This window comes from Streptomyces sp. 135 (assembly GCF_020026305.1).
Lineage (GTDB): Bacteria > Actinomycetota > Actinomycetes > Streptomycetales > Streptomycetaceae > Streptomyces.
In genome coordinates this window covers 2394205-2450455 of the sequence record NZ_CP075691.1, presented here as the reverse complement: position 1 = coordinate 2450455, position 56251 = coordinate 2394205, and the positions used below count along the sequence as shown (strand labels likewise).

The 56251-nt window shown below is 72.4% G+C and carries 49 protein-coding genes (2 of these 49 running past the window's edge); 25 read left to right on the top strand and 24 right to left on the bottom strand.

All coding sequences use genetic code 11. The features are described from left to right. Window positions 1-97 carry the beginning of an iron ABC transporter permease gene (locus tag KKZ08_RS11065; protein ID WP_223774298.1) on the bottom strand. 983 nt of this gene lie to the left of the window's left edge, so the window shows 97 of its 1080 coding nt (coding positions 1-97); it begins with the start codon at window positions 95-97; its stop codon lies off the left edge, out of view. Window positions 98-99: 2 nt separating this feature from the next. After that, window positions 100-1113: an ABC transporter substrate-binding protein gene (locus KKZ08_RS11060; protein WP_223774297.1), complete on the bottom strand. Its 1014-nt coding sequence runs from the start codon at window positions 1111-1113 to the stop codon at window positions 100-102. A gap of 140 nt (window positions 1114-1253) precedes the next feature. On the opposite strand from KKZ08_RS11060, the gene KKZ08_RS11055 reads away from it, so the two are divergent. The 3 genes from KKZ08_RS11055 (at window position 1254) to KKZ08_RS11045 (ending at window position 5044) form a co-directional block, all read left to right on the top strand. After that, a complete protein-coding gene (locus KKZ08_RS11055; RefSeq protein WP_223774296.1) occupies window positions 1254-2726 on the top strand; it encodes an HtaA domain-containing protein in 1473 nt (490 codons plus the stop codon). A gap of 70 nt (window positions 2727-2796) precedes the next feature. After that, window positions 2797-4326: an HtaA domain-containing protein gene (locus tag KKZ08_RS11050; protein ID WP_223774295.1), complete on the top strand. Its 1530-nt coding sequence runs from the start codon at window positions 2797-2799 to the stop codon at window positions 4324-4326. Window positions 4327-4354: 28 nt separating this feature from the next. Further along, entirely contained in the window at window positions 4355-5044 is a 690-nt protein-coding gene (locus KKZ08_RS11045; RefSeq protein ID WP_223774294.1) for a PhzF family phenazine biosynthesis protein, read from the top strand. 6 nt (window positions 5045-5050) lie between these two features. Here the strand turns inward: KKZ08_RS11045 and KKZ08_RS11040 are convergent, their stop codons facing one another. After that, window positions 5051-5728, bottom strand: a complete 678-nt coding sequence (locus KKZ08_RS11040; protein WP_223774293.1) for a biliverdin-producing heme oxygenase — start codon at window positions 5726-5728, stop codon at window positions 5051-5053. A gap of 176 nt (window positions 5729-5904) precedes the next feature. Then, the gene (map, locus tag KKZ08_RS11035) at window positions 5905-6762 is read right to left on the bottom strand and encodes a type I methionyl aminopeptidase (RefSeq protein WP_223774292.1); all 858 of its coding nucleotides are present in this window, start codon (window positions 6760-6762) and stop codon (window positions 5905-5907) included. An 80-nt stretch (window positions 6763-6842) separates the two neighbouring features. Here map and KKZ08_RS11030 point away from each other — a divergent pair, with 80 nt between their 5' ends. Further along, the gene (locus KKZ08_RS11030; protein ID WP_223774291.1) at window positions 6843-7070 is read left to right on the top strand and encodes a hypothetical protein; all 228 of its coding nucleotides are present in this window, start codon (window positions 6843-6845) and stop codon (window positions 7068-7070) included. A gap of 366 nt (window positions 7071-7436) precedes the next feature. On the opposite strand, the gene KKZ08_RS11025 is transcribed toward KKZ08_RS11030, so the two are convergent. After that, window positions 7437-8717, bottom strand: a complete 1281-nt coding sequence (locus KKZ08_RS11025) for an MFS transporter (protein ID WP_223774290.1) — start codon at window positions 8715-8717, stop codon at window positions 7437-7439. 64 nt (window positions 8718-8781) lie between these two features. Beyond that, window positions 8782-9399: a hypothetical protein gene (locus KKZ08_RS11020; RefSeq protein ID WP_223774289.1), complete on the bottom strand. Its 618-nt coding sequence runs from the start codon at window positions 9397-9399 to the stop codon at window positions 8782-8784. Between the two features lie 79 nt (window positions 9400-9478). On the opposite strand from KKZ08_RS11020, the gene KKZ08_RS11015 reads away from it, so the two are divergent. From KKZ08_RS11015 to KKZ08_RS11005, 3 genes are read left to right on the top strand one after another with little or no spacing between them, the layout of a single operon-like run. Further along, complete coding sequence (locus tag KKZ08_RS11015; protein ID WP_223774288.1) at window positions 9479-10555, top strand: sialidase family protein; 1077 nt, start codon at window positions 9479-9481, stop codon at window positions 10553-10555. 30 nt (window positions 10556-10585) lie between these two features. Beyond that, on the top strand, window positions 10586-11326 hold the full coding sequence (gene npdG / locus KKZ08_RS11010) for an NADPH-dependent F420 reductase (RefSeq protein ID WP_223774287.1): 741 nt from the start codon (window positions 10586-10588) through the stop codon (window positions 11324-11326). A 50-nt stretch (window positions 11327-11376) separates the two neighbouring features. Continuing rightward, window positions 11377-11622 (top strand): hypothetical protein, encoded by a 246-nt coding sequence (locus tag KKZ08_RS11005; RefSeq protein ID WP_223774286.1) that lies wholly within the window; start codon window positions 11377-11379, stop codon window positions 11620-11622. On the opposite strand, the gene KKZ08_RS11000 is transcribed toward KKZ08_RS11005, so the two are convergent. After that, complete coding sequence (locus KKZ08_RS11000) at window positions 11612-12415, bottom strand: site-2 protease family protein (RefSeq protein WP_223774285.1); 804 nt, start codon at window positions 12413-12415, stop codon at window positions 11612-11614. The genes KKZ08_RS11005 and KKZ08_RS11000 overlap by 11 nt on opposite strands. 97 nt (window positions 12416-12512) lie before the next feature. Here KKZ08_RS11000 and KKZ08_RS10995 point away from each other — a divergent pair, with 97 nt between their 5' ends. Together KKZ08_RS10995 and KKZ08_RS10990 are read left to right on the top strand one after the other, a co-directional pair. Then, window positions 12513-13556, top strand: coding sequence for a DUF6578 domain-containing protein (locus KKZ08_RS10995; protein ID WP_223774284.1), 1044 nt, complete (start codon window positions 12513-12515; stop codon window positions 13554-13556). A gap of 91 nt (window positions 13557-13647) precedes the next feature. Continuing rightward, window positions 13648-17052, top strand: a complete 3405-nt coding sequence (locus KKZ08_RS10990) for a BTAD domain-containing putative transcriptional regulator (RefSeq protein WP_223774283.1) — start codon at window positions 13648-13650, stop codon at window positions 17050-17052. Here KKZ08_RS10990 and KKZ08_RS10985 read toward each other — a convergent pair whose 3' ends face one another. The 3 genes from KKZ08_RS10985 to panB form a co-directional block, all read right to left on the bottom strand. Further along, window positions 17053-17886, bottom strand: coding sequence for an ABC transporter permease (locus KKZ08_RS10985; protein WP_223774282.1), 834 nt, complete (start codon window positions 17884-17886; stop codon window positions 17053-17055). Further along, window positions 17883-18902 carry an ATP-binding cassette domain-containing protein gene (locus KKZ08_RS10980; RefSeq protein ID WP_223774281.1) on the bottom strand — a complete coding sequence of 340 codons (1020 nt, stop codon included), beginning with the start codon at window positions 18900-18902 and terminating at the stop codon, window positions 17883-17885. Before KKZ08_RS10980 ends, KKZ08_RS10985 begins: the two co-directional genes overlap by 4 nt. A gap of 645 nt (window positions 18903-19547) precedes the next feature. Further along, window positions 19548-20429, bottom strand: coding sequence for a 3-methyl-2-oxobutanoate hydroxymethyltransferase (gene panB, locus KKZ08_RS10975; protein ID WP_223774280.1), 882 nt, complete (start codon window positions 20427-20429; stop codon window positions 19548-19550). 205 nt (window positions 20430-20634) lie between these two features. Between panB and KKZ08_RS10970 the strand changes: the two genes are divergently transcribed. The 4 genes from KKZ08_RS10970 to KKZ08_RS10955 all read left to right on the top strand — a co-directional run bounded on the left by KKZ08_RS10970 (window position 20635) and on the right by KKZ08_RS10955 (window position 25446). After that, entirely contained in the window at window positions 20635-22188 is a 1554-nt protein-coding gene (locus KKZ08_RS10970; protein ID WP_223774279.1) for an MFS transporter, read from the top strand. A 54-nt stretch (window positions 22189-22242) separates the two neighbouring features. Next, window positions 22243-22851, top strand: coding sequence for a TetR/AcrR family transcriptional regulator (locus KKZ08_RS10965; RefSeq protein ID WP_223778998.1), 609 nt, complete (start codon window positions 22243-22245; stop codon window positions 22849-22851). 199 nt (window positions 22852-23050) lie between these two features. Continuing rightward, window positions 23051-24079: an endonuclease/exonuclease/phosphatase family protein gene (locus KKZ08_RS10960; protein ID WP_223774278.1), complete on the top strand. Its 1029-nt coding sequence runs from the start codon at window positions 23051-23053 to the stop codon at window positions 24077-24079. A 149-nt stretch (window positions 24080-24228) separates the two neighbouring features. Continuing rightward, window positions 24229-25446, top strand: coding sequence for an MFS transporter (locus tag KKZ08_RS10955; protein WP_223774277.1), 1218 nt, complete (start codon window positions 24229-24231; stop codon window positions 25444-25446). Between the two features lie 56 nt (window positions 25447-25502). On the opposite strand, the gene KKZ08_RS10950 is transcribed toward KKZ08_RS10955, so the two are convergent. From KKZ08_RS10950 to KKZ08_RS10940, 3 genes are all read right to left on the bottom strand, one after another. Then, window positions 25503-27263 carry an NAD+ synthase gene (locus KKZ08_RS10950; protein WP_223774276.1) on the bottom strand — a complete coding sequence of 587 codons (1761 nt, stop codon included), beginning with the start codon at window positions 27261-27263 and terminating at the stop codon, window positions 25503-25505. A 135-nt stretch (window positions 27264-27398) separates the two neighbouring features. Then, window positions 27399-29168, bottom strand: a complete 1770-nt coding sequence (locus KKZ08_RS10945) for a multicopper oxidase family protein (RefSeq protein WP_223774275.1) — start codon at window positions 29166-29168, stop codon at window positions 27399-27401. Between the two features lie 135 nt (window positions 29169-29303). Beyond that, on the bottom strand, window positions 29304-29774 hold the full coding sequence (locus KKZ08_RS10940) for a hypothetical protein (protein ID WP_223774274.1): 471 nt from the start codon (window positions 29772-29774) through the stop codon (window positions 29304-29306). A 70-nt stretch (window positions 29775-29844) separates the two neighbouring features. Here KKZ08_RS10940 and KKZ08_RS10935 point away from each other — a divergent pair, with 70 nt between their 5' ends. The 3 genes from KKZ08_RS10935 to KKZ08_RS10925 are packed head-to-tail and all read left to right on the top strand — an operon-like array spanning window position 29845 to window position 32889. Continuing rightward, entirely contained in the window at window positions 29845-31311 is a 1467-nt protein-coding gene (locus KKZ08_RS10935) for an APC family permease (RefSeq protein WP_223774273.1), read from the top strand. Between the two features lie 43 nt (window positions 31312-31354). Continuing rightward, complete coding sequence (locus tag KKZ08_RS10930) at window positions 31355-32095, top strand: DUF998 domain-containing protein (RefSeq protein ID WP_223774272.1); 741 nt, start codon at window positions 31355-31357, stop codon at window positions 32093-32095. After that, on the top strand, window positions 32092-32889 hold the full coding sequence (locus tag KKZ08_RS10925) for an alpha/beta hydrolase (RefSeq protein WP_223774271.1): 798 nt from the start codon (window positions 32092-32094) through the stop codon (window positions 32887-32889). The genes KKZ08_RS10930 and KKZ08_RS10925 overlap by 4 nt, the downstream gene beginning before the upstream one ends. A 56-nt stretch (window positions 32890-32945) precedes the next feature. Here the strand turns inward: KKZ08_RS10925 and KKZ08_RS10920 are convergent, their stop codons facing one another. The 4 genes from KKZ08_RS10920 to KKZ08_RS10905 all read right to left on the bottom strand — a co-directional run bounded on the left by KKZ08_RS10920 (window position 32946) and on the right by KKZ08_RS10905 (window position 37578). Next, on the bottom strand, window positions 32946-34004 hold the full coding sequence (locus tag KKZ08_RS10920; protein WP_223774270.1) for a LacI family DNA-binding transcriptional regulator: 1059 nt from the start codon (window positions 34002-34004) through the stop codon (window positions 32946-32948). Window positions 34005-34120: 116 nt separating this feature from the next. Then, entirely contained in the window at window positions 34121-35773 is a 1653-nt protein-coding gene (locus tag KKZ08_RS10915; RefSeq protein WP_346657869.1) for an extracellular solute-binding protein, read from the bottom strand. Between the two features lie 33 nt (window positions 35774-35806). Then, on the bottom strand, window positions 35807-36670 hold the full coding sequence (locus tag KKZ08_RS10910; protein WP_223778996.1) for a carbohydrate ABC transporter permease: 864 nt from the start codon (window positions 36668-36670) through the stop codon (window positions 35807-35809). A gap of 53 nt (window positions 36671-36723) precedes the next feature. Further along, window positions 36724-37578, bottom strand: coding sequence for an ABC transporter permease subunit (locus tag KKZ08_RS10905; protein WP_223778995.1), 855 nt, complete (start codon window positions 37576-37578; stop codon window positions 36724-36726). A gap of 299 nt (window positions 37579-37877) precedes the next feature. On the opposite strand from KKZ08_RS10905, the gene KKZ08_RS10900 reads away from it, so the two are divergent. The 4 genes from KKZ08_RS10900 (at window position 37878) to KKZ08_RS10885 (ending at window position 42243) form a co-directional block, all read left to right on the top strand. Then, window positions 37878-38909: a hydroxyacid dehydrogenase gene (locus KKZ08_RS10900; protein ID WP_223774269.1), complete on the top strand. Its 1032-nt coding sequence runs from the start codon at window positions 37878-37880 to the stop codon at window positions 38907-38909. A gap of 653 nt (window positions 38910-39562) precedes the next feature. Then, complete coding sequence (locus tag KKZ08_RS10895) at window positions 39563-40924, top strand: glutamine synthetase family protein (RefSeq protein WP_030786766.1); 1362 nt, start codon at window positions 39563-39565, stop codon at window positions 40922-40924. Between the two features lie 344 nt (window positions 40925-41268). Continuing rightward, window positions 41269-41484, top strand: a complete 216-nt coding sequence (locus KKZ08_RS10890; RefSeq protein WP_223774268.1) for a hypothetical protein — start codon at window positions 41269-41271, stop codon at window positions 41482-41484. A 12-nt stretch (window positions 41485-41496) separates the two neighbouring features. Continuing rightward, window positions 41497-42243: a helix-turn-helix transcriptional regulator gene (locus KKZ08_RS10885; RefSeq protein ID WP_223774267.1), complete on the top strand. Its 747-nt coding sequence runs from the start codon at window positions 41497-41499 to the stop codon at window positions 42241-42243. Between the two features lie 27 nt (window positions 42244-42270). Here KKZ08_RS10885 and KKZ08_RS10880 read toward each other — a convergent pair whose 3' ends face one another. Together KKZ08_RS10880 and KKZ08_RS10875 are read right to left on the bottom strand one after the other, a co-directional pair. Next, complete coding sequence (locus KKZ08_RS10880; RefSeq protein WP_223774266.1) at window positions 42271-42702, bottom strand: VOC family protein; 432 nt, start codon at window positions 42700-42702, stop codon at window positions 42271-42273. A 54-nt stretch (window positions 42703-42756) separates the two neighbouring features. After that, a complete protein-coding gene (locus KKZ08_RS10875; RefSeq protein WP_223774265.1) occupies window positions 42757-43269 on the bottom strand; it encodes a pyridoxamine 5'-phosphate oxidase family protein in 513 nt (170 codons plus the stop codon). A gap of 120 nt (window positions 43270-43389) precedes the next feature. On the opposite strand from KKZ08_RS10875, the gene KKZ08_RS10870 reads away from it, so the two are divergent. After that, a complete protein-coding gene (locus KKZ08_RS10870; protein ID WP_223774264.1) occupies window positions 43390-46410 on the top strand; it encodes a bifunctional [glutamine synthetase] adenylyltransferase/[glutamine synthetase]-adenylyl-L-tyrosine phosphorylase in 3021 nt (1006 codons plus the stop codon). A gap of 53 nt (window positions 46411-46463) precedes the next feature. Next, window positions 46464-46982 carry a hypothetical protein gene (locus KKZ08_RS10865; RefSeq protein ID WP_223774263.1) on the top strand — a complete coding sequence of 173 codons (519 nt, stop codon included), beginning with the start codon at window positions 46464-46466 and terminating at the stop codon, window positions 46980-46982. A gap of 94 nt (window positions 46983-47076) precedes the next feature. On the opposite strand, the gene KKZ08_RS10860 is transcribed toward KKZ08_RS10865, so the two are convergent. After that, the gene (locus tag KKZ08_RS10860; RefSeq protein ID WP_223774262.1) at window positions 47077-47709 is read right to left on the bottom strand and encodes a TetR/AcrR family transcriptional regulator C-terminal domain-containing protein; all 633 of its coding nucleotides are present in this window, start codon (window positions 47707-47709) and stop codon (window positions 47077-47079) included. Window positions 47710-47872: 163 nt separating this feature from the next. Between KKZ08_RS10860 and KKZ08_RS10855 the strand changes: the two genes are divergently transcribed. Then, window positions 47873-49366, top strand: coding sequence for an APC family permease (locus tag KKZ08_RS10855; RefSeq protein WP_223774261.1), 1494 nt, complete (start codon window positions 47873-47875; stop codon window positions 49364-49366). A gap of 11 nt (window positions 49367-49377) precedes the next feature. After that, window positions 49378-50961, top strand: coding sequence for an amidohydrolase (locus KKZ08_RS10850; RefSeq protein WP_223774260.1), 1584 nt, complete (start codon window positions 49378-49380; stop codon window positions 50959-50961). Between the two features lie 80 nt (window positions 50962-51041). On the opposite strand, the gene KKZ08_RS10845 is transcribed toward KKZ08_RS10850, so the two are convergent. From KKZ08_RS10845 to KKZ08_RS10830, 4 genes are all read right to left on the bottom strand, one after another. Further along, window positions 51042-51872: a phosphatase PAP2 family protein gene (locus KKZ08_RS10845; protein ID WP_223774259.1), complete on the bottom strand. Its 831-nt coding sequence runs from the start codon at window positions 51870-51872 to the stop codon at window positions 51042-51044. 104 nt (window positions 51873-51976) lie between these two features. Further along, on the bottom strand, window positions 51977-53002 hold the full coding sequence (locus tag KKZ08_RS10840; protein WP_263303337.1) for a LacI family DNA-binding transcriptional regulator: 1026 nt from the start codon (window positions 53000-53002) through the stop codon (window positions 51977-51979). A 25-nt stretch (window positions 53003-53027) separates the two neighbouring features. Continuing rightward, entirely contained in the window at window positions 53028-54680 is a 1653-nt protein-coding gene (locus KKZ08_RS10835; protein WP_223774258.1) for a glycoside hydrolase family 13 protein, read from the bottom strand. Between the two features lie 8 nt (window positions 54681-54688). Next, a complete protein-coding gene (locus KKZ08_RS10830; RefSeq protein ID WP_223774257.1) occupies window positions 54689-54922 on the bottom strand; it encodes a hypothetical protein in 234 nt (77 codons plus the stop codon). A 210-nt stretch (window positions 54923-55132) separates the two neighbouring features. On the opposite strand from KKZ08_RS10830, the gene KKZ08_RS10825 reads away from it, so the two are divergent. Then, on the top strand, window positions 55133-56251 hold the 5' portion of the coding sequence (locus KKZ08_RS10825) for a SpoIIE family protein phosphatase (protein ID WP_223774256.1). 516 nt of this gene lie beyond the right edge of the window; the window shows 1119 of its 1635 coding nt (coding positions 1-1119); the start codon lies at window positions 55133-55135; the stop codon falls past the right edge of the window.

Below are 56251 nucleotides of genomic sequence, written 5' to 3'. Positions count from 1 at the left end.
GGGCGGTGAGCAGCCCCACGGCCAGCGGGAGGGCCGCCCGGCGGCGGCGCGGGGCCCCTGCGGCGGAGGCGGCCGGGGTGGCCGCTTTGGTCAGCACGGTCACTCGGCGTCCCCGTAGAGCTGCTCGACCAGGGACTTCAGCACCTGATCGGTGCGCGGCCCGTAGTTGAGGAGCACGCCGTCGTCGATCGAGACGACGCGGCGGTCCAGGCCGGCCGGGGTCTCGGCGACGCCGGGGACCTTCAGCAGGCCGTCGACGCCGTTCACCGAAGCCAGGCCTTTCGTCATCACGAGGATCGCGTCGGGCGCGGCCTCGGCGAGCGCCTCGCTGGTGATCGCGGTGAAGTCCTTCCTCAGCCCCGACTCCTTGCCCGCGTCGACCGCGCCCGCCGCCTCCAGGAGCGAACTCGCCCCGGAGCCACGGCCGCCGAGCAGGTAGACGGAGGCCGAACCGCGCAGATAGAGGAAGGCGACCCGCGGCTTCTTCGCGCGGTCCCCGGCGGGGATGCCCTCGCGGGCCGCGTCGATCCGCCGCTCCGTACGCCGCGTCAGTTCCGCGCCGGACTTCTCGACGCCCAGCGTCTTGGCCACCGCCTCGATCCGCGGGCCCACGTCGTCGAGGCTCTTCGCCGGGTCGAACACGACGAGGGGGACGCCCGCGTCCCGGATCTGGTCGATGGCCTCGGCGGGTCCTGTGGTGGTGTCGGCGAGGACGACCGTCGGCTTGAGCGAGAGCACGCTCTCCGCCGACACGTCGTGGGCGCGCGTCACCACCGGCAGCTTCCCGGCCTGTTCGAAGGTGGCGGTGATGTCGCGCGCCACGACGTTCTCGCCGAGTCCGAGGGTGAAGACGATCTCGTTGAGGCTGCCGGTGAGCGGCACGATGCGGCCGGTGTCCTTCACCGTCACCCGGCGCCCGTCGGCGGAGGTGACGGTCACGGGCAGCTCGGGCTTCGCACCGCTCTTCAGGGGCTCGACCCGGTCGGGCGCGGTGGCCCGTGACGCCGCCTTGTGTGGCTGCGCGGAGGCGTCGCCGTCCGGCGCGGCGCACGCCGTGAGGCCGAGGGCGAGCGCGGCGGCCCACGCGCCGGCGATACGGAGTGAGCGCGGCATACGCACCGAAGTCCACCGTCCTGTCGTGCGGTTGAGGTTCGAGGGAACCGGGGCGGGGTTCCAGCGGAAGCGATCGTAGTTTAGGTTAGCCTTACCTAATTAACCAGTCCGTCCGTCACCCCGCCGTGGAGGAGCCCCCCATGCTGTCGTCGAGACAGTCGAGACAGGCACGCCCTCGTTCCCGTGTCCGCGCCGCAGCCGTGGCCGTGCTCACCGCACTCGTCGGAGCGCTGCTCCCGGTGGCCGCCGCGCACGCGGAAGCCCGCACGGTGCAAGGCGGACGGCTCGACTGGGGCATCAAGTCCTCCTTCCAGAGCTACGTCACCGGGCCCATCGCCCAGGGCGCCTCGACGCTCCGGGGCGGGGCCGCGACCGTCGGCGGCAGCCAGTTCCGCTTCCACTCGGCGAAGGGCTCGTACGACCCGGGCAGCGGGGCGTTCGGCGCGGGCTTCTCGGGCGGGGTGCGTTTCACCGGCCACAAGAAGGGCGGCTCGTACGAGCTGGACCTGACGATCAGCCGCCCCACGGTGAAGGTCTCCAAAGGCTCCGGGACGCTCTACGCCGACATGGTCAGCAAGGAGAAGGGCACCGGCAAGGTCACCGCGACCGCGCAGGTGCCGCTGGCCGCGCTCGACGTCCGCGGCATCGACATGAAGGGCGGCACCGGCCCCATCGCCCTCAACCACCTCCCCGCCACCCTCACTTCGCAGGGCGCCAAGGCCTTCGCCGGTTACTACACGGCGGGCACGGCGCTCGACCCGGTGAGCCTGTCGACGGACCTCGTCGCGGAGTCCGGGACGGGGAAGGCCCCGAAGGCGAAGTCCGGCAAGGCGAAGGACGGCGAGCGGGCGGCGGGCCGCATCGAGGACGCCGTCGTCGACTGGGGTGTGCGCCGCACGTTCCGGGAGTACGTCACCGGATCCATCGCCCAGGGCGAGTGGAAGCTCTCCGGCGGGGCCGAGGACGGGGGAGCGCTCTTCCGCTTCCCCAAGGGCGAGGGCACGTACGACGCGAAGAAGCGGTACCTCGCCGCGGACTTCGCGGGCGCCGTCCGCTTCACCGGCGAGCACGGCCTGGACCTCACGCTGAGCGAGGTCGCCGTCGAAGTGAAGGACGGCAAGGGGACGTTGTACGCGGATGTCGACGCCGGTGAGGGGGGCGCGGGTGGTGATGAGGGCGTCATGAAGAAGGCCCCGCTCGTCACCTTCGCCGCTTCCGAGAAGGAGCTGAGGCCCGAGGACGGCTTGGTCTCGCTCACCGAGGTGCCCTCGAAGCTCACCGCCGAGGGGGCCAAGGCCTTCGGCGGCATGTACAAGGCGGGCGCCGACATGGACCCGCTCTCCCTCGCCGTCGCCCTCGACGCGGACGCCACGCTGCCCGCGCTCCCGGACCTCGGCTCCTCCGCGAGCCCCGCCCCGGCCCCGCAGCCGAAGAAGGCCGCCGCCCCCGAGGCCGAGAACGCGGCGGACACCTCCGACTCCGCCGGTTCCTCGTCGAACGCCGTACCGATCGGGGTCGGCGTGGGCGTGGCGGTGCTGCTCGCGGCGGCGGTCGCGTTCGGCGTCGTACGCAAGAAGCGCGCGCGGGGCGGCGCGAACACCTCGGACTCCTGACCCCTACGCCTCACTTCCACCTCTCCCTACATCCCCCCGACATCCACCTCTCCCAAGGAGGAGCCTGACCATGTCCATGAACCGTCGCCCCGTCACCCTCGCGGCAGCCGTCGCCACGGCCGTCACGCTCGGCGCGTCCGCCCTCGCGCTCCCGGCGCTCGCCGCCGACGACGGCGGCAAGGCGGGCCCGCCGAAGCTGGAGCTCAAGGACGGCACGCTGGACTGGGGGCTGAAGGAGTCGTTCCGCAAGTACGTCGCGGGCATGGCCCACGGCACGATCGAGGCGACGGACGGCGCCAAGCAGGCGGCGGACAACGGGGTGTTCACCTTCACCGGCGGCACGGGTACGTACGACACCGGGACGCACGCCACCGCCACCGCGTTCAAGGGTGCCGTGCGGTTCGCCTCCACCGCCCACCGCTTCGACATCAAGATCGCCGACGTGAAGGTGCGTACCGAGGGGAAGGCCGGTGCCATCCAGGCCGACGTCACCCTGAACGGCGCCACGCAGAACGACATCGACCTCGCCGCTCTCGATCTGAGTGCGGTCCGGCCCGGTCAGGGCGAGGGCGGCGCGATGACCTTCAAGGACATCCCGACGACGCTCACGGCGGACGGCGCCAAGGCGTTCAACGGCATGTACCAGGCGGGAGACAAGCTCGACCCGGCCACCCTCACGGTGAAGGCGGGCGGCACACCGACGGACAAGCCCACCGATAAGCCGACGGACAAGCCCACGGACAAGCCCACCGATAAGCCGACGGACAAGCCGACCGACAAGCCTGATCCCATCCCCACTCCCACCCCCACCCGCACCACGGCCCCCACCGGCACCCCCACCCCCGAACGTGCCACGGGCCAGGTCGTCGACGGCAGCCTCTCCTGGGGACTGAAGAAGACCTTCCGCACCTACATCTCGTCCGGGGGCAAGGTGACCGTCGCGGGCGGCGCCGAGAAGATCTCCGGCGGCTACAAGTTCCCCCACGCCAAGGCGACCGTGGACGCCGGCGCGAAGAAGGTCGACGCGTCCTTCGGCGGCAGCGTCCGCTTCACGTACAAGGCGCACGGCATCGACATGAAGTTCAGCGACCTCAAGGTGCGGGCGAACGGCTCCAGGGGCACCTTGATCGCCGACGTCACCACGCCCAAGGGCACCAACAACGACGTCAAGTTCGCGACGCTCGACCTCGCCAAGGCCTCGTACCGGGCGAAGAGCGACGTCGTCCGGCTGACCAAGGTGCCGGCGGCGTTCACGGCGGCCGGCGCGGAGCAGTTCGCCAACGGCGCCGTCGGCTCCATGTACAAGGCGGGCCAGCGGATCGACCCGGTGACGGTCGCGCTGTCCCTCTCCGAAGGCGCCGGACTCGCCGCGGACGGCGGCCAGAGCGGCGGCGGGACGACCGACAGTACCGGAACCACCAGCTCCGGATCTGTCGGCGGCGACACGGTCGGCGGTTCGCCCGGCGACGCGGGTTCGCTGGCGTCGACGGGCGCCGACATCCCCTCGGCGGCGCTGCTCGGCACGGCGGGGGCGGCCGTGGTGGCGGGCGCGGGCGCGGTGTACGTCGCCCGGCGCAAGCGGGGCACCGAACTGGCGTGACGTCTCAAGTCCCGGGTTGAATACCCGGGTGACTGAACCACTGGGCGTCTTCGAGGTATCCGGCACGTTCGACGTACTGCGTGTCTTCTGCGGGCCCGACGGTCGGCACGGCAACGAACTCGGTGTCGTGCGCGACGGGGCCCGCGTACCAGCCACGGAGGACCGCCAGGCGTTCGCGGGGAAACTCGGCTTCAGCGAGACGGTGTTCATCGACGACCCCGAGCGCGGCGCCATCGACATCTACACCCCGACGCTGCGCCTGCCCTTCGCCGGCCACCCCTGTGTCGGCACGGCCTGGCTGCTCGACGTGCCCGAACTGGTGACGCGGGCCGGGGTGGTGCCGGCGCGGCAGGACGGGGAGTTCAGCTGGATCGCGGCGCGCGCAGCGTGGGCGCCGCCGAGGAGCCTGAGGCGGTACGGGACGGCAGCGGAGGTCGACGCGTTGGACGTACCGCCGCCGGGGGAGTGGATGTACGCATGGGCTTGGGAGGACGAGGCCGCCGGGCGGGTGCGCGCGAGGGCCTTTCCCGGCCGGGACGACGGTATCGACGAGGACGAGGCGACCGGTGCGGCGGCGCTCCTGCTCACGCACGAGTTGAGCCGCGCCCTCAACATCACGCAGGGGCGCGGCTCACAGATTCTTACGGCACCGGGTCCGGACGGCTGGATCGAGGTGGGCGGCAGGGTCCGCCTCGCACAGGCCGGTGCCTCCGCGTAGTTCAGCTCACGCGCTGAGCGGGAACTCCTCGCCCAGCTCGCGGAAGACGGCGGTGTTCAGGGCGAAGGCGCGCTTGCACTCGTCCACGATGCGCTTCTTCTCCAGCTCGTCCGTGACGACCGCGTCGATCCCGTCGAGCAGTTCGCGGTAGCCCCGCTTGAACGCGGCCGGGTTGGAGATCCCCTCGAACACGTAGAAGCGCACGCCGTCGCCCTTGCGCGCGAAGCCCCAGGTCTGCTCGGCCTTGCCGCGGATGATCTGGCCGCCGGAGAGGTCGCCGAGGTAGCGGGTGTAGTGGTGGGCGACATAGCCGCCGGGCCAGGTGCGCGCGCACTCCTCGACCCGCGCCGCGTACGCAGCCGTGGCGGGCAGGGGAGTGAGGCCACCGCGCCAGTCCGCGCCACGCAGGTGCGCGAGGTCACGCTCCAGCTCGCTCACGCGCAGCAGCTCGGGCCGGATGAACGGCCCCGCGAGGGGGTCCTCGCCCAGCGCCTCCGCGCCGTCCTCCAGAGCGCGGTAGACGAACCACAGCTGTTCCGTGTAGCGGGCGTAGGCGTCGACGCCGAGCCGGCCGCCGAGCAGGTCGCTCATGAAGGTGGAGGTCTCGGCCTCGGTGTGCTGCTCGTGCGACGCGGTGCGGATCACCGTCGAGAAGGGTGCGGACGGCGTGAGCGGCGTATCCATGAGGGCCTCCAGGAGCCGGGTGACGGGTGGCGGGAACCAGCGACCGTGGGGAGATCATGGCAAGTTAGGCTTACCTAAGTCAACTGGTTCCCGACGTCCTGTCGGTAAAAACGCTACCCGTTCCCGAATGGGGCAACCACCGCTGCGCCTCACGAGCCTCGAGCGGCTCACGCGGCTCAGGGAAGCGTGAGGATCTCCGCCCCGGTGTCCGTCACCACCAGCGTGTGCTCGAACTGCGCGGTCCGCTTCCTGTCCTTGGTGACGACGGTCCAGCCGTCGTCCCACATGTCGTACTCGTGCGTGCCGAGGGTCAGCATCGGCTCGATCGTGAACGTCATGCCGGGCTGGATGGTGGTCGTCGCATGCGGGCTGTCGTAGTGGGGGACGATCAGTCCGGAGTGGAAGGACGTGTTGATGCCGTGACCGGTGAAGTCACGCACGACGCCGTAGCCGAACCGCTTGGCGTACGACTCGATGACGCGGCCGATGATGTTGATCTGGCGGCCGGGCCTGACGGCCTTGATGGCGCGGTTGAGGGACTCGCGGGTCCGCTCGACGAGCAGCTTCGACTCCTCGTCGACGTCGCCGACGAGGTAGGTGGCGTTGTTGTCGCCGTGCACGCCGCCGATGTACGCCGTGACGTCGAGGTTGATGATGTCGCCGTCCTTGAGGACGGTGGAGTCCGGGATTCCGTGGCAGATGACTTCGTTGATCGAGCTGCACAGCGACTTCGGGAAGCCGCGGTAGCCGAGCGTGGAGGGGTAGGCGCCGTGGTCGCACATGTACTCGTGCGCGACACGGTCCAGCTCATCGGTGGTCACACCGGGCGCGATGTGCTTCGCGGCCTCTTCCATGGCGCGGGCGGCGATGCGGCCCGCGGTACGCATCAGTTCGATGGTCTCGGGGGTCTGCACCTCGGGCCCCGTGTACGGGGTGGGGGCGGGTTTTCCCACGTACTCCGGGCGCCTGATGTTGCCGGGTACGGAGCGGACGGGGGAGAGCTCCCCTGGGACGAGCAGTGACTGGCCAGACATGCGAGCGAGTCTAGCCAGCCGTCGTGGGGCAGCATGGCGTCAGAGAGCGGGACCGGAACGGATGACGGGAGCGGGCGGTCATGGCGCTGTTCAAGAAGCGGACGGTCGGCAAGCCGGGCGAGTGGTACTACTGCCTGGAGCACAAGAAGGTCGAAGAGGGCCCCGAGTGTCCCGGCAAGGACCGGATGGGCCCCTACGCCTCACGCGCGGACGCCGAACAGGCGATGCGGACGGCCGCGGAGCGGAACCTCGAATGGGAGAACGACCCGCGGTGGCACGACACGGTGGGGCGCGGCGAGGACGACTGACCCTGCCGGGGGCTTCGGCGGGGCGGGGTGGTCCGGTGGGGCCGCCCCGTAGTCCGCTGCGAGGGGCCGGGGTGGGGGCCTGGACGCCCCCGAGGCGCCGGACGCCCCCGAGGCGCCGGACGCCCCCGAGGCGCCGGACGCCCGGGAGGCCCCGGACGCCCGCGGTAGCCCCGGAGCCCCAGTAGCCGCGGTAGCCCCGGACGTCCGCGAAGCCCCGGACGCCCGGGAAGCTCCCGGTAGCCCCGGGGCCCGGATGCCCCCGGTAGCCGGAAGCCCCAGCGGCCCCCGGAAGCTGCTGGTGGCCCGGGGAGTCCTGGACGCCCGCGAGGCCCCGGTAGCTGCCGGAAGCCCCGGAAGCCCCGGAAGCTACGGCGTCGCCGTCGCCCTCGTCGCGTCCCGGTCCCGGCGGAGCCTCGCGTCCGGGTCCGTTGTGGCGTCGTAGGAGATGAGCCGTGGCAGCGCCGCCGCGAGGACGGCGACCGAGGCCACGCAGGCGACGCCGCCGGACCAGATGGCGGACCGGGTGCCGGTCCAGCCCGCCGCCGCGCCCGCGCGGACCTGGCCCAGCTGCGGGCCGACGCTGTAGGACAGCACCTCTATGCCGGCGAGGCGTCCGCGCAGCTCGTCGGGGATCGTCTGGTTCCAGATGGTGGAGCGGCCGAGGCCGCTCAGCATGTCCCCGGCGCCCGCCAGCGCCAGGCACCCAAGCACCACCCACACGTTCGCGAACCAGCCCGCCGCCGTGATCGCGAGCCCCCACCCCGCCGCCCCGAACACCACGAGCAGCCCGTGCCGCCGCACCCGCGACGTCCAGCCGCTGGTGAGGCCGAGCAGCAGTGACCCCACCGCCCCGGCCGCGTACATCAGGCCGAGCGACCACTCGGCGTCCAGCTCGTCCGCGAGGAACGGGAAGACCGTGTTCGGGAAGGCGAAGAACATCGCCGCCATGTCCACCGCGTACGTACCGAGGAGCACCGGCCGCGACCACGCGTACCGCGCGCCCTCCGCGAGGCCCTTCAGGGACGGCTTCTCCGCGTCGTGCGCGGCGGGCGCCGGGGAGAGCCGGGTGCACAGCAGGACCGAGACGGTGAAGCAGACGACCGTCACGGCGTACGCGGACGCGTGCCCGGCAAACGCGACGACGAGGCCCGCGAGCGACGGGCCGGCGATCGCGCCCACGTTCCAGCGGAACGAGTTCAGTGCCGCGGCCGCCGTCAGCTGGTCGTGCGGCACGATCCGCGCCATCAGGGAGTCGAGTGCCGGGCGTTGCAGCCCGGCGAGCGCCGAGACGCCGGCCGCGACGACGTACAGGGGCCACAGCAGCGGGGACGGCAGCAGCGCGTTCACCAGCAGGACCACGGCCAGCAGGCCCAGCGCGGCCTCGCTCAGGAGGATCACCTTGCGCCGGTCCACGGCGTCGGCGAGGGCACCGCCGTACAGCCCGAAGACGATCAGCGGCACGAGCTCCACCGCGCCCATCGCCCCCACCGCGAGCGGCGAGTCCGTCAGCTCCTTGATCTGCAACGGCAGCGCGACCATCGCCATGAAGCTGCCGAAGTACGTGACGAGCCCCTGCACCCACAGCAGCCGGAAGTCACGCGTGGAGCGCCACGGGGAGAGGTCGGGCAGGATCGCGGAGAGAGGCACGAGAACTCATGTTCAGTGCCGCCCGACGCACCGGGCAACCGAATTTCCGCGGCGCGGGGACCGCTCACCACCGCGTCGGCGGCGGTGACGTCAGCTGGTCGGCGAGGCGCGAGAGCCGGTCGCGGAAGCGGCGGCGTCCCCGCGCCACGGGCAGGGCGTTCTCCCCGGCCGCCGCGCTCACCAGGTGCTGCACCGTGTCCAGGTCGAGGTCGTGTGCCGTTCCGGAGTCCTCCCCGGGGACCGCCAGCGCCTCGTGGGACAGGGCGCTCAGGTCCCGGTCGTCGGAGCCGAGCGCGAGGACGGTCGCCCCGGCCCGCCGCGCGTCGTGCACGCGCGTGAGCAGCCCGGCGTCCGGCGCCTCCGGCGCCACGACCAGCAGCGTCTCGCCGCGCCGCGCGGCCTCGATCCGGCCGAGGCCGGTCGACAGGTGCGCGGGATCGGAGGCGAGGACCCGGTGCCGTACGAGGGTGGGGGTCAGCTCCGGCGTGCCGGACCAGGCCGCCTCGTCCACCAGGTGGGCGGCCAGATGCCAGGGTTCGTAGGCCCGGGTCCCGACGAGCAGCAGTCCGCCGCCGTGCGGTACCACGGACGACCGCAGGGACCCCGCGAAGCGGCGCGTGGCGCCGAGCCACTCGGTCCCTGCGAGCACTTCGCGCAACAGCGCCACCCGTACGGCGTCCATGGCGCCGCATCTTGCCCCGACAGGTCAGTCGTGACCGGGAGTTCACCCGGAATTCCCCCGGAGTGGGGAAGGGCGAGGGATGACTTATGAGACGTCTGTTCCCTTCCGCGCGGGTCGCGAGGGCTACGCGAGCTTCCGCATACCGGCCGTCGTGGCCACCGCCCGCGGCACCGTCCTCGCCTTCTGCGAGGGCCGCGTCGGCTCCCAGGAGGACTTCGGCGACATCGACATCGTCCTCAGGCGCTCCTTCGACGGCGGCCGCACCTGGGGCCCGCTCCAGGTCGTCGGCAAGAACGGCACCGACCTCGCGGGCAACCCCGCCCCCGTCGTCCTCGCCACCGGCCGGATCCTGCTCGTCCACGTCAGGAACGCCGCCTCCGCCACCGAGGACGCCATCCGCCGCGGCAAGGTCTCCGCGGCCGCCGGGCGGCGCGTGTGGGTGCAGCACAGCGACGACGACGGCCGCACCTGGTCCGCCCCGCGCGAGATCACCGGCCAGGTGAAGAAGACGAACTGGCGGTGGTACGCCACCACACCAGGCCACGCCATCCAGCTCACCACCGGCCGCGTCGTCGTCCCCGCCAACCACTCCCTGCCGCCGACGGGGACGGACAACGGCACCGAGGGCAAGTACAACGGCGGCCACTGCCTGCTCAGCGACGACTCCGGCGCCACCTGGCGCATCGGCTACATCGACGACAACACCAACGGCTACATCAACGTGAACGAGACCACCGCCGCCGAACTCCCCGACGGACGCCTGTACTTCAACACCCGCAACGACTCCCCGGCCCCCGGCAACCGCGCCGACGCCCACTCCCGCGACGGCGGCCGGAGCCTCGTCAGGCCCTTCCGCCCGCAGGCCGGTCTCACCGGGCCCGTGGTCGAGGGCAGCGTCCTCCAGGTGCGCGACCCCGACGTACTCCTCTTCTCCGGTCCCGCCGACCCCGGCTTCCGCGCCCTGATGACCGTGCGCCGCTCCACCGACTCCGGCGCCACCTGGCGGACCGCCCACACGGTCGACGGGCTGCCGGCCGCGTACTCCGATCTCGTACGCCTCGACGAGGAGAGCGTCGGGCTCCTCTACGAGACGGGCGACTTCAGCGCGTACGAGACGATCACCTTCCGCCGGATCCCGTTGGGGGAACTCGTGTAGCCGGCTGTGACCGGTGAGTAAGGTCGCCCCATGACCTCTACAGACAGTGCCGCGAACAGTGCCGCGGACAGTGCGCAGAAGGCTCCCGCCAAGGCCCCGGCCAAGGATCCCTGGGAGCTGCCCGACGTGTCCGGGCTCGTCGTGGGTGTCCTCGGCGGCACCGGCGACCAGGGGCGCGGCCTCGCCTACCGCCTCGCCCGCGCCGGCCAGAAGGTGATCATCGGCTCCCGCGCGGCGGAGCGCGCGCAGGCCGCCGCCGACGAGCTGGGCCTCGGCGTCGAGGGCGCCGAGAACGCGGAGTGCGCCCGGCGCAGCGACATCGTGATCGTCGCCGTGCCGTGGGACGGCCACGGCAAGACTCTCGAAGCGCTGCGCGAGGACCTGCGCGGCAAGCTCGTGATCGACTGCGTGAACCCGCTCGGCTTCGACAAGAAGGGCGCCTACGCCCTCAAGCCCGAGGAGGGCAGCGCCGCCGAGCAGGCCGCCGCCCTGCTGCCGGACTCCCGCGTCACGGCCGCCTTCCACCACCTGTCGGCCGTGCTGCTCCAGGACGCCGACGTCGAGGAGATCGACACCGACGTCATGGTCCTCGGCGAGAGCCGCGCCGACACGGACGTCGTGCAGGCGCTCGCCGCCCGCATCCCCGGCATGCGCGGCGTCTTCGCCGGACGGCTGCGCAACGCCCACCAGGTGGAGTCCCTGGTCGCCAACCTGATCTCCGTCAACCGCCGCTACAAGGCGCACGCGGGGCTGCGGGTCACCGACGTGTAGGGACCCGGAGGGACGTGGCGGGGCGGGCGGCGGCATGGGGGACAGGAGGCATGGGGGACACTGGAGGGGTACGTCAGCCATACCTCGCCCGACAGGAGCCGACCCCCATGCCCCGCCTCGCTCTGTACGCCCTCGTGGTCTGCGCGCTCGCCGTCGCCGCCGCCGTGATCTCCTTCGTGCAGGGCAGCTGGCTCGGGATCGTATGGGTGCTGCTCGCGGGGCTCTCGTCGAACATGGCGTGGTTCTACCTGCGGCGGGCGAAGCTGCGCGGGGACGCTTCCGCCCCTACGGGCTGAGCGGCGGCGGGACCTCCTCCGTGCCGTCCCAGAAGCGGTACAGGTCCCGGCCCCAGGAGGTGTCCCACTCGTCGACACCGAGGCCGCGCAGGATCGCGTCGATCGCGTCGAAGAAGGCGCCGTTGACCTCCGGGATCCACAGCACCGCGAAGACCGCGAGGAGCCCGAACGGCGCGAACGGCTCCACCTGCCGCCGGATCCTGTACGACAGCCAGGGCTCGATCACGCCGTACCCGTCGAGGCCCGGGATGGGCAGCGAGTTCAGGATCGCCGCCGTGACCTGGAGCAGGGCGAGGAACGCGAGGGCGTAGCGGAACGCGTCCGGCACGCCGTCCAGGGCGCCCAGCCAGAACGGCGCCGTGCAGACCACCGCGAACAGCACGTTCGTCAGCGGGCCCGCCGCCGAGATCAGGCTGTGCTTCCAGCGGCCCCGGATCCGGCCCCGCTCGATGAAGACGGCGCCGCCGGGCAGGCCGATGCCGCCCATGATCACGAAGACGACGGGCAGCACGATGCTGAGCAGCGCGTGGGTGTACTTGAGCGGGTTGAGCGTCAGGTAGCCCTTCGCGCCGATCGTGATGTCGCCGCTGTGCAGGGCCGTGCGGGCGTGCGCGTACTCGTGCAGGCAGAGGGAGACGATCCAGGCCGCCGTCACGAAGAGGAACACGGCGAGCCCGGGGTTGTCCGAGAAGCCGGTCCAGGTGGCCCAGCCGGAGACCGCCGTGACGGCGGCGATCCCGAGGAAGACGGGACTGATCCGCCGGTCGGAGCGTCGGATGGGGGCGGTGGTCATGGGGCGGGGCTCCTGGGATCGCGGGTCTGCCCGACCGTAGCGGGCGTACGGCGAAAACGTCTCGCACATGCCGGGGAGTTCCGGGGAAGCTGGGGCCATGGCGCTGTGGAAGGTGATGTACGAGGACTGGCAGATGGAGTGCTGCGGGGAGCCGTTCGCCGTCGGGGACGAGGTGGCGTGGCCGCTGCGGGTCGACGGCGACCGCCGGGACGACGCGGCCTGGGCGGCCGACCGCAGCGAGATCGAGGGTCCGGTGGTTCGGTTGGACGCGTTGGAGGGGGACTGGGCCGAGGACGACGGTGGCTTCGGGGGCGGTGACGGCTTCGAGGGTGACGGTGGCTTCGGGGGCGGCGGCTGCTTCGGGGGCCCCGGCAGTCAGGACTCCGACAGGGAGGACGCCGATGGGGGAGACGACGGCGGGGAGGATGCCGTCAGTCGGGGCGCCGATGGGGGAGACGACGGCGGGGAGGATGCCGTCAGTCGGGGCGCCGATGGGGGAGACGACGGCGGGGAGGATGCCGTCAGTCGGGGCGCCGATGGGGGAGACGACGGCGGGGAGGATGCCGTCAGTCGGGGCGCCGATGGGGGAGACGACGGCGGGGAGGACGCCGTCAGTCAGGGCGCCGACGGGGAAGGTGTCGACGGGGAAGGTGTCGACGGGGAGGGCGCCGATGGGGAAGGTGCCGACGGTGAGGGCGCCGACGGGGAAGGTGCCGACGGTGAGGGCGCCGTCAGTGAGGGCGCCGGCGCCGAGGGTGCCGACGGCGAAGGCGGCTTCGAGGAGCTGTGGGAGCCCGCGGTCGTTCAGGCCCACGGCATCACCGTCCCGTGGAACCGCCCGGCCCCCAGCCCGCCCGAGCCCGTCCGGCTCACCGGTCTGCTCACCGTCGAGCGGCACGGCGGCCGGTGGCCGGACACGGTCGGCCGGGTCCGAGCCATCCACATCGTCACGCAGGGCTTCGCCGAGACCGCCGAGGGCTCGCGGACGTACCAGCCGGTGCCCGGCGAGCGGTGGCTGCGCCCCGTCGAGTCGTGCCCGAAGTGGTTCCAGGCGGAGGAGCGGTCCCGTACGACACAGGGGCCGGGATACCGGCGGGAGGAGACCGGCGTCCTGGTGGAGCTGGAGGTCCGCGACGCCTGAACGGCGCGCGGGGGCAGGGGAGTCGAGCGGCGCGGGGCCCTCGGACGGGCGCACGGCGCACGGCGGCCACCGCGGAAGGGACAATGGGCCGGTGCGTTACCGCGTTCTCGGGACGACCCGAGCTGTCCGCGCCGACGGAACATCCGTTCCCATCGGCGGCGCGCGCCTGCGCGCCCTCCTGGCGGCGCTCGCCCTGCGCGCGGACCGTGCGGTGCCCGCCGCGGTCCTGGTCGACGAGGTATGGGGCGCCGAGCCGCCCGCCGACGCGAGCGGCGCCCTCCAGGCGCTGGTGGGCCGGCTCCGCAGGGCCCTGGGCGCCGACCGCGTCGCCTCGGTGGACGGCGGCTACCGGCTGTGCGCGAGCCCCGACGACGTGGACGTCTTCCGCTTCGACCGGCTGGTCGGCGAGGGCGGCCGCGCCTTGGCCGACGGCGACCCGGCCAAGGCGTCCGCCCTGCTCGACGACGCGCTCGCCCTGTGGAGCGGCGAGGCCCTCGCCGACCTGCCGGACCGCGCGGCCGACGCCGCCCGCTGGCAGGCACGCCGCCTCGACGCCCGCCGCGCCGGGCTGACCGCGGCCCTCGCACTCGGCCGGGCGGAACAGGTCCTGCCCGAACTCACCGCCCTCTGCGGCATCCACCCCCTGGACGAGCCACTCCAGGCCCTGCGGCTGCGCGCCCTGCGGGACGCCGGCCGCCGGGCGGAGGCGCTCGCCGCGTACGAGGACATACGGCGCGGCATGGCGGACCGGCTCGGGGCCGACCCCGGCGCCGAACTCCAGTCACTGCACGCGGAGTTGCTGCACGCCCGGCCTGTCGCGCCGCGGCCAGCACAGCAGCCGGTACAGCCAGCACAGCCAACACAGCTGGTGCAGCCGGTACGGCCCCGGCCGCCCGGCAACCTCCGCGCCCGCCTCACCTCCTTCGTCGGGCGCGAGGCCGACATCGAGGCGCTGCGGGCCGACCTCACGCGCGCCCGGCTCGTCACGCTGCTCGGGCCCGGCGGTGCCGGGAAGACCCGGCTCTCCCAGGAGGCCGCCGAGACCCTCGCCGACGACGTCCCGGACGGTGTGTGGCTGGCCGAACTCGCGCCCGTCGAGGACCCGGCGGACGTCCCCGAGGCCGTCCTGACCGCGCTCGGCGCCCGCGAGACCGTGCTGCGCGGCGCCGGCGCCGAGGAGATGCGGGCCCTGTCGGAGCGGCACGGCGAGGACCCCGTCGCCCGGCTCGTCGAGCACTGCGCCGGGCGCCGCATGCTCGTCATCCTGGACAACTGCGAGCACGTCGTGGAGGCCGCGGCCCGCCTCGCCGACGAACTCCTCGGCCGCTGCCCCGGCCTGACCGTCCTCGCCACCAGCAGGGAACCCCTCGGGGTGCCCGGCGAGTCGCTGCGGCCCGTCGAGCCGCTGCCCGAGCCGGTCGCGGTGCGGCTGTTCGCCGAGCGTGGGGCCGCCGCCCGGCCCGGGTTCACCGTGGACGACGATCCGGCCGCCGCGGCCGAGATCTGCCGGCGCCTCGACGGCCTGCCGCTCGCCATCGAACTGGCCGCCGCCCGCCTGCGGTTGCTCTCCCTCCGTCAGATAGCCGATCGCCTCGACGACCGCTTCCGGCTGCTGACCAGCGGCGCCCGCACCGTCCTGCCCCGCCAGCAGACCCTGCGGGCCGTCGTCGACTGGTCCTGGGACCTGCTCGACGCCCCCGAACGCGCCGTCCTGCGGAGGCTTTCCGTCTTCGCGGGCGGCTGCGACCTCGCCGCCGCCGAAGCGGTCTGCGCGCGCGGCGACAGCGACGACAGCGACGACAACGACAACAACGACAACAACGACGGCAGCGGCGCCAGCCCGTACCACGTCGCCGACTCGCTCGGGTCCCTCGTCGACAAGTCCCTCGTCGTCGCCACCCCTTCGCCGCTGCCCGGCGCGGGCATGCGCTATCAGCTGCTCGAAACCGTCGCCGAGTACGCGGGCGAGCGGCTCGACGAAGCCGGGGACCGCGCCGACGCCGAACGCGCACACCTCGTGCACTACCGCGAGGTCGCCCGCACCACCGACCCCGAACTGCGCGGCAGCGGACAGCTCGCCGCCGTCGAGCGCCTCGAAGTCGAGTACGAGAACCTGCGCACCGCCCTGCGGCATGCCGTGGCTGCGGGCGACGAGCAGGAGACGCTCTGCCTGGTCCTGTCCCTGTGCTGGTTCTGGGAGATCCGCGGGCTGCGCCTGGAGGCCCGCAACTGGTCCCGCGACGCCATGGCCCTCGGCCCCGACCCGTTCGCCCCGCCCGTCGTCCCCGCGCCCCCGCTCGACGAACCGTGCACCGCCGCGCCCCCGCCCATGCGCCCCGAGGTCCTCGACGAGGCGCGCCGAGGCGTACGCCTCCTCGACCTCGCCTGCATGGACATGGACATGGACGCGTGGCAGACCCCGGAGGCCGAGGAGCGGCTGCGCGGCATCCGGGAGGCCTACCGGCCGGGGCTGCCGCAGACCTGCCGCATCCCGGGCAGCCTCTGGTTCTTCGCCGTGATGCTCGGCGGCGACGCGGACATGCTGCGCGCCACGCTCGACAAGACCGTCGAGACCTGCCGGGAGCTCGGCTACGCCTGGGAGCTGGCCAGCGCCCTCCAGATGCGCGCCAACATCCTCGCGAGCCACGCCGACCGGGCGGGCGAGGCGAGCCGTGACGCGGACGAGGCACTGCGGGGCTTCACCCGGCTCGGCGACGCGTGGGGCATCGCCGAGGCGCTCTCCGCGCGGGGCGAGTCACGGGAGCGCTGCGGCCGGTTCGCCCTCGCCGCCGAGGACTACGAGGCCGCCATCGCCTACGCCGAACAGCTGGGCGCCCAGAGTCAGGTGGCGGTGCTCAGGGCCCGCCTCGGCTCGGTCCTGATGGAATCGGCCGACGGCTTCGAGCGGGGCGAGGCGATACTGCGGGACGTCCTCGCGGGCAGCGGCCGGGCGCACACCGGTGAGGCCGCGCCCGCGGCCCGGCTCTTCCTCCTCGGCGCGCTCGGCCGCACCGGCCGCCTCGACGAGGCACGGGAACACCTGCGGTGGCTGCGCGAGGAGTTCACCATGGTCGGCTACACCGTCTTCGACAGCTTCGTGCTCGGCCTCCAGGCCTGGCTGGACACCCTCGACGGCCGGTGCGCCGAGGGCGTGGCCGTGGCACGCGTCGCCATCCAGGAGGCCCGCGCGCCCCTGTCGTTGATGGTCGCGCCGCACGGCGTCGCCGCCCAACTGCGCATCGCCGCCCGCGCCCTGGCCGGGCTGGACGGCGGCAGCCGCGCCGCCGACGCCGCCCGGCTGCTCGCGGTGGCCGAACGGGAGCACCCCGCGGGCCACTTCCCGAACGCGATGGAGCGGGAGATCCACGAGGACGCGGCCCGGCTCGCCCGCGCCGCGCTTGGCGCCGCCGCGTACGAGGCCGCGTACGCCGAGGGCGGTGACCTCACACTCGACGAGGCCACCGCCCTGTGCACGGCAACGGCACCGAGCCGCTGATCAGTTCTTGGTGCGGAACTTGTGGATGGCGATCGGCGCCATCACCAGTGTCAGCGCCGCCGACCAGCCGACCGTCACCCAGATGTCGTGCGCGATGGGGCCACCGATCATCAGGCCGCGCGCGGAGTCCGCGAGCGCGGACAGCGGGTTGTAGTCGGTGAAGGCCTGGAGCCAGCCCGGCATCGACTTCGTCGGCGCGAAGATCGACGAACCGAACTGGAGCGGCATCAGGACGAGGAAGCCCATCGCCTGCACGGACTGGGCGCTCTTCATCGTGACGCCGAGGACCAGGAAGATCCACATGATGGCCGTGCCGAAGAGCGTGGAGAGGCCCACCGCGGCGAACAGACCGCCCCAGTTCGTGATGTCGAAGCCCACCAGGACACCGACGATCATCATGATCGTCGTCGCGATGAGCAGCCGGATCACCTCCACCACGATCTTGGCGAAGAGCACCGAACCCTGGCCGATCGGCAGGGTGCGGAAGCGGTCCATGATGCCGTTCTGGAAGTCCTGGTTGAAGCCGGTGCCGACGGCCATGGCGATGTTCATGCTCATCATCGCCATCATGCCGGGGACCACGTACTGCACGTACTTGTCCTGACCGCCGCCGAGCGCCTGCCCGATCGAACCGCCGAAGACGTACACGAACAGGAGCGTGAAGACGATCGGCATCAGGACCGCGTCGAACATCGACTCCGGGTCCTGGCGTATCCACAGCAGGTTGCGGCGCACCAGCGCGCCGGTGTGGCGGACGTGGGCGCGCGGGCCTATGCGGGCGTCGGCCTCCTGGCCCTTGGCGAGGGGCGGCGGCGTGAGAGTGGTGCTGCTCATACGGCAACCTCCTCGAGTTCGGGGCGGGCGTCCTGCGGGGCACTGGCCTTCTGGCCGGTGATGGAGAGGAACACCTCGTCCAGGCTGGGCAGTTCGGTGGAGATCGAACCGATCGTGATGCCGCGCGCGGAGACCGCGCCGACCACGGCCGTCAGCTGCTCGTCGCTGAGGATCGGGACGAGGACCGTGCCGGACTCGATGTCCACGGTGGACGTGGCGAGACCGGTCAGGCCGAGGTCGTCCAGGGTGTTCGCCAGCGGGCGCAGCTCCAGCGGGTCGACCGGGCGGATCCGCAGCGTGCGGCCGCCGACCTTCGCCTTCAGCTCGTCGATGCCGCCGCTGGCGATGACCTTGCCACGGTCGATGACCGTCAGCTCGGAGGCCAACTGCTCGGCCTCCTCCATGTACTGGGTGGTCAGCAGCACGGTGACGCCGTCGGCGACCATCCGCTTGACCTCGGCCCACACCTCGTTGCGGGTGCGGGGGTCGAGGCCGGTCGTCGGCTCGTCCAGGTAGAGGACGGCCGGGCTGCCGATCATGGAGGCGGCCAGGTCGAGGCGGCGGCGCATGCCGCCGGAGTACGTGTTCGCCGGGCGCTTGGCGGCCTCGGTGAGGGAGAACCGCTCGAGCAGGCCGTCGGCACGGGACCAGGCCTCCTTGCGGGGCAGGTCGAGCAGGCGCCCGATCATGTACAGGTTCTCGCGGCCCGACAGCTTCTCGTCCACCGAGGCGTACTGGCCGGTCAGGCCTATGACCCGGCGGAGCTGGCGGGGCTGGCGGGTCACGTCGTACCCGGCGACGACGGCGGTGCCGGCGTCCGGGGTTATCAGGGTGGACAGGCAGCGTACGAGGGTGGTCTTACCGGCGCCGTTCGGGCCGAGTACGCCGAGGACGGTGCCCTCGCGTACGTCCAGGTCCACGCCGTCCAGTGCCTTGGTCTCGCCGTAGTGCTTGACCAGTCCCCTTACGGTGACCGCGCTCCCTGCGCTGCCGGGGTTCTTGTCGATTCGCGTCATGCGGTACAAGGTGCCATGCGGCACCGACAAACCACCGACATCCTGCCGACAGGGTTTGTACGGGGGGATGTGGGCCGGGGGTATTCCCTGTCCCGCCGCTCCGCGCCGGAGGTCTCCTTCCCACCCGCCCGCCCGTTGCTCGGCGGCTGTCTCCTGTCCCGCCGCTGCGCGCCGGATGTCTCCCGCCCACCCGCCCGTTGCTCGGCGGCTGTGCCCTGTGCCGTCGCTGCGCGCCGGATGTCTCCCACCCGCCCGCCCGTTGCTCGGCGGCTGCCCCCTGCCCCGCCGCTCCGCGCCGATCGCGGGTGTTCCTACAGCCCTGTCTCCGCCACCGGGCAAACGGGTGGGTGGGTGGGAAAGCATCCGGCGCGCAGCGGCGGGACAGGACACAGCCGCCGGGACACCGGCCCAAGGGGGCAGCTGCCGGGACACCGGCCCGAAGGGGTAGCCGCCGGGACACCGGCCCAAGGGGCAGCCCGGAGGCAGCGACTCAAGGCGCAGCCCGAGGGCAGCGCGGGCAGCCCGGGGCGCCGGAGCAAAAGGGGGCAGCCCGTCGACGGGGGACTATCGACGGGCTGCCGTTGTACCGCGGTGGTTCATGTGTACCGCTGGGCCGCGCAGCGACCCGCGGCCAAGGCCCCACGCCTAGTGGACCGCGTGCTCCGCCGCCGGGAACGCCCCGCCCACCACATCGTCGGCGAACGCCTTGGCCGCGTCGGTCATGACGCCCCGCAGGTCCGCGTACTGCTTGACGAACCGCGGCATCTTCCCGCCGGTGAGGCCCAGCATGTCCGTCCAGACCAGTACCTGCGCGTCGCACTCGGCGCCCGCCCCGATCCCGACGGTCGGGATGTGCAGGGAGCGGGTGACCTCGGCGGCGAGCTCCGCGGGGACCAGTTCGAGGACGACCGCGAACGCGCCGGCGTCCTGCGCGGCCTTGGCGTCGTTGAGCAGCCGGTGGGCCGCTTCGTCGCCGCGGCCCTGGACGCGGTAGCCCATGGTGTTCACGGACTGAGGGGTCAGCCCGAGGTGGGACATGACGGGGATGCCGGACTGGACCAGCAGCTCGGTCTGGGCCAGTGACCGCTCCCCGCCCTCCAGCTTGACCGCGCCGACGCCCGCCTCCTTCACCAGGCGGGTCGCCGAGCGCAGGGCCTGGACGGGGCCTTCCTGGTAGGAGCCGAACGGCAGGTCGCCGACGATCAGGGCACGCGAGGTGCCCCGCACGACCGCGGCCGACAGCATCGCCATCTGGTCGAGGGTGACGGGCACGGTGGTCTCGTACCCGAGGTGGCAGTTGCCCGCCGAGTCGCCGACGAGCATGACGGGGATGCCCGCCTCGTCGAAGACGGACGCGGTCATCGCGTCGTAGGCGGTGAGCATCGGCCATTTCTCGCCGCGCTCCTTGGCGGCGGTGATGTCGCGCACGGTGATGCGCCGGGTGCCCTTGCCGCCGTACAGCGCCTTGCTGCTGTCGGGGCTCGCGGGGGCTTCGGTGCTCTTCTGGGCAGCCGAGAGCTGCGTCATCGCAACGGCTCCTTCTGTCATCTCGAGGCGCCCTGACGGCGTCCCCGGATCACCTCCATGGTGGCACCAGGTGGCGCCCGGCGGCTAGGGGGCCCCGGGGCCGGGTAAATTCTTTCCAATACGAGACGGTCTCGTATCGAAATGGGTTTACGGTGGATCCCATGTCAACCCTCCCCTGCCCACCCCTCCCCGCATACCGGAAGCCGTGCACCGGCGCCGCTGGGCGATCCTCGGCGTGCTCATGCTCAGCCTGCTGATCGTCGTCCTCGACAACTCGATCCTGAACGTCGCCATCAAGACGATCTCCACCCCCGAACCCACCGGCATCGGCGCCACCCAGGGCGAGCTGGAGTGGGCGATCAACTCCTACACGCTGGTCTTCGCGGGCCTGCTCTTCACCGCCGGGCTGCTCGGCGACCGGCTCGGCCGCAAGAAGGTCCTGCTCGCGGGGCTCATCGTCTTCGGCATCGGATCGGCGTTCGCCGCGCAGTCCGGCTCGCCCGTCGAACTCATCGCGTTCCGCGCGCTGATGGGCCTCGGCGCGGCCTTCGTGATGCCGGCCACACTCGCCGTCCTGATGAACGTCTTCGAGCGCGACGAGCAGCCCAAGGCCATCGGCATCTGGGCGGGCGGCGTCGGCCTCGCCATCGCCATCGGCCCGATCACCGGCGGTGTCCTGCTCGACCACTTCTGGTGGGGCTCGGTCTTCCTCATCAACGTACCGATCGTGATCGTCGCGGTGGCCCTCATGGTGTGGCTGGTGCCGGACTCGCGCGATCCGAAGCCGGGGCGCGTCGACCTCGTCGGCGTCGCGCTCTCCGTCGTCGGCCTCGTCCTGCTCGTCTACGGCATCATCAAGGGCGGCCAGCTCGCCGACTTCACGGACCCGGCCGTGCTCTGCACCACCCTCGCGGGCCTCGCCGTCCTCGTCGTCTTCGTGCTGTACGAGAAGCGCTGCGACCACCCGTCCGTCGACATCTCGTACTTCAAGAACAAGGTCTTCTCGGCGGCGATCAGCGCCATCGCGCTCGTCTTCTTCGCGCTGATGGGCGTCACCTTCTTCTCGGTCTTCTACACCCAGAGCGTGCGCGGCTACTCGCCGCTTCAGACCGGCCTGCTGATGCTGCCGCTCGCCGTGGCCCAGCTCGTCTTCGCGCCGCGCGCCCGCCTGGTCGTCGACCGGTTCGGCGTACGGGCCGTGTGCACCGGCGGCCTGCTCCTGGTGATGGCGACCCTCGCGGCCTTCTCGTTCCTCGACGCGGATACGCCGATCTGGGTCCTGGAGGTCATCTTCTTCCTGATGGGCACCGGCATGGCGCACATCATGACGCCCACCAGCGTCGTGATCATGCAGGCCCTGCCGCGCGAGAAGGCCGGCTCCGCCTCCGCGCTCAGCAACACCTTCCGGCAGGTCGGCGGCGCGCTCGGCATCGCCGTCCTCGGCTCGGTGCTGTCCACCGCGTACCGCAACGGCGTCGAGGACAAGCTGGCGCTGCTGCCCGCCGGTGCCCGGCACACCGCGGGCGAGTCCATCGAGGCGACCCTCGGCGTCGCGGCGAAGCTCGGTCCGCGGGGGGAGCCGCTCGTGACGGCCGCCAACGACTCGTTCCTGCACGCCATGCACGTCACGGCGCTGTGGGGCGCGGGCGTCGCCGCGATCGGCACGGTGGTCGTCTTCCTGTTCCTGCCGGGACGTACGCCGCCGGTGCCCGGCCCCCAGGAGCGGGAGGCCGAGCCGGCGGGCGTCGCCGGCCGCTGAGGGAGAATCGCCCCGGCAGCCGGCGCGGAGAGAGACGGAGACGACGTGGTCCACATCGCCAAGGGGGACGCACACGCGAAGGCCCCCCGGGGCCGTCCCCGGAGCGAGGCCGTGGAGCAGGCCATCATCGAAGGGGTGGTGCGGCTCCTGGAGGAGGGCGTGCCGCTCACCGAACTGTCCATCGAGCGCATCGCCCGGACCGCGGGTGTCGGCAAGGCCACCATCTACCGGCGCTGGGACGGCAAGGAGGCCCTCTTCGTCGACGTGCTGCGCGTCTTCGAGGAGCCGGACCCCGAGCTGCCCGGCACCTCGATGCGCGACGACCTCGTCTGCCTCCTGGAGGGCCTGCGCAGGCGCGGCCTGAACATGCGTTCCTCGGCCCTGCTGCACAACGTCTTCGCGCAGATGAAGGCCCTGCCCAAACTCTGGGCGGCGTACCACGCCACTGTCGTCGACCCCCGCCGCCGCGCCACCTACGAGGTGCTGCGGCGGGGCGTCGCGGACGGCGAGCTGCGCGCGGACGTGGACATCGAGATGGCCAACGACCTCCTGGTCGGGCCGATGCTGGTGCGCACGGTCATGCGGCCCGACGCGCCGCTCGACGACGGCCTCGCCGAGCGGATCGTCGACACGGTCCTCGAGGGGCTGCGGCCCCAGGTCTGATGGCGCGGCGGGGCCGACGGGAGTATGCGGGTTTCGTCACAGCACCCGCTGTCCCGCGCTGTTCAGGAACCTGTCGCGCCGCCCCGATCGTCCTGGTGCCTGTACGGCCGTCGTGGACGGCAGGGACGACACCGTTCATCCCCTAGGGTTTCAGGGGCGGACCGACGGTGTGCACGGCAGGCAGTGAGGCGACGAGGGTATGGCGCAGGCGTATATGACGGAGACGGGCAGCGACGGCTCGGGGCCGGAGCGTCCCGAATCCCGGTTCCGGCGCCTGCTCGACGGCTGGCGCGGCGACCCGGGCATCTGGAAGCGGGGCCTGGTCACCGCGGGGGCCGCGGTGCTCATCGCGCTGGTGATGCTCTTCCACGCGCAGATCCCCAACAACGTCGGCAACCTCGGCAGCCTGACCGAGACCTTCCTGCCGTGGCTCGGCGTCTTCGTCCCGGTACTGCTGGTGGTCGCGGTGGTCCGCAAGTCCGCCACCGCGCTGATCGCCCTGCTGCTGCCGGTGGTCATCTGGCTGAACTCGTTCGGCGGCCTGATCAGCGACAAGTCGGGCACCGGCGGCGACCTCACCGTCGCCACGCACAACGTCAACGCGGACAACGCCGACCCGACCGGCACCGCCCAGGACGTCGCTGCGTCCGACGCCGACGTGATCGCCCTGGAGGAACTGACCGCCGACGCCGTCCCCACGTACGAGAGGGCGCTGTCGCGGCAGTACAAGTACCACGCGGTGGAGGGCACCGTCGGGCTGTGGAGCAAGTACCCCATCTCCGGCACGAGGCCCGTCGACATCAAGCTGGGCTGGGTCCGCGCGATGCGTACGACGGTCGAGACGCCCAAGGGTGACGTCGCCGTCTACGTCGCGCACCTGCCGTCCGTGCGCGTCAAGCTCGACGCGGGCTTCACCGCCAACCAGCGCGACAACAGCGCCGACGCGCTCGGCGAGGCCATCGCCGACGAGCAGCTCGGCAAGGTCGTCCTGCTCGGCGACCTCAACGGCACCATGAACGACCGCGCGCTGAACGCGGTCACCTCCCAGATGCGCTCCACCCAGGGCGCGGCGGGCAACGGCTTCGGCTTCAGCTGGCCCGCGTCGTTCCCGATGGCGCGCATCGACCAGATCATGGTCAAGGGCGTCGAGCCGGTCTCCTCCTGGACGCTCCCGGAGACGAGCAGCGACCACCTGCCGATCGCGGCGCGGGTGGACCTCTCCTCGTAACGTCCCGGTCGTTCGTTCTTGACCCCACGGAATACCGGGTACGCGAGACTTTGTTCCGTACGTAAACTTACGGATTCCCCCGCTCTTCCCCTCTCGCTTTCCCTCTCGCTCTCTCGCTGTTCCCCCGCTTCCGTGGAAGGTACTTCTTCATGCCCCTGGCCCTGCTCGCCCTCGCCGTGGGCGCCTTCGGCATCGGCACGACCGAGTTCGTGATGATGGGCCTGCTGCCCAACGTCGCGGACGACCTGCACATATCCATCCCGACCGCCGGGCACCTCGTCTCCGCGTACGCGCTCGGCGTCGTCATCGGCGCCCCGCTGCTCGCCGCCGTCACCGCGAAGCTGCCGCGCCGCCGGGTCCTCATCGGCCTGATGGTGCTGTTCGTCGTCGGCAACGCCCTGTCCGCCGTGGCCCCCGACAACACGTCGCTGCTGGCCGCGCGCTTCCTGAGCGGACTGCCGCACGGCGCGTTCTTCGGCGTCGGCGCGGTCGTCGCCACTGGGCTCGTCGCCCCGGAGCGCAAGGCCCGCTCGGTCTCGCTCATGTTCCTCGGCCTGACCGTCGCCAACATCGTCGGCGTGCCGGTCGCCACCGCCATGGGGCAGCAGCTCGGCTGGCGCGCCACGTTCCTCGCGGTCAGCGCGATCGGCCTCGTCGCCATCGCCGCGCTCGCGCTCCTGGTCCCGGCCGACCACGGCCACGGCGACGCGGTGGGCCTGCGCGGCGAGCTGCGGGCGCTCGGCAGCGTGCCGGTGTGGCTGGCGCTCGGTACGACCGTCGCGGGCTTCGGCGCGCTCTTCGCGGCGTACAGCTACATCACGCCGATGCTGACGGACGCCGCGGGCTACGCCGAATCCAGCGTCACGTTGCTGCTGGCGCTGTTCGGTGTGGGCGCCACCGCGGGCAACCTCCTCGGCGGCCGGCTCGCGGACCACTCCCTGCGGGGAACGCTCTTCGGCGGCCTGATCGCGCTGGCAGCGGTCCTCGCCCTCTTCCCGCTGCTCATGAGCACCGGGTGGAGCGCGGCGCTCGCGGTCATGCTGCTCGGCATGGCGGCGTTCACCACGGGCTCGCCGCTCCAGCTGATGGTCATGGAGAAGGCGTCGGCGGCCCCGTCCCTGGCCTCCTCCGCCAACCAGGCGGCGTTCAACCTCGCCAACGCGGGCGGCGCCTGGATCGGCGGCCTCGCCCTGGCGGCGGGCTTCGGCGTCACGTCACCGGCGGTGACGGGCGCGGTCCTCGCGGTCCTCGGCCTCGCGGTGGCCGCGGCGGCCTACGCGGTCGACCGCCGGGCCACGCCGCAGTCGCCACCGGCGCGCCTGGTCGCCACCGGCACGGCACACCACCGGGAGCCGTCCCACCGCTGAGCGGTCCGGAGGCCGGTGGCGCGCCGTCGTCGGTGCCTTCCCCGGGGCCGCCGGCCTCAGCCGGCGGCGGTCTCGCGCCAGCGGTTGGTGATGGGGAGGCGGCGGTCCTTGCCGAAGCCCTTCGCGGAGATCTTCGCGCCCGGCGGGTACTGGCGGCGCTTGTACTCCGCCGTGTCCACCATCCGCAGCGTCTTCGTGACCAGCTCCCGGTCGAAGCCCGCCGCCACGATCGCGTCGGCGCCCTGGTCCCGGTCGACGTAGAGCTCAAGAATGGCGTCGAGGACCGGATAGTCCGGCAGTGAGTCCGTGTCGACCTGGTCGGGGCGCAGCTCCGCGCTCGGCGGCTTGCTGATGGAGTTCTCCGGGATGGGCGGCGTCTGCCCGCGCTCCTGCGCGGCGCGGTTGCGCCACTCCGCGAGCCGGAAGATCGACGTCTTGTAGACGTCCTTGATGGGGCCGTAGGCGCCCACGGAGTCGCCGTAGAGCGTGGAGTAGCCCACCGCCAGCTCGGACTTGTTGCCGGGCGCGAGCACGATGTGGCCCTCCTGGTTGGAGATCGCCATCAGCATCGTGCCGCGCAGGCGCGACTGGAGGTTCTCCTCGGCGAGCCCGGTCAGCCCGAGTGAGCCCATGTACGCGTCGAACATCGGGGCGATCGGCACCGTACGGAAGTTGAGCCCCGTGCGGCGCGCCAGCTCCTCCGCGTCGCCGATGGAGTGCTCGGACGAGTAACGGGACGGCATGGCCACCCCGTACACGTTCCGCGCGCCCAGCGCGTCGCACGCGATAGCGGCGGTGAGCGCCGAGTCGATGCCACCGGACAGCCCGATCAGGACGCTGCTGAAGCCGTTCTTCGCGGCGTACGCCCGCAGGCCCACGACCAGCGCCGAATACACCTCCTCGTCGTCGTCCAGCCGCTCGGCGTACCCGCCGGTGAGCTCCGCCTCGTACGCGGGCAGGGGCTCCTCGGAGACCGTGACGTGCTCGATGCGCAGCCCGTCGTCGACGACGCCGGACGGCGGCACCGGGGCGGCGGCGGGCAGCTCCAGGTCCAGGACCACGCAGCCCTCGGCGAACTGCGGGGCGCGCGCGACGACTTCGCCGTCCTTGTCGACGACGATCGAGTCGCCGTCGAAGACCAGCTCGTCCTGCCCGCCGATCATCGCGAGGTACGCGGTGGTGCAGCCGGCCTCCTGCGCCCGCTTGCGCACGAGCTCCAGCCGCTGGTCGTCCTTGTTCTGCTCGTACGGCGAGGCGTTGATGGAGAGCAGCAGGCCGGCCCCCGCGCTGCGGGTGGCGGGCACGCGGCCGCCGTCCTGCCAGAGGTCCTCGCAGATGGCGAGGGCGACGTCGACGCCGTGCACCCGCAGGACCGGCAGGGTCTCGCCCGGCACGAAGTAACGGAACTCGTCGAACACGCCGTAGTTGGGCAGGTGGTGCTTGGAGAACGTCAGCACGACCTCGCCCCGGTGCAGCACGGCGCCGGCGTTGCGCGGCGCGCCCGCGGGCTGGCCGTAGCGGGGCTTGGCCTCCTCGGTGCGGTCGAGATAGCCGACGACGACGGGCAACTCCCCGAAGCCCTCGTCCCGCAGCCGGGCGGCGAGCGCGTGCAGCGCGTCCCGCGAGGCCTGGACGAAGGACGACCGCAGGGCGAGGTCCTCCACGGGATACCCGGTCAGCGCCATCTCGGGAAACGCGACGAGATGCGCCCCCTGCTCGGCGGAGTGCCGGGTCCAGTGGACGATCGCCTCGGCGTTCCCGGCGAGATCGCCGACGGTGGAGTCGATCTGGTTCAGGGCGAGACGTAGTTGAGGCACGCGCCCAGTGTAATCGTCAGAGCGACGCGATGCCTGCGGGGCCTGGGGCCGCCCCACCCGGACAGCGGTGGTCCGGGTGGGGTGCCCCTTGTCTCTGGGCCCGTCCTGCCTCTGGGGCTATGGCCAGGGGCGCCGTCAGGCGCGGTAACCGAGCACCGTCATCATCCCCGCCTCCGAGTGGTACACGTTGTGGCAGTGGACCATCCACAGGCCCGGGTTGTCCGCCTCGAAGTCCACCGTCAGCGTGCCGTTCGGCAGGATGATCGCGGTGTCCTTGCGGGGGCCGTTCGCCGCGTTCGTCAGGGCGAAGGTGTGGCCGTGGAGGTGTACCGGGTGCCACATCGAGGTGGAGTTGGCGAAGATCAGGCGGACCCGCTCGCCCGCGCGCAGCGGATGGCGCCGGTCGGGGGAGTAGGGCTTCTTGTCGAAGGCCCAGTCGTACTTCGCCATGCCACCCGTCAGGCGGAGCCTGACCGTGCGATCCGGCTTGCGGGACGGCAGGGCGACGGACTCGGCCGCCCGCAGTTCGTCCGCGGTCAGGAGGCGGCCCGTCAGCTCCTTGGGGCGGGCCGACGCGGACGGCGCGGTCCCGCCGCCCGTGCGCAGCACCGCCAGCGCCGCCGCCTTCTTGCCCTCGGCCACCGCGGTCAGCGGGAAGGCGCCGTCCTTGGCGGTGACCAGGACGTCGTACCGCTCGCCCATGCCGAGCAGCAGCGCGTCCGTCTTCGCGTGCTCCACGGGAAAGCCGTCCGTGTGCGTCACCGTCATCTCGTGGCCGCCGAGCGCCACGCGGAAGGCCGTGTCACCACCGGCGTTGATGATCCGCAGGCGGATGCGGTCGCCGGGGCGGGCGCGGAACTGCGAGGGCGCCTTCGCCGTACGCCCGTTGATCAGGTAGTGCGGGTACGCGACGTCGCCCGCGTCGCCCCCGAGGAGGTCGCTCTTGGCGCCCATCATCATCCGCGAGGGCCCGGAGGTCCGCTCCGGCTTCGGCTTCGGGGAGGGCTCGGTCCGCGCCGCCGCGTGTGACATGCCGTGGCCGCCGTGGTCCATGCCGCCCTCGTCGGCGCCGCCGTCCCCGCTTCCGCCCATGTCGTGGCCGGCCATGCCCTTGCTCAGCTCCGCGAGCACGCTGTCCGGGGTCGAGCCGTCCACTCCGTCGACCCAGTCGTCGAGGACGACCACCCACTCCTTGTCGTACTTGAGCGGCTCCTTCGGGTCCTCGACGATCAAAGGCGCGTACAGCCCGCGGTCCTGCTGGGTGCCGGAGTGCGGATGGAACCAGTACGTCCCCGGGTCCGGCACCGTGAAGCGGTAGGCGAAGTCCGCCCCGGGCTTGATGTCCCGCTGGGTGAGGCCGGGGACGCCGTCCATGTCGTTGCGCAGGGCGATGCCGTGCCAGTGCAGGGACGTGGCCTCGGGGAGGTGGTTGGCGAGGGTGAGCGCGAGGGTGTCGCCCGCCGTGACGCGGACCTCCTTGCCGGGCAGCCCGTCCCCATATGCCCAGGTGCGGACCTCGCGGCCGCCGAGGTCGAGCCGGGTCTCCATGGCCATCAGCTTCACTTCGCGGACCCGGCCGCCCCGGTCCCGCTTCTTCTCGGCGGCGGCGACCTCGGCGCCCGCCGGGTCCACATAGCCCCCGGAGCCGGACCCGCCGCTCCCACCGTGGCCTCCGCCATGGCGGCCGCCCGCGTCCGAGCCGGAACAGGCCGTGAGGATGCCCGCCCCGGCGACGATGGCCGCAGCCGTGGCCGTGGCGCCGAGCAGAATCCGGCGGGAGGGAGCGCGCCGCGGCTCCGCGTGCTGGTGGGGCAGGTGGTGCTCAGGCCGCTGGTGGCGCTCAGAGTGCTTGTCGTGCGTGGCGTGCATGTCGTGCGCGGGGTGCTTGTTGTGCTTGTCGTGCATCGTCGGTGACACCTCGTCATGGTGGCGCGTGCGAATGGGCGCATCCGCTGCTTCTGGTACACCGCTCGACACCCATGGGTTCCCACCGGAACCGCACGAGTTCTCCGGGCAGCGCGAAGCAGCCGGTGCGCCGGCCTAGATGCGCAGCACCGACAGACGGGAGAGCAGGACACGCGGCGGCGGCGCCTCGGGCCGCGGGGCACTCGGGCGCCCGACCGCGGGGGCACGGGCGAGCGTCCCGCCCGGCCGCGACAGCCCCGCCCGCACCAGCAGTACGAGCGTGAAGGCCCCCAGCACCGCCAGGCAGACGGAGAGGGGATCCATCCCCATGCCCGCCGCCCCGTCCCGCGAGGGCGACTGCGGCTGCGACCGTGACTGCGGCTTCAGCTCCAAGGCCGAGACGGCCGCCGGATCCGGGGCGGACACGGCCGCATGGCCGACGCCGTGCCCCATGACCTCGGCCCCGTGACCGCCACCGCGGACAGCCGCGTGCGACGCATGCTCCCCCGAGGGATGCCCCAACGTATGCATGGTGACGATCCCGAGGAGCAACGCGACGAGCAGCAGCCACTGCCCGTACCCCGTGCGGTTCCTCGTCCTCGCCATGAGGCGCACCCTACCCCCGCCGGGTATCGGGCGACATGCGGGCTCCCGGCATTGCGTCGATCATGAACGCATGACGACTACGGACGAACCGGAGCAGACCGGAGCCGGCACCCTCCCGGAGCCGGACCCCGCGATCCCACGGCAGTTCATCTCCTGGGTGACGCTCGCCTTCATGACCACCGCGTCCGTGGCCAGCCTCCGCCCTTCCCCCTCGATGGCCATCTACGGACTCGCGGCGGTCTTCCTCTACCTGCTGCCCGCCGTGGTCTTCCTGCTCCCCACCGCCCTCGTCGGCGCCGAACTCGCCTCCGGGTGGCCGGGCGGCATCTACCGGTGGGTGAGCGAGGCGCTCGGCAAACCCCTGGGGTTCGTCGCCGTGTGGTGCCAGTTCGCCATGACCATCGCGTACTACCCGAGCCTGCTGGCCTACGTCGCCTCGACGTTCGCCTACGTCGTCCACCCCAGCCTCGCCGAGAACGGCCTCTACGTGGCGATCGTCATCGTCGTCATCTACTGGACGGGCGTGTGGATCACCTGCCGGGGCACCAGGACCGTCGCCGGGCTCTCCTCCCTCGGCCTGATCATCGGCACCCTCGTCCCCGGCGTCGTACTCGTCGCCCTCGGCATCGTCTTCCTGGGGCAGGGCAACCCCTCCGCCGCCCCGATGAGCGCCGACCACTGGCTGCCGCCCTGGACCGGCCTCGCCAGCCTGGTCCTCATCGTCAACAACTTCCTCTCCTACGCGGGCATGGAGATGAACGGCGTCCACGTGTCGTCGCTGCGCCACCCCCGGGCCGAGTACCCGCGGTCGATCTTCCTGGCCACCGGCCTCGTCCTGCTGATCTTCGTCCTCCCGGCCCTCGCCATCAGCTGGGTCATGCCGTCCGGGGACCTCAGCCTCACGGCCGGTCTGATGCAGGCCTTCCAGGCGTTCTTCGACCACTTCCACATCGGCTGGATGACGAAGGTCGTCGGCGTCATGCTCGTCATGGCGGCGCTCGGCGGCATGCTCACCTGGCTCGCGGGACCCGCCAAGGGGCTCGTCGCGCTGTCCCGGCAGGAGGGCTATCTGCCGCCCGTCCTGCAGAAGTTCAACAAGGCGGGCGTCCCGCGGAACATCATGGTCGCCCAGGGCGTCGTCACCACCCTGATCGGCGTCATGTACGCCTTCAGTGACGACGTGTCGAGCGCCTACTGGATGTTCTCGGTCATCACCGTGCAGATCTATCTCATCGCCTACCTGCTGATGTTCATGGCCGTCGTACGGCTCCGGAAGTCGCAGCCGCACGTGCCGCGCGGCTTCGTGGTCCCCGCCGTGACCCTCGTCGCGGGCGTCGGGTTCGTCGCGTCGGTCCTCGCGCTCGCCATCGGGTTCGTGCCGCCCGACCAGTTCGGCGAGGGGCCGCTGTGGCGCTACCTGCTGATCGTCGGCGGGGGCCTGCTCGCCCTCGGCGTGCTGGCGCCCGCGGCCTTCCTCAAGTTCCGCAAACCGGGGTGGATCCACCCGGACCACCGGCCCTCGCGACCGGCGGCCTAGCATGGGCCCTCCGAGCCTCCCCTCCGCGACGGCGGACGCCTCCATGCCCTCACAGCCGACACGGCGGCAGGCCGGCGGCCCACGGCGGCCCCGCCTCGCCCTCCCGGGCCTCCTCCTGCTCGGCGCGCTCCTGTACACCACCTGGGCGGTCGAGGCGTTCCTGCCGACCGGCCTGGCGCCCCTCCAGACGTACGTCAGTGAACTCGCCGCCGAGGACCAGCCCTACGGCACGTTCTTCCGCACCGCGGACCTGCTGGCGGGGCTCCTCGTCCTCGCGGCGGCGGTGGGCGCCCTGCTGTGGCTGCCGCGCCGGGGGTGGACCACGGCCGGCTGGGCCGGGCTCGCGCTGTACGGGGCGTCCACCGCGGCCGACTCCCGGCTGCCGCTGAGCTGCGCGTCGACCGCCGACGCCGCGTGCGCCGCGCGGGAGGCGGCGGGCACCGTCCCCTGGACGCACTCCGCGCACGCCTTCAGCAGCGCCCTCGCGATCGGCGGGGCGCTGCTCGGCATGGTGCTGCTCACGGTCGCGGCACGGCGCGGCGCGGGCACGTGGCCCGCGCTCGCCCGCACCGGGCCCGCCCTGGTCGTCCTCGAACTGGCCGCCACCGCGTGGACGCTGGTCTCCGTCGCCGCGTTGGAGGCGGGGCGCGGGACATGGGGGCTCGGGGTCGGGCAGCGGCTCCAGGTGCTGTTCATCGCGGTCTGGACCGTGGTCCTCGCCTGGTCCCTGGCCGCCGCCGCGTCCTCGGCTCCGTCCCCGTCCTCCACCGAGCGGCGCGGATGACCTTCGTACGCGTCGGCGGAGTGCCGCACCACGTAGAGGTGACCGGGAGCGGGCCGGTGTGCGTGCTGAGCGCCGGGCTCGGGCTCGGCTGGTTCGACTGGGACCCGGTGGTGCCGCTGCTCGCGCCGCACCGGACCGTCGTCCGCTTCGACCGCCCCGGGCTCGGACTGAGCGGGCACGCGCGCGTGGCGCCCACCTTGCGGGGCGAGGCGGAACGGATCCTGCGGGTGCTGGACGCGGTGGGCCTCGGCGGGGAGCGGGCCACGGTGGTGGGGCACTCGCTCGCCGGGTTCCACGCGGAGGCGTTCGCGCGGCTTCATCCGGAGCGCACGGCCGGGCTCGTCCTCGTCGACTCCAGCGTCGAGGAGCGGCCACGGGTGCGGGCACCTCGCGGGGCGCGGGTGGCGGGCACGCGCGCGTGCGGGGCGTTGCTGTGTGCGGTGGGGGTGCCGCGCGCCGTGGGGCCCACGCTGCGGAGGCTGACGGCGCCGACGCCGTGGGCGCGGGTGTACGGGACCGGGCGGGTGTGGCGGGCGGCGCTCATGGAGTACGTCACGTATGGCGACGCGGCGGTGGAACTGGCTCGGCTGCGGGTGGCCGCGCCGTTGCCCTTCGGGGTGCCGGTGACGGTGCTCGCGGCGTACGCGGGGGGTTCGGGGGAGTGGCTGGGACGTCAGCGGGGGCTGGCCTCACGTCTCGGCGGGACCTTCCGGGTGGCCGTGCCCGCGGGGCACCTGGTGATGCGGGACCGCCCTGCGGACGTGGCGGCGGCGGTCCTCGGGGCGCGCCCCTGAAAGGGGCGCGGGGAACTGCGCGCTCAGCCCCCACGGCCCGCAGCAGCACACACCACTCAGCCTCCCGCAACCCCCCGAACCGCCCGCACACTCTCCCGGATCACGATGTGCGTGCCCAGCAGATGGCGTTCCTGGCCCGTGCGCGGGGCGCCGGACAGGGCGCGGCGGACCGCGGTGCGGCCCATCTCCTCGGCCGGGATGTGGACGGTCGTCAGACCGGGGGTGATGTCCCCGGCCACGGGGTCGTCGTTGTAGCCGACCACCGACATGTCCTGCGGCACCCGCAGCCCGTACTCCCGCAACGCGATGATCGCCGCCGCCGCGGCCCGGTCGTCGCCCGCGAAGACCGCCGTGAAGTCCGGTTTCCCGTCCGCCCGCGCCAGCAGGTCCCGCATCGCCCGGTAGCCGAAGTTCTGCCCGAAGCCGACGCCGTGGATCAGCGCCTCGTCGCGCGGCACCCCGTGGTCGGCGAGCGCCCGGAGGTAACCGGCGAGGCGGTCCTCACCGGTGGTGTTCCCCGGCTGATAGCCGATCAGCGCGATCCGCCGGTGGCCGGCGCCCAGGAGGTGGCTGGTGACGGCGTGGGCGCCCGCTTCGTTGTCGTACTCGACGACCAGCGCGGGCACGTCGGGCGCCGGTGCGGGGCGGCCGCACAGGACGAGCCGGGAGCCCGCCGCCGCGAGGACCTCGGCGTAGCGCGCCATCCGCTGCCGGTACTCGTCGTCCTGCGTGACGCCGCCGACGAGCACCACGGCCTCGGCGGCCTGTTCCCGCATCATCTGGACGAGGGCCAGCTCGCGCGCCGGGTCGCTGCCCGTGGAGGAGACCAGCGTGAGGCGGCCGTGCTGGGCGGCCTCCATCTCCACACCCTGCGCGACCTGCGCGTAGAAGGCGCCCACCACGTCGAGCATGAGCACCGCGATCGTCTTGCGCCCGGCGCCCGCCAACGCGCGCGCGTGCGCGTTGGCGACGTAGTCCAGGTCCTTGACCGCCCGCAGCACCTTGGCGCGCGACGCCGTGGACGTCGGGTAGTTGCCCGCCAGGACCCGCGAGACGGTCGCTACCGAGACGCCCGCGCGCGCGGCCACATCGCGGATGGTGACCCGCTCTCCCATGTGTCTCCCTCACTCGGCAACCCCGGCGGTCCGAGGCGCGGTTGCCCCCGGCGGCCCCGCCCTGAACCCGTCGCCCCGGCCCCGTCGGACCCATCATCCCGCGCCCCGCCGCCGGCTCAGTGCGCGGCCTCGTACTCCTTCAGGAACTCCTCGGCGGAGCGCTCGCCGCCCTGGGACCGCCACTTCTTGTAGATGCCGTCCCAGTCGGAGAGTTTCTTGCGCCCGGCGACGACCGCCGTGACGCCGTCGGTGATGATCTGGTCCATCGTGGCGCTCTGCCGGTTGTACGTCTCCGACATCAGGCCCCAGTGGTCGTCGGGCACCAGCAGCGGGACGACCTTCTTCTGCCAGGCGTGCAGCCGCTTGGCGAGGTCGGGGAAGCCCGGGTAGTACAGCGGCTGGGGCGCGTCCATGAGGTACGGGAAGGGCAGGTTGGTCCGCGAGTCGACGAGGCCCAGCTCGGTGGCGACCGGGTCGCCCGCCTTGTCGTACCGGAAGTGGGTGCCCTCGACTCCGTAGTGCATCAGCTCGTACTCCTTGGTGCCGAACGGCGAGGCGAGCCAGTTCAGTACGCGCAGCATCAGCTTGACGCGCTCCTTGGAGGCCTTCTTGATGACGGTGTAGCCGAAACAGCCGCGGTTCTGCTGGTAGACGGGGGTGACCCCGTCCACCGCGTACGGCTCGGCGACGTCGAGCGTGAACTCCCCCTTGATGCCCTGGGCGTTGGAGACGACGGCGCCCCAGCCGTCCGTCATCGAGCGGACCGTGCCGTTGTGGAACTGCGTCTTCAGGTCGACCTGGGAGATCGAGGTGGCGTCGGCGTTGTACGAGCCGTCCTGGCGCAGCCCGGCCATGTACTCCAGGGCGGCCTTGAACGCGTCGGTGCCGTACATGTCGGTGACCTTGCCGTCCTTGATCCGCCACTGGTTGGGCGCGCCGTGCCACATCGCGTGGTAGAGGTACCCGAAGAAGCCCACCGTGGACGCGCCGAGAGCGAACCGCTTGTCCTGGGTCGCCTCCTTGGCCATCGCGCGGAAGTCGGGGGCGGACATGCCGGGCCGGTAACCGGCCTCGTCGAAGGCCTCGCGGTTGATGAACATGGCGCCGTGCACCTTGGCGCGCTCGACCGGCAGTCCGTAGATGCGCCCGGCGATGCGGCCCATGCCCTCCCAGGCGTACGTCGGGATGTTGGCGAGGTTGGGGTAGTCCTTGACGGCGTCGCCGGACAGGTGCTCGCTCAGGTCGGCGCAGCGGGCCTTCACGAACTGCGACTCCCTCGGCAGCACGTACCCGCCCCCGAAGTTGATCACGTCGGGGAGGTCGTCGCCCGACATCAGCGTGGACATCTTGGCGCGGAAGTCCGCGTCCGGCACGACGGTGAACTCGATCTCCACGCCCAGGGCCTCGTTCACCGCCTGCCAGTACTTATTGCGGCCGACGGGCTTCGGCGGGGTGCCGTAGGTGATGGTCATGACCCGGATCTTCTGCTTGCCGTCGCCCGGCTTCTCGCTCACCGCACGGACGAGCTTCTCGGGGTACTTCGTGTACCCGGCCTGGACGCCCTCCTTGGTCGGCACCAGGTCGGGGGCGGGGCCGTCGGCGGGCGCGTAGGCGGGCCAGGGCACCGCCTTCTTGCCCGCGTTGGAGACGGCGCCACCGCTGCCGGAGCCGGTCGAGCAGGCGGTGAGGACGGACGGGGCGGCCAGGGCGGCGCCGCCGACGGCTATGGAGCGCAGCAGGGTGCGCCGTGACATCGAGGATCCGGACACGTGGAGGCCCTTCTGGACGATGAGCGGGAATGCTCAGCTCTTGATGGCGCCGGTAAGTACGCCCTTGGTGAAGTACTTCTGGAGGAAGGGGTAGACGACCAGGATCGGCACCGTGGCGATCACCAGGACGGCCATCTGCGTCGTCTGCGGGGCGGAGACCAGGCCGGCCTCGCTCAGGCCCGTGTCGGCGATCTGCGAGCCGCCGATGACGTACGTACGGAGCACCTGGGAGAGCGGCCAGTGGTCCGACTCCAGGTAGATCGAGGCATGGAACCAGGCGTTCCAGTAGCTCACGGCGTAGAAGAGGGAGACCACGGCGAGGGCCGCCTTGGAGAGCGGGAGCACGATCCGCCACAGGATGTGCCAGTCACCCGCGCCGTCGAGCCTGGCCGCCTCGTACAGCTCCTCGGGGATGCCCTGGAAGAAGCCGCGCAGCACGATCAGATTGAAGACGTTGATGAGTACGGGGGCGATGAGCGCGGCATAGGTGTCCATCATCCCCATGCCTTTCACCAGCAGGAACGCGGGGATCATGCCGGGCGGGAAGAGGAAGGTGAAGAGGATGAGCAGCAGGACGGGCCTGCCGCCGAAGACACCGGGACGGGCGAGGGCGTAGGCGAGGAAGGTGGTGCAGGCGAGGGAGAACAGCGTGCCCACGACGGTGAGGCCCACGCTCACGCCCAGCGCTTTGGTGACGATGCCGCCGCTCAGGATGGTGCGGTAGGCGCGCAGTGTCGGGTCGCTCGGCCACAGCACCCAGCCGCCGTTGTCCACGACCTCGCGGTTGGAGGCCAGCGACGTCGAGACGATGACGAGGAAGGGGATCAGGACCAGCCCGAGCACGATCACGACCGCCACGGCCTTGGCGGCCTTGGTCGCGAACCGCGGCTTCTCCATCCAGGCGGGCCGCGTGCTCTGTCCGGCACTCACCCGGGTCTTCAGGATGCTGCTCACTTATAGACCCCCTGCTCGCCGAGCCGGTGGGCGACGCGGTTGGCGGCGAAGACGAGCGCCGCGCCGACGACGCCCTTGAACAGACCGGCGGCCGCCGCGTATCCGGTGTCGCCGCCGACGATGCCCTGCCAGAACACAAAGGTGTCGAGCACCTCACCGACCTCAGGGCCGACCGACTGCCGTTGCAGCAGCATCTGTTCGAAACCGACGGAGAGGATGTCGCCGAGCCGCATGATCAGCAGCAGGATGATGATGGGCCGGATGCCGGGCAGCGTGACGTGCCAGAAGCGGCGCCAGGGACCGGCCCCGTCGATCGCCGACGCCTCGTACAACTGCTCGTCGACCTGCATGAGCGCGGCAAGGAAGATGATGGTCCCCCATCCGGCGTCCTTCCAGATCACCTCGAACACGACGAGCGGCTTGTACGCGTCCGGGTTGCCGATGATGTCGACGGTGTGCAGCCCGGAGTCGCTCAGGAAGGTGTTCAACAGGCCGGTGTCGCTGAGCACTTGCTGGAAGAGGGCGACCACGACGACCCATGACAGGAAGTGCGGCAGATAGATCACGGACTGCGTGAAGCGGCGCAGCAGGTCCGAGGTCAGGCTGTGCAGGAGCAGGGCGAGAGCGAGCGGTGCCGGGAAGAAGAAGACGAGCTGGAGGACGGCGATGAACAGGGTGTTCCAGGTCGCGTGCCAGAAGTCCGGGTCGCCGAACATCCGCTCGAAATTCGCGGTGCCGACCCAGGGGCTGGCCCACAGGCCGTCGAAGGGGACGTACTCCTTGAAGGCCACCGCGTTGGCGATGAAGGCGCCGTAGTGGAAGACCAGGAAGTACACCAGTCCCGGCATCATGAGCAGGACCAGGAAGCGGGTGCGCTGAAACCGGTTCCGCAGTTCGCCGTGGACTGGTTTATGCGCGCTTGACCCGTCGTCACGCCTGCCGGGCGGCTGCACCGCCTCGGTTTCCGCCCCGTCCTTCGTCACCGTCGGCACGGCAACCCCTCCGTCGTCGGAATAAGGTGCCCGGAATCTAAAGCGGTTACTGTGCTCGGTCAACCCCCTTGGCCCCGCGTTCTCTTGACCTCCCTCTCGATTTGGTCCTAGCCTCCAGGCGCTGGTGAGTAACCGGTTACTACGAGGGACGGTCACGCGTGGCAGATCAGGCACAGCAGGCGGAGCGAGCCGGCGGGCCGCCGATCACGGCCCTGGCTATGGGCGCCGAGGTCGCGGCCCGGGCGTTCCCTCCGGACCTGCGTGAACGGCTGAGCGCCCATGTGGAGTTGGCGCCCGGAGTGCTGACCGGTCCGCTCACCGGACCTGCGGCGCGGGCGGTGCTCGCCGGGGCGGAGATCCTGGTCACGGGCTGGGAGTGCCCGCCGCTGACCCCCGAGGTCCTGGCGTACGCGCCGCGTCTGCGGGCGGTCGTGCACGCGGCGGGGTCGGTCAAGGCGCTGGTGACGGAGGCGGTGTGGGAGCGGGGCATCGTCGTCTCCTCGGCGGCGGACGCCAACGCGGATCCTGTGGTGGCCTTCACCCTGGCGGCGATCACGTTCGCGGCGAAGGGGGCGTTGCGGGCGGCCGCCGGGTACGTGGACGGGTGGCCGTCGTTCGCGGAGCGCGCCGGGGCCGACGGGTGCACCGTCGGTGTCATCGGGGCGTCGCGCATCGGGCGGCGCGTGATCGCCGCGCTGCGGGCCTGCGGCGCGGGGTATCGCGTGCTGCTCACGGACCCTTACGTGACGCCAGCCGAGGCGGCATCGCTCGGCGTGGAACTGGCCCCGCTCCCCGAACTGTGCGCCCGCAGCGGCGTCGTCACGGTGCACGCGCCGCAGCTCCCCGAGACGCGTGGCCTCTTGAGCGAGGCCATGCTGAAGCTGATCCCGGACGGCGGGTCCGTCATCAACACGGCCCGCGGCTCACTCGTCGACACGGAGGCGTTGGCGCGGGAGTGCGGGGCGGGGCGCCTCGACGCGTTCCTGGACGTCACGGATCCCGAGCCGCTGCCCGCGGGGCATGTCCTGCTGCGGCTCCCGAACGTCCTCGTCACGCCGCACATCGCGGGGGCGCAGGGGAGTGAGGTGCGGCGGCTCGGCGAGTACGCGGTCGCGGAGGTCGAACGGTACGTGGCCGGAGTGCCACTCCGCGGCCGCCTCCTCCGCAAGGACCTGCGGCGCGTGGCCTAGCGGGTGCGGTGGTCCGGCCATGCGTTGCCTGTGCACGCCCCTGGCCACACCGCAAGGACATCTCCCACCCAACCCCCCGTCACCCAGCGGCGCCGCAGCCCCGTAGGAGCCTCGGCGCGGTGGCTCCGGTCCGCAGCCGTGATCGAGACGCGAGGGGACGTGGCGGTGTGTCCGCCCGGAGCACAGTGGTGCAGCGCCGAGCTCCGAAGCGGCGAGGCGCCGGCGCCAAGATAGCGAGGACGGACATACCGCCGCGGCCCCGCCCCCCGACGAACCGAGGACGCGGCCGAGGGCCCCGCCGGACCGGGGTCGCGTACGGGCCCCGCCCCCGACGAACCGAGGACGCAGCCGGGGACCCCCGCCGGCCCGGGAGTCGCGTGCGGGCCGTGGCCCCACCCCCGACGAACAGGAAGCCGCGTACCCGCCTACGCCCGGTCACGGCTCGGCGCCGCGGCGGCCCATGGCGGCCCGCCGTTACAGAGCGGCCGATCAGCAGGCACTATGGGCACAGAGCGGCACGCGGCACGGCTCGGCGCCCGGCGGCACGGGTCCGCAACGCGTTCGAAACCGGGTAGTGGGATGCTCGTGTGCCCGAGGTGTCACATGACGCGGGAGCAGGCGGCCTGACCAGCAAGGATGGGTGGAATCGGAAGATGGACAAGCAGCAGGAATTCGTGCTCCGTACGCTGGAGGAGCGCGACATCCGGTTCGTACGCCTGTGGTTCACGGATGTCCTCGGCTTCCTGAAGTCGGTGGCCGTGGCCCCGGCCGAGCTGGAGCAGGCCTTCGACGAGGGCATCGGCTTCGACGGCTCGGCGATCGAAGGTTTCGCCAGGGTGTACGAGTCGGACATGATCGCCAAGCCGGACCCGTCGACGTTCCAGGTGCTGCCCTGGCGCGCGGAGGCCCCCGGCACCGCCCGCATGTTCTGCGACATCCTGATGCCGGACGGCTCCCCGTCCTTCGCCGACCCGCGCTACGTACTGAAGCGTGCCCTCGCCAAGACCTCCGACCTCGGCTTCACCTTCTACACCCACCCCGAGATCGAGTTCTTCCTGCTCAAGGACAAGCCGCTGGACGGGTCGCGGCCGACGCCCGCCGACAACTCCGGCTACTTCGACCACACCCCGCAGAACGTGGGCATGGACTTCCGCCGCCAGGCCATCACGATGCTCGAATCCATGGGCATCTCGGTCGAGTTCAGCCACCACGAGGGCGCCCCCGGCCAGCAGGAGATCGACCTGCGGTACGCGGACGCGCTCTCCACGGCCGACAACATCATGACGTTCCGCCTGGTCATGAAGCAGGTCGCGCTGGAGCAGGGCGTCCAGGCCACCTTCATGCCGAAGCCGTTCTCCGAGCACCCCGGCAGTGGCATGCACACGCACCTGTCCCTCTTCGAGGGCGACCGCAACGCGTTCTACGAGTCGGGCGCCGAGTACCAGCTCTCCAAGGTCGGCCGCTCCTTCATCGCGGGCCTGCTGCGGCACGCCGCGGAGATCTCGGCGGTCACCAACCAGTGGGTGAACTCCTACAAGCGCATCTGGGGCGGCTCCGAGCGCACGGCGGGCGCGGGCGGCGAGGCCCCCTCGTACATCTGCTGGGGCCACAACAACCGCTCCGCGCTGATCCGCGTGCCCATGTACAAGCCGGGCAAGACCGGCTCGGCGCGCGTCGAGGTCCGCTCGATCGACTCGGGCGCCAACCCCTACCTGACGTACGCGGTGCTGCTCGCCGCCGGGCTCAAGGGCATCGAGGAGGGCTACGAACTCCCGCCGGGCGCCGACGACGACGTGTGGGCGCTCTCGGACGCCGAGCGCCGCGCGATGGGGATCGAGCCGCTGCCGCAGAACCTGGGCGAGGCGATCGCGCTCATGGAGAAGTCGGAGCTGGTCGCCGAGACGCTCGGCGAGCATGTCTACGACTTCTTCCTGCGGAACAAGAAGCAGGAGTGGGAGGAGTACCGCAGCGAGGTCACGGCCTTCGAACTGCGGAAGAACCTGCCGGTTCTCTGAGGCCGGGGCCGTTTCCGGAAGGTTCCCGAGGTTCAGGTTCCCGGGCGAGGTACCAATTTTTCTGGTCACGGTGGGCACGGGATGCATCAACCGCCCTCGCCATGCGGCACGAACGTCCGGGAACTCTCCGTACGCGCAGGTGAACCGGTGCCGGTGAGGTGTGCCGATCGCGGCTGACCCCACCGGCAGCCGTACGAGTGGGGCGGGGGTGCATCAACCCCGCGAGGGCCTCGGGATCCGGTGCCACCATGTTGCCGACGGGCGCTCGCCGGCGCCCTGTCGGACAACCGTCCGTGGCTGAACCGGGCAGGAAACCCGGGGACTTCGAGATCCAGAGGTACCTCATGCACTCACACCGGCGTCCGCCGTGCGTCGCGCCCAAGCCCGCTGTCCGTCCGGACGGACAGCGGGCCGTCATCGTCATCGTGGTCCTGGTACTCGGCGCCGTGCTGGCGCTCACCGGAATGCCCGTCGTCGTGGTGGCCGAAGTCCTGGCGACCTGCGGTCTCATCGGTGCCCACCTGGCGCGACGCGCTCCGGTCGCGCCCGAAGGACTGTGACGGGGGCCGGCCGTGGCACGTCCGGAGCAGCCCATCTCCACCTCGGACCCGGGCCTGGAGGAGCTCGCCGAGTGGCTGCGCAGGCAGCGCCGGGCGGCAGCCCTGACCCATCGGGAAATGGCGCAGCGGTCCGGGTACGCCTTCTCCGCCACGACCTTCTCCCGTGCCGCCAGCGGGCGCCGGATTCCCCGGCTGCCGGTCGTGGAGGCGTACGCCCGGGTCTGCGGGGCCCCGGCCGGTGAGGCGCGGCGGCTGTGGCAGGCCGCTCGCTACGCCGAGTACCGGCGGAGGAATCCCGGGGCCGGTGTGCCAAGGCCGGACCAGGTCTACGGGCGGGACGAGCTGATCCATGCGCTGCGCGAGCTCTACCACAGGGCAGGGGCGATGCCCGTCGACGAGATGGAACGACGGGCCGGTCGCCACGGTGAGCTGCCGCACAGCACGGTGCTGCGGATGCTGGCGGGCAGGTCCATGCTCGACCTCGCGCAGCTCACGGCCTTTTTGCGGGTGTGCGGGGTGACCGACGGCGTGGAGGTGGAGCGGTGGCGCGGTGCCTGGCGCCGCGCCCGGCGACGTAAGGACATGGAACGCCAGGGGAACCGTCTGGCGCGCATGCACGAAGCGTCGGCGCGCAGCCGCCGCGGCGCCCGCGACAAGGACGCGGCCACCGCCGGGGGCGGCTCCGCGACCCACCCCCGGTTTCTCCCTCTCCCGCACGCCGCCCTCGCGGGGTCGTGGCGGCAGCGCACGGTCCCGTAGGGAGCGCGCACGCCGCCCCCGCACCCCTCAACCGGAGGTGATCGCCTCCCGCAGCGGTGTAGTCGCGCGGACCCGGTACTCCTGGATGGCCCAGCCATTGCCGTCCGGGTCCTTGAAGTACATGAACGTGCCGCCGTCCTGCGGCGCGTGCTGCACCGGCTCCGTGACGTCCAGGCCGCGCGCGGTCAGCTCCGCGTGCGCCGCCTTCGCGTCGGCCACGCACAGCTGCATGCCCTGGTAGGAGCCGGGCGCCGGTGCCGGGCCGTCCATCGACTCCCAGAGCGTGTCGGACAGGGCGATGGAGCAGCCCGAGCCCGGCGGGGTCAGCTGGACGATGCGCAGGCCCGGCGCGACCTCGGCGTCGATGTCGACGTGGAAACCCAGCTTGTCGCGGTAGAACTCCTTGGCCCGGTCGATGTCGCTGACCGGCAGCGGGATCACTTCGAGTGTGTATTCCATGGCCGCAGTACATCAGGGGCCCGGGCCCCTGTCAGCGCTCCGCCGCGATGTCCGTCAGGCGAAGCGCCACCGCGTCTGGCTGAACGGCTCGCCCTTGCCGAAGCCGAAGGCCGTGCGCGGCGCCACCGCGAAGACGTACGCGTGCCCGGAGCCGTGGTGGAAGCAGCCGTCGCGCACCTCGTAGTGCCAGAAGCTGCCGTACTTCCGCTCCCAGGCCGCTGCCAGCCGCCGCAGCGCGATCTCGTCGGTGACCCGGACGGCAGCGCCCTCCACGACCAGGTCGCAGCCACTGTTCCAGAGGTTGGTGCCGGTCGTCAGCACGGTCTGCGGATTGGCCGCGAGATTGCGGGCCTTGCGCTCCTCGGGGCCCGTCGCGAAGTGCAGGGCGTCGTCCAGCCACACCGCCGGCAGCGGTGTGACGTGGGGGCGCCCGTCGGGTCGTACCGTCGAGATCCAGAACAGCTCGGCCGCCGCCAGGCGGGTGACCGCCTCCGCCCACGGCATCGGCTCCGCGTCCGCGCTGCTGTACCTGACGTCCAGTTCCGTACGGGGTTCCATCTTCGGCATGTCCGTCCTTCCGGCGCTTCTTCGATCGTCCTCCGCGAGGGCGGGCCGCGCACGTGCGCCCAGCGCACCGGTCAGGCCGTAGGCTCACCCTGAGGAGTGATCGAACGGAGGCGCGAGACCATGACGCTGCCGCAAGGGCGCAGAAGCAGTACGTTCACGCGGCTGCTGCGGCACGGTTTCACGGATCCGTCCGCGGCGGAACGGCTCCTGGACGCCCCGGAGCTGAGCGCCGTCCGCTCCGACCCGCTGCTCCTGGACGCGCTCGGCGCCACCGCCGACCCCGACCTGGCGCTGCTCGGGCTCGTACGTCTCGTGGAGGCGCAGGAGGACGAGGCCGGCCGGCGGGAACTGCTCGACACCCTCGTCACCGCCAAGCCGCTGCGCGACCGCCTGCTCGGGGTGATGGGCGCCTCCGAGGCGCTCGCCGACCACCTCGCACGCCACCCCCGGGACTGGCGGGCCCTCGCCACGTACGAGTCGGCCGACCTGCACCCCGGCGTGGCCGACTTCGAGCGCGGGCTCGCCGACGCCACCGACCCGGTCTCGCTGCGGGTCGCCTACCGCCGCTGCCTGCTGGCCATCGCGGCCCGTGACGTGTGCGGCACCACCGACGTGGCCGAGGCCGCGGCCGAGCTCGCGGACCTCGCGACGGCGACGCTGCGCGCGGCGCTCGCCATGGCCTGCGCGGCGGCCCCCGGCGACGCGGCGCAGTGCAGGCTCGCGGTCATCGCGATGGGCAAGTGCGGCGGCCACGAACTGAACTACGTCTCCGACGTCGACGTCATCTTCGTCGCCGAACCCGTGCCGGGCACAGAGAGCGCGACGGACGGCGCCGGCTCCGACGAGGGCAAGGCGCTGCGGGCCGCGACGCGCCTCGCCTCGCACATGATGCGGATCTGCTCCGAGACGAACGTCGAGGGCACCATCTGGCCCGTCGACGCCAACCTCCGCCCCGAGGGCAGGAACGGCCCACTGGTGCGGACCCTCTCCAGCCACCTCGCCTACTACCAGCGCTGGGCGAAGACGTGGGAGTTCCAGGCGCTGCTCAAGGCCCGCCCCGTCGCGGGCGACCTGGCGCTCGGCGAGGAGTACGTCGCCACGCTCGCGCCGCTGGTCTGGCACGCCGCCGAGCGCGAGAACTTCGTGCCGGACGTGCAGAAGATGCGCCGCAGGGTCGTCGAGAACATCCCGGCGGGGGAGGTCGAGCGGGAGCTGAAGCTCGGCCCCGGCGGGCTGCGGGACGTCGAGTTCGCCGTCCAGATGCTCCAGCTGGTGCACGGCCGCAGCGACCCCTCGATCCGCAGCGGGTCGACGCTCGCCGCCCTGGACGCGCTCGGCGCGGGCGGCTACGTCGGGCGGGTGGACGCCGCCCAGCTCGACGACGCGTACCGCTTCCTGCGCTCCCTGGAGCACCGCATCCAGCTGTACAAGCTGCGCCGCACGCACCTGGTGCCCGAGGACGACGCGGACCTGCGGCGCATCGGCCGCTCCCTCGGGATGCGCACGGAGCCGATCACCGAGCTGCACCGCGCGTGGAAGCGGCACACCTCCGTCGTACGCCGGCTGCACGAGAAGCTGTTCTACCGCCCGCTGCTCGACGCCGTCGCCCAACTCGCACCCGGTGAGGCACGCTTGAGCACGGAGGCGGCCCGCGAGCGGCTCGTCGCGCTCGGCTACGCGGACCCGAGCGGCGCCCTGCGCCACCTGGAGGCGCTCGCCTCCGGCGTCTCCCGCAAGGCGGCCATCCAGCGCACGCTGCTGCCCGTCCTGCTCGGCTGGTTCGCGGACTCCGCGGACCCGGACGCGGGCCTGCTGAACTTCCGCCAGGTCTCCGACGCGCTCGGCAAGACCCCCTGGTACCTGCGGCTGCTGCGCGACGAGGGGGCCGCGGCGGAGAACCTCGCCCGCGTCCTGTCCGCCGGCCGCCTCGCCCCCGACCTGCTGCTGCGCGCCCCCGAGGCGGTCGCCCTCCTCGGCGACCAGCGGGGCCTGGTGCCGCGCGGCCGCGCCCACCTGGAGCAGGAGATCCTGGCGGCGGTGCGCCGCGCGGACGGCGCCGAGCAGGCCGTGACGGCGGCGCGCGGGGTGCGCCGCCGGGAGCTGTTCCGTACCGCCGCGGGGGACATCATCGGCTCGTACGGCACGGAGGACAGCCCCGCCGAGGCGGACCCGGGCGCGCTGGTGGACCGGGTGGGCGACGCGGTCTCGGACCTGACGGCCGCCACGATCGCCGGCACGCTGCGCGCGGTGGTCCGCGACGGCTGGGGCGACACACTGCCGACCCGCTTCGCGGTCATCGGCATGGGCCGCTTCGGCGGCCACGAATTGGGCTACGGCTCGGACGCGGACGTCCTGTTCGTGCACGAGCCGCGTGAGGGCGCCGACGAGCAGGAGGCGGCGAAGGCCGCGGCGAAGGTGGTCGCGGAGATGCGGCGCCTGCTCCAACTCCCGTCCGCCGACCCGCCCTTGCTCATCGACACCGACCTGCGCCCGGAGGGCAGGAGCGGCCCGCTGGTGCGCACGCTGGGTTCGTACGAGGCCTACTACCGCCGCTGGTCCCTGGGGTGGGAGTCGCAGGCGCTGCTGCGGGCCGAACCGGTCGCCGGTGACGAGGAGTTGGGCCGCGCCTTCATCGACCTGGTCGCTCCGCTGCGCTATCCCGCGCAGGGACTCGGCGAGGACGCGGTCCGCGAGATCCGCCGCCTGAAGGCCCGCATGGAGAGCGAGCGGATGCCGCGCGGCGCCGACCCCACCCTCCACGCCAAGCTGGGCCGCGGCGGCCTCTCCGACGTCGAATGGACCGTCCAGCTCCTCCAGTTGCGGCACGGCTGGACCGAGCCGGGCCTGCGCACGACCCGCACCCGCGAGGCCCTGGCCGCCGCCTGCGCCGCGGGCCTGATCCCGACCGAGGACGCGGCGACCCTGGACGAGGCCTGGGTGCTCGCGACACGCGTACGCAACGCGGTGATGCTGGTGCGCGGCCGGGCGGGCGACACGTTCCCCTCCGGGGGCCGTGAACTGGCGGCGGTGGGCCGCTACTTGGGCTACGACGCGGGCCACGTCGGCGACATGCTGGACGACTACCGGCGGATCACGAGGCGGGCGCGAGCGGTGGTGGAGGAGAGGTTCTACGGGGCTTAGCGGCGCTTCGTCGGCGGTACTTCGAAGGTCTCAGCCGCTTCGAGGCGGCGTTCGTGGTGGCCGTTGCGTGCCTCGCGGCCGTGGGGATCGGCCGAGCGTTCTGGCCGAGCCCCGAAGGCGGCGGCCCCGCTCCCCGCCCCGCGGCACCGGTCAAGGAGCTGCCGGTCGTGGTCGACTCGGCCGAACCGGAGCTCATTGGCACCGACTTGGGACGGTCGGCGATGGGCCTGCCGCCGCCGCCCGGTTCTGACGCCTCGCTCACCGAGAAGGTGTTGGTCGAGGATGTCACCGGCGGAGGAGCCTGGACCGTCCAGTTCATCGATTACCACGTCTTTCCTCCTGACTCGGGAGTACTGCCGGCCAAGGCGGTCCAGGGCCGGTTCTGGGATCAGTACCGCAAGGACGCGAAGGAACTGCGCTGCGACAAGATGCCGCCCCTCAAGAGGGTCGCGCTCGGCGCCGGCACCGGATACCGGTGCCAGTACCTGGACGTGGACGGTGACGCGCCGCGCTGGGTGAACGCGAAGGTCTTCCTCGAAGAGGTCGGTCCCGTCTCCCGGGAGATCGAGTGACGAGAGGCCGGTGCTGGGCAGGTCTGCTCGGCAGGGCTCGCTTTTCCTACCGGTGTCCGCGGTTCATCGGAGGCGTGGCAGAGGTCTGAGGCGGCTACTGGCCGCCGCCCGGCTCGTCGTACGCCGCCAGCATGGCCCCCGCCTGCGCCAGGAACCCCGCCAGCGCCAGCTCGAAGGCCCGGTCCGCGCGGCCCGGGGGGACCGCGTCCAGGGCCCGGGCCAGCGCGGGCGTCGCCGACGTGTCCGTCAGCTCCCACATCGCCTCGGGCGCCGCGAGGTCGAGCGCCGAGCCGAGCACCATGTTCTCCAGGGCGATGATCAGCGGCATGACGTCCGGCAGGGCGAAACCGGCGGCCAGGAGCAGCGTCACCGCCCGCTCGTACTGCTCCAGCACCCGCGGTGCCCGCACCGGTGACGTCATCAGGAGGGGGATCGTCCGGGGGTGGGCCGCGAAGGCCGCGCGGTAGGAGCGGGCCCAGGCGGCGAGGGAGGCGTCCCAGGGGCGGCCGGGGTCGAGCGTGGCGGAGTCGATCGCCTCGGCCACCCGTTCCCGCAGCAGCTCGACGATGCCGTCGCGGCCGTCCACATGGTGGTACACCGAGCCCGTCTGCACGCCCAGCCGCTTGGCGATCCGCGGCACGCTGAAGTCGCCGTCGCCGTCGACGAGTTCCAGCGCGGTCGTCGTGATGCGCTCCCGGTCCAGGAGTGGTGTGCGCGGCCGGCCCATGGTCCCGATCTCTCCGTCTCGCGGTGAAGTCTTCCCGAACTGCCCAGGGTGAGGCTACATTGCCGAAACCGAAAGCCTTTAGGTTTCTGGCTCCCGCCTCCTGCCCGGCGTCCGGCACCCCGCCGTGCGCCGCGTCCGCCCGCCGCAGAAGGGCTGCTTCGCCATGCCTGCCACCAGCACCGCGGAGAGATCCGCGCCCACGCTCCGCACCGGCTCCCTCGGCACCGCCGACATCACCTTCTTCGTCGTCTCCGCCGCGGCCCCGCTCACCGTGATGGCGGGCGTCGCCCCGGTCGCCCTCACGCTCGGCGGCATCGGCGCCCCCGTCGGCTACCTCCTCGCGGGCGTCACGCTGACCGTCTTCGCCGTCGGGCTCACCGCGATGAGCCGGCACGTCCGCGGTGACGGTGCCTTCTACGCGTACATCACCCGCGGCCTCGGCCGCCCCGCCGGGATCGCTGCCGCGCTCCTCGCCATGCTCGGCTACAACGGCATGGAGACAGGCGTCTACGGCCTGCTCGGCACCGCCACCCAGGACACGGCGCACGCCCTCTTCGGCGCCGACATCCCCTGGCTCCCCGTCTCCCTCGCGGGCCTGCTGCTCATTTGGTACGGCGGCTTCCGCTCCATCGACTTCGGCGCGAAACTCCTCGGCGTCCTGCTCGTCGCCGAGACCGGCATCCTCGTACTGCTCGCGGGCGGCGTGCTCGTGAAGGGCGGCGCCGACGGGCTCAGCCTCGCGGGCCTCGCGCCGGGCAACGTCCTCGTCCCCGGCACCGCGGCCGTCCTGGCCTGCGCCTCCGCCGCGTTCACCGGCTTCGAGTCCACCGTCATCTACCGCCGTGAGGCCCGCGACCCGGACCGGACCGTGCCGCGCGCCACCTACATCGCCGTCGCGTTCCTCGGCCTCTTCTACGCCTTCGTCGTCTGGACCGTCATCCAGGCCTTCGGCGACGAGCAGGTCGTGAAGGCCGCGAGCGACGACCCCGCCGGGCTCTTCTTCTCCGCCATCACCACCTACGTCGGCGCCTGGGCCGCCGACCTCATGCACGTCCTCATCGTCACCAGCGTCCTCGCCTCCCTGCTCGCCTTCCACAACGCCATCAACCGCTACAGCCTCGCCCTGGCCGAAGAGGGCGTCCTGCCCAAGGCCCTCGGCCGCGTCCACCCGCGCCACCGCTCGCCGTACGTCGCGGGCGCCGCCCAGACCGTGCTCGGCGCGGCCGTCGTCCTCGCCTTCGCCGCGGCCGGCGCCGACCCGTACCAACAGCTCCTGCTGTGGGTCAACACGCCGGGGATGATCGGCCTGTTGACGCTCCAGCTGCTCGCCGCCGTCGCCGGGCCCTGCTACTTCCGCCGGGTCAGCCACCAGGAGGGCGTCCTGCGCACCGTCGTCGCCCCGGTCGTGGCGACGGTCCTGCTAGGCGTGGCCCTCGTCCTCGTCGTCACGCACGTCGGCCTCTTCACCGGAGCCTCGCCCCTGGTGAACACCCTCCTCGTCTCCCTCGTCCCCGCCGTCCTCGTCCTCGGCCTCGCGCTCGCGTGGCGGCTGCGCCGCAGCCGCCCCGAGGTCTACGCGAACTTCGCCGCGGAACCGCCCCCGGAACCCTCGGAGCGGCCCGCCGCTTCCCTCACCACGACCAGCCCCACCGCCTAGGAGCAGCCACCGTGCCCACCGCCGACCTCATCCTCACCGGCGCCCGCGTCCGCACCCTCGACCCCGGCCGGCCGCACGCCACCGCGCTCGCCGTCCGTGACGGGGTGATCACCGCCGTCGCCGACACCGATGACGGCGTACGTGACTGGCGAGGGCCCGGCACCGAGGTGATCGACCTCGCCGGGGCGTCTCTCGTGCCCGGCCTCGTCGACTCCCACAGCCACCCCGTGTGGGGCCTGGAGATGGCCACGGGGCTCGATCTGTCCGCCGTACGCGATCTCGACGGGCTCCGGGCCGCGCTGCGCGGGGCCGAGCGGATCGGGGGATGGGTCGTCGCCTGGGGGCTCGACCACAACGCCTTCGGCGGGCGGGCCGTCGACCGCGCGCTCATCGAGGACGTGCTCGACGGCGCGCCCGCCTTCATCCGCCTCTACGACGGCCACTCCGCCCTGGTCAGCGGCGCCGCTCTGCGCGCGGCCGGCATCGAGGGTCCGAGGGAGTTCGTGCAGCGCTCCACCGTCGTGTGCGACGCGGACGGGCGGCCCACCGGGCACCTGATCGAGCACGCCGCGATGGATCTCGTCCAGTCCGTGCTGCCCCGGCCCTCCTTCGCCGAGCGCCGCGACCGCCTCGTGGAGCTGCTGTCCGCCATGGCGGCCACCGGCCTGACCGGCGCGCACGTCATGGACATGGGCGGCGGGGACGTACCGCAGCTGCTCGCGGCCGTCGAGGAGGCGGGCGACCTGCCGCTGCGGCTGCGGCTCGCCCCCTGGTGCATGCCCGGGGTGGGCGCGGAGGGCATCGAGGAGATCATCGCCCTCCAGGCCGAGGCGGGGCGGCTGTGGCGGGTCGGCGGCGCCAAATTCTTCATGGACGGCACGGTCGAGGGCGGCACCGCCTGGCTGGAGCACGCGGACTGCCACGGCCAGGGCACCGACGCCTTCTGGCCGGACCCGGAGGCGTACGCGGACGCCGTGCGGCGCCTGCACGCGGCCGGAGTGCGCACCGCCACGCACGCCATCGGGGACGCGGCCGTGCGGCACGTCCTCGACACCGTGGCGTCACTGGGTGACGGCGGCCGCCTCGCGCACCGGATCGAGCACATCGAGACCGTGCCGGACGACACGGTCCCGCGCTTCGCCGAGCTGGGCGTCATCGCCTCGATGCAGCCGCCGCACACCGCGTACACCCGGGCCGACCACAGCGACGAGTGGTCCAAGCGGCTCGGCGACGAGCGCGCCGCCCGGGCCTGGCGCATGCGCAACCTGCGGGACGCCGGGGCGTACGTGGCGCTCGGCTCCGACTGGCCGATCGCCCACTACGACGTACGTGAGGTCCTGGCCACCGCCCGCAGTCCGCGCGGGGCGGCTTCGCGGGGGCCGGGGCTCACGGGGCTCATGGCGCTGGAGGGCTGCACGACGCACGCGGCCGTCGCCGCGGGGGAGGGGGGCGCGGCGGGGCGGATCGCCCCTGGGTGCCGGGCGGATCTCACGGCGTTCGGGCTCGATCCGGTGGTGGCGCCGGCCGATGAGGTGGCGGCGGCGCCGGTGTTCCTCACGGTGGTGGGAGGGCGGGTCGCTCACCGCGGGGTTTGAGTGGGCTGCGGGGTGGCGGGTGCGGGTCGGTTGTGGTTGCTCGCGCAGTTCCCCGCCCCCTACGGGGCGCAGCCCAGGTGTTACACCTCGCGTGGTAGTGCGTGCGGCAGCGCGCCGTACCAGAGGCGGGTGACCGTGAGGCCGAAGGCCAGGCAGATCATGCCGCCCACCGCGTCCAGCCAGAAGTGGTTGGCCGTGGCCACGATCACCACGAGCGTCGCCACGGGGTAGAGCAGGCCGAGCACCTTGGCCCACGGCACCGACGCCAGGGCGAAGATCGTCAGGCCGCACCACAGGGACCAGCCGATGTGCATCGACGGCATCGCCGCGTACTGGTTCGACATGTTCTTCAGGTCGCCGGAGGCCATCGAGCCCCACGTGTGGTGCACCAGGACCGTGTCGATGAAGGTGGTGCCGTTCATCAGGCGCGGCGGCGCCAGCGGATAGAGGTAGTAGCCGACCAGGGCCACCGCCGTCGTCGCGAAGAGGACGAGGCGGGTGGCCGCGTACCGCCCGGGATGCTTGCGGAAGAGCCAGACCAGTACGCCGAGCGTCACCACGAAGTGCAGCGTCGCGTAGTAGTAGTTCATGCCGACGATGAGCCATGTCACGGAGTCCACGGCGTGGTTGACGCCCCGCTCGACGGCGATCCCGAGGTCGTGCTCGATCCGCCAGATCCAGTCGGCGTTGCGCAGCGCCTGCGCCTTCTGCTCCGGCACGGCGTTGCGGATCAGTGAGTACGTCCAGTAACTCACCGCGATCAGCAGGATCTCGAACCACAGCCGGGGACGGCGGGGGGTCCGCAGACGACGCAGGAGATTCCGCCCATTGCGGTCATCTTCCTCGCCCGCGATGGGTGATGCGGTGGGCGCCTGTCGGCCCTCAAGTGTTGTCACGATCGTCTCACCCATAGGCACAGAGTCTGCCAGATCCCCGTCCTCCGACCGATCATCCCCTGGTCGGGTCCGGACCGCATTCTCTCCGTCGGAAGTACGAGGCCGCGGCCCGAAGAACCCTAGGGGCGCCTGGGGGCCGAAGCGGTTGAACCGCGAACCACCAGCTCCGGCATGAAGACGAACTCGCTGTGCGGGGCGGGGGTCCCGCCGATCTCCTCCAGGAGTGTACGCACCGCCGCCTGCCCCATCGCCGGCACCGGCTTGCGCACCGTGGTCAGCGGTGGATCGGTGAACGCGATCAGCGGCGAATCGTCGAAGCCGACCACCGAGACGTCGTCCGGCACCTCAAGGCCACGCTGACGCGCCGCCCGTATCGCACCGAGCGCCATCATGTCGCCGGCACACGCGATCGCCGTGCAGCCGCGGTCCATCAGCGCCGCGGCCGCCGCCTGGCCGCCCTCCAGGGTGTAGAGGGAGTGCTGGACGAGGTCCGCCTCGATCTCCTCCGGGGCCAGTCCCAGCTGATCCCGCATCGAGCGCACGAAGCCCTCGATCTTCCGCTGGACCGGCACGAACCGCCTGGGGCCGAGGGCCAGTCCCACGCGCGTATGACCGAGCGAGACGAGGTGCGTCACCGCGAGCCGCATCGCCGCGCGGTCGTCCGGCGAGATGAACGGCGCCCGCACCTCGGGCGAGAAGCCGTCCACGAGGACGAACGGCACGTCCCGCGCCCGCAACCGCTCGTAGCGCCGCATGTCGGCGGAGGTGTCCGCGTGCAGCCCCGAGACGAAGATGATGCCGGCCACCCCGCGGTCCACCAGCATCTCGGTCAGCTCGTCCTCGGTGGAGCCGCCGGGGGTCTGGGTGGCGAGGACCGGTGTGTACCCCTGCCGGGTCAGGGCCTGCCCGATGACCTGCGCGAGCGCGGGGAAGATGGGGTTCTCCAGCTCCGGCGTGATCAGCCCGACCAGGCCCGCGCTGCGCCGGCGCAGCCGCACCGGGCGTTCGTAGCCGAGGACGTCGAGCGCGGCGAGCACGGACTGACGGGTGGCCGCCGCGACGCCCGGCCTGCCGTTGAGCACGCGGCTCACCGTCGCTTCGCTGACCCCCGCCTGGGCTGCGATGTCGGCTAGCCGTGCGGTCACAGGAGGGGACTGTACCGGTCGCGTCTCAGGCTGCCCACCAGAGCGTCGAATCGGCCGGCAGGGCGGTCTCGTCGGCGCCCGGCGCCACGCCCGCGCTCGCCAGCAGGAGGGCGCCGGGCGTCGGCAGCGTGACGGGGGAGGCGGTGAGGTTCACCGTGCAGACGAACGCGCGCGTCGCACACGTGCGGCGGAAGGCGAGCACGCCCTCGGGGGCGTCCAGCCACTCCACACCGCGGCCCGCGCCCAGCGCCGGGTGCTCGCGGCGCACGGCGAGCGCGGAGCGGTAGAACTCCAGCGTCGACGTGGGGTCACCGGTCTGCGCCGCCACCGACAGGTCCCGCCAGGACTCCGGCTGCGGCAGCCAGCTCGGACCGCCCTCGGCCGGACCGAAGCCGAACGGCGCGCGCTCACCGGACCACGGCAGCGGCACCCGGCAGCCGTCACGCGTGCCGTCCTGCCCGGCGGAGCGGAAGAACGCCGGGTCCTGGCGCACCTCGTCCGGCAGATCGGTGACCTCGGGCAGGCCGAGCTCCTCGCCCTGGTAGATGTAGGCGGAGCCGGGCAGCGCCAGCATCAGCAGCGTCGCCGCCCGGGCCCGGCGCAGGCCGCGGGCCTCGTCGCCGCCGGCGAAGCGCGTGGAGTGGCGTACGACGTCGTGGTTGGAGAGCACCCAGGTGGCGGGCGCGTCCACGGAGTTCATCGCGGCGAGGGAGCGTTCGATGACGTCGCGCAGCGCCCGCGCGTCCCAATCGGTCGTCAGGTACTCGAAGTTGAACGCCTGGTGCAGTTCGTCGGGGCGCAGGTACAGGGCGCTGCGCTCGACGGTCGGGGTCCACGCCTCGGCGACGGCGATGCGCTCGGTGCCGTCCTCGCGCGTGTACTCGTCGAGGATCTTGCGCCAGTCGCGGTAGATCTCGTGCACGCCGTCCTGGTCGAAGTACGGCACGGCCTGGCCGCCGAGCAGCTTGACCTGCTCCTCGTGGCCGATGTCCGGCAGGCCCCGCGCCTTGACCAGGCCGTGCGCGACGTCGATGCGGAAGCCGTCGATGCCGAGGTCGAGCCAGAAGCGCAGGATGGAGCGGAACTCGTCCTTGACGGCCGGGTGGTCCCAGTTGAAGTCGGGCTGCTCCGGCGCGAAGAGGTGCAGGTACCAGGAGCCGTCCTCGACGCGGGTCCAGGCGGGTCCGCCGAAGACGGACTCCCAGTCGTTCGGCGGCAGCTCGCCGTCGGTGCCCTTGCCGGGCCGGAAGTGGAAGCGGTCCCGCAGCGGCGAGCCGGGGCCCTCGCGCAGCGCCTGCTTGAACCACTCGTGCTGGTCGGAGCAGTGGTTGGGCACGAGGTCGACGATGACGCGCAGGCCCAGCGAGTGGGCTTCCCGCACGAGGTCGTCGACGTCCGTGAGGGTGCCGAACATGGGGTCCACCGCGCGGTAGTCCGCCACGTCGTAACCGGCGTCGGCCTGCGGCGAGGCGTAGAAGGGGGAGAGCCAGACGGCGTCCACCCCCAGGTCGCGCAGGTGCGGCAGGCGTGCCGTGATGCCGGGCAGGTCGCCCATGCCGTCGCCGTTCCCGTCGGCGAAGCTGCGCGGGTAGACCTGGTAGATGACCGCGTCGCGCCACCACTCCCGGCTCGGCACGGAGTCGGTGTGGGCGGGCGCGGCGGTGACGTGCTGGGTCATGAAGTCCCTCATGGGTGCGGGGGGTTGTCGGCTCGGGGGCGGGTCGGGAGGTGGTGGCGAAGGTGCGGGTAGGTGGCTGCGCCGAAGTGGCCGCTCACTCCGGTGAACGCCTCACGGAACGCGAAGGTCACGAGGACGTCCGCCCCGCCGGTGGCCGCGGAGTCTTCGGCGCCCCCGGCGTCACCGAGCAGGCGCGGCCGCAGCGGGCCCGGGTCCTCGCCGGGCAGGCCCAAGAACTGCACCACGTCAAGGTGAGGGGCGCAGATTCTATCGTCAAGTACGCCCTCGACGAGAGAGATTCGGGGATCTTCACCGTTCTCGGTAGGACCGTCGCCGCCCACTCCCGGAGCGCACGGCGGAACGCTAACTTGGACGAGCGGGACTGCTCTCGGACCGGGCGGGCACCCCCGCCCCACCGACCAGCCCATCGACCTGCCCCAAAGGGGCCCCGCTTGAGCGCCAACGGCAAGGCAGACACTACGATCCTGGTGGTCGACGACGTCGCCGCCAGTCGATACGCGCTGGGCGCGGTCCTGCGCAGGGACGGCCACCGCGTCATCCTCGTCGCCAGCGCGGCCGAAGCCCTCGCCGAACTCGACGCGCGTCACCGCATGGGCGAACTCCCCGACGTGGCGCTCGTCGACGTGGGCCTGCCCGACATGAGCGGCTTCGAGCTCTGCCGCCGCATCAAGGAGGCCCCGCAGACCGCCGCCCTGCCCATCGTGCACTTCTCGGCGGCCCGCGTCGCCCCCGCCGACCGCTGCCGCGGCCTCGACGCGGGCGGCGAGGCCTATCTGACGGTGCCCGCCGAACCGGAGGAGATCCAGGCCGTGGTCCGGGCCGTCGCCCGCGGCGCCCGCCACCGCAGCGACGCCGAGGCCGAGGCCGGGCACCTCACGCGGCTCGCCGAGACCATCCTCGACGTCCAGTCGGCCCGCTGCCCGCGCGAACTGGCCGACGCCGCGGCCGCGGGCACCGACCGCCTCACCAGGAGCCCCGCCGCCGCGTTCATCCTCGGCGGCGACGGCGCGGTGCACCGGGGCCTGTCACGGAGCCGGGCCTCCGCCTCCCTGCCCGACGACGGCGCGCACGAAGCGGTGGCCCGCCTCATCCTGCGGATCATGTCGGGCCACGTCGGCGTGCGCAGCACCGTCGCCCCCGCCCCGCTGTGGCCGCCCGGCTTCTTCCAGGCCGAGGCGGTCAGCGGCACCGGACCGCCCGACGGGGCCAGGCTCGCCCTGGCCCGCAGCCGCGAGGGCAGCGCGCCCGTCTGCCTCGCCACACCCGCCTACGCCCAGCACCCCGACCCCGACACCGAGCGTCTCGTGGGGCGGCTCGCCCATGCCACCGCGCTTGCCGCGGAGCGACTGCTCATGTACGAGATGGAACGCCACATCGCCCTCACCCTCCAGCGCAGCTTCCTGCCGACGCACGTGCCGCAGGTGCCCGGCACGGAAGTCGTCGTCCGCTACGAACCCGCCTCCAGCGACACGGAGATCGGCGGCGACTTCTACGCCGCGCTGCCCACCTCGGGCGGCGTCCTCACCGCCATCGGCGACGTGGTCGGGCAC

Coding starts and splice junctions, on each gene's coding strand:
- panB (WP_223774280.1), bottom strand. CDS start 20,429: ATGACGCAGCTCTCGGCTGCCCAGAAGAGCACCGAAGCCCCCGCGAGC.
- KKZ08_RS10980 (WP_223774281.1), bottom strand. CDS start 18,902: ATGACGCGAATCGACAAGAACCCCGGCAGCGCAGGGAGCGCGGTCACC.
- KKZ08_RS10870 (WP_223774264.1), top strand. CDS start 43,390: ATGACGCTGCCGCAAGGGCGCAGAAGCAGTACGTTCACGCGGCTGCTG.
- KKZ08_RS10835 (WP_223774258.1), bottom strand. CDS start 54,680: ATGACCCAGCACGTCACCGCCGCGCCCGCCCACACCGACTCCGTGCCG.
- KKZ08_RS10945 (WP_223774275.1), bottom strand. CDS start 29,168: ATGCACGACAAGCACAACAAGCACCCCGCGCACGACATGCACGCCACG.
- KKZ08_RS11000 (WP_223774285.1), bottom strand. CDS start 12,415: ATGACCACCGCCCCCATCCGACGCTCCGACCGGCGGATCAGTCCCGTC.
- npdG (WP_223774287.1), top strand. CDS start 10,586: ATGACCTCTACAGACAGTGCCGCGAACAGTGCCGCGGACAGTGCGCAG.
- KKZ08_RS10895 (WP_030786766.1), top strand. CDS start 39,563: ATGGACAAGCAGCAGGAATTCGTGCTCCGTACGCTGGAGGAGCGCGAC.
- KKZ08_RS11055 (WP_223774296.1), top strand. CDS start 1,254: ATGCTGTCGTCGAGACAGTCGAGACAGGCACGCCCTCGTTCCCGTGTC.
- KKZ08_RS11005 (WP_223774286.1), top strand. CDS start 11,377: ATGGGGGACACTGGAGGGGTACGTCAGCCATACCTCGCCCGACAGGAG.
- KKZ08_RS10860 (WP_223774262.1), bottom strand. CDS start 47,709: ATGGGCCGGCCGCGCACACCACTCCTGGACCGGGAGCGCATCACGACG.
- KKZ08_RS10905 (WP_223778995.1), bottom strand. CDS start 37,578: ATGATGCCGGGACTGGTGTACTTCCTGGTCTTCCACTACGGCGCCTTC.
- KKZ08_RS11030 (WP_223774291.1), top strand. CDS start 6,843: ATGGCGCTGTTCAAGAAGCGGACGGTCGGCAAGCCGGGCGAGTGGTAC.
- map (WP_223774292.1), bottom strand. CDS start 6,762: ATGTCTGGCCAGTCACTGCTCGTCCCAGGGGAGCTCTCCCCCGTCCGC.
- KKZ08_RS10930 (WP_223774272.1), top strand. CDS start 31,355: ATGCCCTCACAGCCGACACGGCGGCAGGCCGGCGGCCCACGGCGGCCC.
- KKZ08_RS10935 (WP_223774273.1), top strand. CDS start 29,845: ATGACGACTACGGACGAACCGGAGCAGACCGGAGCCGGCACCCTCCCG.
- KKZ08_RS10910 (WP_223778996.1), bottom strand. CDS start 36,670: ATGGAGAAGCCGCGGTTCGCGACCAAGGCCGCCAAGGCCGTGGCGGTC.
- KKZ08_RS10875 (WP_223774265.1), bottom strand. CDS start 43,269: ATGCCGAAGATGGAACCCCGTACGGAACTGGACGTCAGGTACAGCAGC.
- KKZ08_RS10925 (WP_223774271.1), top strand. CDS start 32,092: ATGACCTTCGTACGCGTCGGCGGAGTGCCGCACCACGTAGAGGTGACC.
- KKZ08_RS10985 (WP_223774282.1), bottom strand. CDS start 17,886: ATGAGCAGCACCACTCTCACGCCGCCGCCCCTCGCCAAGGGCCAGGAG.
- KKZ08_RS10855 (WP_223774261.1), top strand. CDS start 47,873: ATGCCTGCCACCAGCACCGCGGAGAGATCCGCGCCCACGCTCCGCACC.
- KKZ08_RS10940 (WP_223774274.1), bottom strand. CDS start 29,774: ATGGCGAGGACGAGGAACCGCACGGGGTACGGGCAGTGGCTGCTGCTC.
- KKZ08_RS11015 (WP_223774288.1), top strand. CDS start 9,479: ATGACTTATGAGACGTCTGTTCCCTTCCGCGCGGGTCGCGAGGGCTAC.
- KKZ08_RS10920 (WP_223774270.1), bottom strand. CDS start 34,004: ATGGGAGAGCGGGTCACCATCCGCGATGTGGCCGCGCGCGCGGGCGTC.
- KKZ08_RS10890 (WP_223774268.1), top strand. CDS start 41,269: ATGCACTCACACCGGCGTCCGCCGTGCGTCGCGCCCAAGCCCGCTGTC.
- KKZ08_RS11040 (WP_223774293.1), bottom strand. CDS start 5,728: ATGGATACGCCGCTCACGCCGTCCGCACCCTTCTCGACGGTGATCCGC.
- KKZ08_RS10995 (WP_223774284.1), top strand. CDS start 12,513: ATGGCGCTGTGGAAGGTGATGTACGAGGACTGGCAGATGGAGTGCTGC.
- KKZ08_RS11020 (WP_223774289.1), bottom strand. CDS start 9,399: ATGGACGCCGTACGGGTGGCGCTGTTGCGCGAAGTGCTCGCAGGGACC.
- KKZ08_RS10845 (WP_223774259.1), bottom strand. CDS start 51,872: ATGGGTGAGACGATCGTGACAACACTTGAGGGCCGACAGGCGCCCACC.
- KKZ08_RS11050 (WP_223774295.1), top strand. CDS start 2,797: ATGTCCATGAACCGTCGCCCCGTCACCCTCGCGGCAGCCGTCGCCACG.
- KKZ08_RS10955 (WP_223774277.1), top strand. CDS start 24,229: ATGCCCCTGGCCCTGCTCGCCCTCGCCGTGGGCGCCTTCGGCATCGGC.
- KKZ08_RS10960 (WP_223774278.1), top strand. CDS start 23,051: ATGGCGCAGGCGTATATGACGGAGACGGGCAGCGACGGCTCGGGGCCG.
- KKZ08_RS11060 (WP_223774297.1), bottom strand. CDS start 1,113: ATGCCGCGCTCACTCCGTATCGCCGGCGCGTGGGCCGCCGCGCTCGCC.
- KKZ08_RS10880 (WP_223774266.1), bottom strand. CDS start 42,702: ATGGAATACACACTCGAAGTGATCCCGCTGCCGGTCAGCGACATCGAC.